The organism is Micromonospora parastrephiae (assembly GCF_016802865.1).
Taxonomy (GTDB): Bacteria; Actinomycetota; Actinomycetes; order Mycobacteriales; family Micromonosporaceae; genus Micromonospora; species Micromonospora parastrephiae.
In genome coordinates this window covers 1-53,266 of record NZ_JAEVHM010000022.1, presented here as the reverse complement: position 1 = coordinate 53,266, position 53,266 = coordinate 1, and the positions used below count along the sequence as shown (strand labels likewise).

The window sequence follows — 53,266 nt, the reverse complement described above, 5'->3', positions numbered from 1 at the left end:
TGGGGTAGGGCAACGTCGGGGGCAGCGGAGGCAGGTCGGCGTGCGGCAGGTTCCAGCCGCCGGTGTCCACGCCGGCCCACGGGTCGACCGGGGTGCGGTGTTCCGGAGGCTCGTCCGGCACCGGCACCGGCACTGGCGGCGGCGGGGTCGGCTCGGTCGACGCGCCCCAGGTCCGCCGGCGTGGCAGCGGGGGGAGGCACCGGCGCGGAGCCGCTCCACCTGGGCGCGGGAGCCTCCGCGGTGGCGGCCGTGCCCTCCGCGGCGGTGGCGGGCGAGCCCGCGGCTTCTGGCTGGTCCGAGGGTCGGTCCTGGTCCGACGGGTCCGACGGGTCCGACGGGTCCGACGGTACGGGTGGGGAGGTCGGCTCGTCGGCGACCGCCGGGTCCCGCTCCGGCTCTGCGCCCGGGGTGCTCCCGTCGGCCGGCCGTGCTCCCGGCTGGGGCTCCGGCATCGCGGCAATCTCCTCTCGCGCCGGTCCGAGGTTAGTACCGCGCCGCCACCACCGCGATCGGGCGTGCGCGCGGTCACCGCCGGGCGGGCGCGTACCCTTGGGCATCATGAGTGCCCCGTCCACGACGCCGCGCGCGGCCGCGACCAATTCCGTTTGGCCCCGGCTGGAGCCGCTGCTCCCTCAGGTCTCCAAGCCCATCCAGTACGTCGGTGGCGAGTTGGGTGCGGTGGTCAAGGACTGGGACGCCGCGACAGTGCGCTGGGCGCTGATGTATCCCGACGCGTACGAGGTGGGCCTGCCCAACCAGGGTGTGCAGATCCTGTACGAGGTGCTCAACGAGCTGCCCGACACCCTCGCCGAGCGGACGTACGCGGTCTGGCCGGACCTGGAGAGCCTGATGCGCACGCACGGCGTGCCGCAGTTCACCGTCGACGCGCACCGGTCGGTCCGCGACTTCGACGTGTTCGGCATCTCGTTCTCCACCGAGCTGGGTTACACCAACATGCTCACCGCGATCGACCTGGCCGGCATCCCGATGCTGGCGCCGACCGCACCGACGCCGACCCGGTGATCGTGGCCGGCGGGCATGCCGCGTTCAACCCGGAGCCGATCGCCGACTTCATCGACGCCGCCGTGCTCGGCGACGGCGAGGAGGCCGTCCTGGAGATCACCGCGATCGTCCGGGAGTGGAAGGCCGAGGGCTGCCCCGGTGGCCGCGACGAGCTGCTGCTGCGGCTGGCCCGCACCGAGAGCGTGTACGTGCCGCGCTTCTACGACGTCGACTACCTCCCGGACGGGCGCATCCAGCGGGTCGTGCCGAACCGGGCGGACGTGCCGTTCCGGGTGCACAAGCGCACGACGATGGACCTGGACGCCTGGCCGTACCCGAAGAAGCCCCTCGTGCCGTTGGCGGAGACGGTGCACGAGCGGTACGCGGTGGAGATCTTCCGGGGCTGCACCCGGGGTTGCCGGTTCTGCCAGGCCGGCATGATCACCCGGCCGGTGCGGGAGCGGTCGATCACCACCGTCGGGCAGATGGTGCGCGAGGGCCTGGAGTTCTCCGGCTTCTCCGAGGTGGGCCTGCTGTCGCTCTCCTCGGCGGACCACTCGGAGATCGGTGACATGTGCTCGGGCCTGGCCCAGCAGTACGAGGGCACCAACGTCTCGCTGTCGCTGCCGTCGACCCGGGTGGACGCCTTCAATATCGACCTCGCCCAGGAGCTGTCCCGTAACGGGCGGCGTACCGGCCTGACCTTCGCCCCGGAGGGCGGGTCGGAGCGGATCCGCAAGGTCATCAACAAGATGGTGTCGAAGGAAGACCTGATCCGCACCGTCGTCACCGCGTACAGCAACGGCTGGCGGCAGGTGAAGCTCTACTTCATGTGCGGCCTGCCCACCGAGACCGACGAGGACGTCCTCGAGATCGCGGACATGGCCCACGAGGTGATCAAGGCGGGTCGGGCCGCGACCGGCTCGAAGGACATCCGCTGCACGGTCTCCATCGGCGGGTTCGTGCCGAAGCCGCACACCCCGTTCCAGTGGGCCCCGATGGAGCGTCCGGAGGTCATCGACCACCGGCTCAAGATCCTCAAGCAGGCGATCAACTCGGACCGCTCGCTGGGTCGGGCCATCGGCTACCGCTACCACGACGGCGAGCCGTCGCTGATCGAAGGGCTGCTCTCCCGGGGTGACCGCCGGGTCGGCTCGGTGATCCGCAAGGTCTGGGAGAACGGCGGCCGGTTCGACGGCTGGAGCGAACACTTCTCGTACCAGCGCTGGGTGGACGCGGCGGCCGAGACGCTGCCCGCGTTCGGGGTGGACCTCGACTGGTACACCACCCGCCAGCGTGACGAGCTGGAGGTCCTGCCCTGGGACCATCTCGACTCCGGCCTGGACAAGGACTGGCTCTGGCAGGACTGGCAGGACTCGCTCAGCGAGTTCGAGCAGGACGACTGCCGGTGGACGCCGTGCTTCGACTGCGGCGTCTGCCCCTCGATGGACACCGAGATCCAGATCGGTCCGACCGGCAGGAAGCTGCTCCCGCTCACCCCGCTGGGTGGCAACGGCATGAAGGTGCCGACGGCCGGCCACCCCGCCTGACCGCCCGCCGCAGGGCAGCGCCGGGTGGCGGTGAACCGCTACCCTCCATGTTCGACACGTCACCCGCCGGGTCCAGGCCCGGCGGGTGACCGGCGTTGGCGCAGGAGGCGGTCCCCCAACTGCGTCGTGGACATCGACGGCGCTGGCTACGATCGACGATGGCCGGGGCTGCCTCGACGTGGCCGCACTCGATACGCTGCGTCTGACATGGACCGACCCGGCGGGTCGGGGGACGGGGAGGAATCGCATGGGGGACATTCCGCCGCCGAACACCGGCGATCTGCACGTCAGCGTCGAGGACCTGGACGCGGCGGCGACCTACGTCGAGCGCCTCAAGCAGTACGTCGACGACACCATCAGTTACGAGATGGAGCGCGTCAAGGAGCGGATGAAGGGCGACAGCAACAACGCCCAGACCGTCCCGAACGGCACCCCCTTCGGCGCCTTTGAGGACGCCCGGATGCAGTGGCAGGCGCTGACCAGGTCCACGGCCAACATGGAGGCGCACCTCAAGACGCTCTCCGAGAAGCTCGCCGGGCTGAAGAAGGGCACCGAGGACATCGCCAAGGCATTCCGCGACGCGGAGGCGCGCAACGCCGCCAACGGCAAGGAGATCGAGCGCCTTCTGGACTCCGCGGCGCCGCCACCCACGGCCGGCGGCACACCCACGTACCCGTACACGGCCTGAGGGGGACGAGATGGCTGGAGGAACCTGGGAGCGCTGCGTCCGCGAGGTGACGCTCTCCGCGGACCCGGAGACGGTCGGTTCGGTCGGTGTGGGATGGAACAACCTCTCCACCGGCCTGGGCTATCTGCGTGACGCGCTCGTCGGCCGGTCGTTCGTCGGCCCGATCGCGACCGGTCAGGAGCGCCCGCACGTCGGCGGTCTGCCCGCGATGCTCGCCGGTTGGAAGGGCAGCGGGGGTGACGCGTACCGCGAGCATCTGGGCGAGATCGGCAAGCAGATCGAGGAGCTGATCACCGACGCGAGCAACGTCAGCGGCGCGTTGACGCGGATCGAGGGTGACATCCGCAAGGCGGTCTCCACGATCCCGATCCCGCTGATGGACGACTTCGGCTGGAACGAGTGGAGCCTGCCCAACGGCACCGAACTCGACGACTCCCGCGACGGCGAGAGCACGTCCGGTTTCCTCGCCGCGCTGCGTCAGGACTACCAGAGCAATCCGGCGTCGTACGCCGACGGGGCGTTCCGCGACAAGGCCGACGACCTGGAGGCGACCATGAAGGTCGACGGTCAGGCCGGTGACCAGAAGCGGGGCGGCTGGTGGGACACCAAGTCCCACCTGGACAACTGGTACCGGGACAACCAGCAGGCCGCCAACACGGCGATGTCACCGCTGCCCAAGGCCGTGTACACGGAACGCCCGAAGTTGGTGGTGAACGATCCGACGGGTCGGAGGGACGACTACACCCCCGACGATCGGACACCGCCGAAGGGACGTCCCGACACCGCTGGCATCGGTGGGGACGGCAAGGTCGACATCGGCGGAAACCCAGACATCGGCAGCAGGCCGCCCGGCGTCGGTGACATCGGCGGTAAGCCACCGTCCACGATGGACCCGTTCACGCCGCCCACCACCCGTGGTCCCGGCGACGGACCCTCGCCCACCGGATCCGACCCGTTCAACCCCCCGTCCACCGGCTCGGGCTACCCGAGCGGCGACGAAGATTACAGCAGTGGCCTGGCCGGTGCCGCGCCGAGCGGAATCGGCGGTGCGGGTGGTGGCCTCGGCGGCTCCGGGATCGGTAGTGCCGGTCTGGGCGGCGGATTCGGCGGTGGTGGCGTCGGCTCGGCCGGCGGAATCGGGGCCGGCGGTGGCGGCCTGGGCGCGGCCGGCGGGATCGGTGTGGGGGGCATTCCCGGCATGGTCGGCGGTGGCAACGGAAAGGTGCCGCCGATGACCAGCGCGGCGAACGCGTTGCGCACCGCCGCTGGCGCGGGTGCGGGCGGCGCTGGCACGGCGGGCGGCGCACGCGGCGGTGCCGGGATGATGGGCGGCGGCATGATGGGCGGCGCCGGCGGCGCCGGACACGGTGGCAGTGGTACGGGCTCCGAGCACTCGTCGTGGTTGACTGAGGACGACGATCCGTGGGGCCCCGGTGACGGTGCGTCCCCGGGCATCCTGCGATGAGGACGGACGGATGAGGCTTCACGGCGCAGCGCGCCGGCCGATCACGGCCTGCCTGCTGGCGGGGCTCCTGGTGCTGGGGGCCGCCCAACCGGCGGCCGCCGCTCCCCGGCGGGCCGAGCAGTGGTATCTGGACGAGCTCCGGATCGAGCAGGCGCAGAAGCTTTCGACCGGGCGGGGCGTGGTCGTCGCCGTGGTCGACAGCGGCGTCGATGCCACCCATCCGGATCTGAAGGGCCAGGTGCTCGCCGGTGGCCGCAGCTACGGCGCCGGCGGGGACGGGCGGGCCGACGAGGAGGGGCACGGCACGCACATGGCCGGCATCATCGCGGCGACGAACGCCAGCCGCGACGGCGTGGACGGCATCGCCCCCGACGCGAGGATCCTGCCCATCAAGGTGTACGCGGGTAGGGACGCACCGTACGACGACAGTGCGATCACCCGTGGCATCCGGATGGCCGTCGACGGTGGCGCCAAAGTGATCAACGTGTCTCAGGGCAAGCCGTCGGCCGTCACCCCCGAGGAAGAGAGCGCCATCAGGTACGCCCTGGACCACGATGCCGTCGTGGTGGTCTCCGCCGGTAACACCAGGAGCGGCGACGTCGAGGTGAGTGCCCCCGCCAACGTTCCCGGCGTGATCGCCGTGACCGGGACGACCCGGGGTGGCAGGTTCTGGTCCGGGTCGGCCCGGGGGCCGGAGGCGGTGATCGCCGCGCCCGGCGACAACATCTACAACGTGGGTCCCAACAAGGGCTACGGCTGGGGTGACGGCACCTCCGACTCCACGGCGATCGTCTCCGCTCTCGCCGCCCTGATCCGGGCGAAGTATCCGAACCTTGACGCCGCCAACGTGATCAACCGGATCATCCGGACCGCCCGGGACGCCGGTCCGGCCGGCCGGGATCCGCAGTACGGCTTCGGCCTGATCGACCCGGTGACCGCGTTGAGCGCGAACGTGCCGCAGGTCGCCGCCAACCCGCTTCTGGACCCGGCCGCCGCGACCAACCCGACGCCGGTCCGGACGGAGGCCGCCGACGAGGAGTTCGACGTCACCCAGCACGGTGACCGCGGTGGCCCCACCGACCAGCAGGTCATGGTGGTCGGCATCGGTATCGCCGTGGTGCTGGTGCTGCTGCTGGGGCTGGCGGTCTTCCTGATCTGGAACCGACGCCGGTACCGCCGTGAGGCGGCCCTGCCGGCCGACATCCCGGAAGACCTGCTCGACCCGGTCCCGCCCGCCGGTTACGCCCCGCCGTCCGGTTACGCCCCGCCGTCCGGTTACGCCCCGCCGTCCGGTTACGCCCCGCCCTCGGACTACGCCCCACCGGGTGGGACGCCGCCCGTGCCGCCGAGGGAGCGGTAGCCGCTTCTGCTGATCAGTGGCCGGCCGGTGACCTGCGGGTCGCCGGCCGGCCGTGGACGTGGTGGTGGGCCGACACCGCCCCGCTGACCGGTTGCGCCGGTTCGTGGCGCCGGTCCGGCCGCCCCCGGTCGCGTACCGTCACGAGCCCTGCGCCAGGATGGGTGGACTTGCAGGTACACCCGAGGAGCCCACGATCGCCAGAAAGCCTCAACCCGAGGGCGGCCAGGCGCCGGTCGTCCAGCGCGTCCGCATCCGGTACGCCAAGCGCGGACCACTGCGGTTCACCTCGCACCGGGACTTCGCCCGGGCCTTCGAGCGTGCGCTGCGTCGGGCCGCCGTGCCGATCGCCTTCTCCCAGGGATTCACGCCGCACCCGAAGATCTCCTACGCCAGCGCCGCGCCCACCGGGGTGGCGAGCGAGGCCGAGTACCTGGAGATCGGCCTCCAGGCGCCGGTCGACCCGGAGGCGCTGCGGGCCGCGCTGGACGCCGCGCTCTCGCCCGGACTGGACGTGCTGGACGCCGTGATCGCCGACGGGGGCAGCCTGCCGGACCGGATCGAGGCCTCGCACTGGCACATCGAGTTGCCGGAGGTCGACACGGCCGTGCTGCGCGCCGCCGTGGATGCCTTCACCGCCGCCGAAGAGGTGCTGGTCGAGCGGATGACCAAGCAGGGCCGACGGACGTTCGACGCCCGCGCGGCCGTGATATCGATCGATGTCCTCGCCCCGACGCCGACGCCTTCCGGGGTACCGGTCGTCCCATGTGCGATACTCGAACTGGTCGTGCGGCAGGTCACCCCGTCCGTACGGCCCGATGACGTCCTTTCCGGCCTCCGCGTGGTGGCCGACCTGGAGCCGCCGGTCTCGCCGAGGGTGACCCGGCTGGCTCAGGGCACGCTGACCGCGCAGGGTGCGATCGTGGATCCGTTGGATGCGGACCGCGACGGGGCAGCCATCGTTGGGCACTGACCGACGGTCAGTGCTCTGGCAGGCAGACTTCGGCGGTCGCGCACCACGCGCGCCCGGCGGAAACACTTTTGCGGCGACCCTGCGTGGCAGCGCTCACCCGCGCCCGGGCTAGCCAGAACTGGAGAACGTCCATGCTCGAGAACGAGCCCGAGGGCGGCGAACGGACCGGTTCACAGCCGGCCAGCGAGACCGCCGACCAGAGCGCCACCACCGACGGCGCCACCGTCGCGAACCCCACCGCGGAGCCGTCGGGGGCGGAGAACGCCGAGCCCGCCGCACCCGCGCGGCGTACCCGGGCCACCCGGCGTCGGGCCACCCCGCTCAACCAGCCGGAGCAGGCCGAGGCGCCCGTCGAGGCGTCCACCGGCGGGACGGGCGCCGTCGAGTCGCCGCAGGCGGAAATCTTCGCCCCGGTCTCCGGCGACCTGGACGTCGCCCCGAAGACCCCCCGACGCCGGCGCAAGGCGGCCCCCGTCGAGACGACCGCCGAGGAGCCGTTGGTCGCGGCCAACGCGGAGGCGGCCCCCGCCGAGGTCGTTCCTCCGGTCAAGGTGACCCGCACCCGGCGGAAGAAGGCCACGCCCGCCGCCGTCGAGGAGCCGCCGGCCGTCGAGGAGCTTCCCGCCGTCGAGGCCGAGGACGAGGCCGCGGAGACGCCGGCGGAGTCCGACCTGCGCGAGGCCGAGGCCGAGCTCAACGAGGCCGCCCCCGCGCCGAGCGGGACCGGTGCCGAGCCGACCCGGGCCAGCGGTGCGCAGGACGTTTCCGGTGAGGTGCCGCCGGGGGTGGCCGTGGCCGCCGGGTCGGATGAGCCGGTCGAGCCGGCCGAGGTCGTCGAGCCGGAGCAGCCACGTACCCGTCGTCGGCGGGCCGCGCTCACCGCGCCCACCGTGCTGTTCATGGCGCCGCAGCCGGACGCCGTACCGGTGACCCGGCCGGCGGAACCCGCCCCGGTCGCCGAGGAGCCGGCCGTGGAGGCCGAGCCGTCCCGCCGTCGCCGGCGCGGTCGCCGCGACGTCGAACCGGCGGAGCCGGTCGAGGCGATCGAGGCCGAGGAGGAGCCGACCGAGGAGGCCGAGGAGGCCATCGAGGCGGATGAGGACGACGAGGACAGCGCCGCCGCGCGCCGCCGCCGCCGGCGTGGTCGCCGGGGCCGGGGCCGGGGCAAGGGCGGTGCCGAGGACTCCGAGGACGACGAGTCCGAGGAGGCAGCGCAGGCTGAGGAGGAGGAGACCGCCGAGGCCGAGGCCGAGGGCGACGAGGACGAGGAGTCCGAGGGCGCGGACGGGATGACCCGTCGGCGTCGGCGTCGCCGCCGCCGGGGCGCGGGTGACACCGAGGGTGCCGCCGACGACGGCGTGCCGACCGTGGTCAAGATCCGCGAGCCGCGCAAGACCGTCGACGAGGTGCAGGGCGTGTCCGGCTCGACCCGGCTGGAGGCCAAGCGCCAGCGCCGCCGGGACGGCCGGGAGCAGCGGCGTACCCGGCCGCCGATCCTCAGCGAATCCGAGTTCCTGGCCCGCCGGGAAGCGGTCGACCGGGTGATGGCGGTCCGCCAGCGCGGTGACCGCACCCAGATCGCCGTCCTGGAGGACGGCGTGCTGGTCGAGCACTACGTCACCCGCAACTCCTCCGGCACGATGGCCGGCAACGTGTACCTGGGCAAGGTGCAGAACGTGCTGCCGAGCATGGAGGCGGCTTTCGTCGACGTCGGCCGGGGCCGCAACGCGGTGCTGTACGCCGGCGAGGTCAACTGGGACACCTCCGGCCTGGAGGGGCGCGCCCGCTCGATCGAGCAGGCGCTGCGCTCCGGTGACTCGGTGCTGGTCCAGGTCACCAAGGACCCGATCGGGCACAAGGGGGCCCGGTTGACCAGCCACATCGCGCTGTCCGGCCGGCACCTGGTCTACGTGCCGAACGGCAACGCCTCCGGGATCAGCCGGAAGCTCCCGGACACCGAGCGCAAGCGGCTGCGCGACGTGCTGAAGAAGCTGGTCCCGGACGGCGCGGGCGTGATCGTCCGCACGGCCGCCGAGGGCGCCAGCGAGGACGAACTGGCCCGGGACGTCAAGCGGCTCCAGGCGCAGTGGGAGGACATCCAGGCCAAGGCCGCCGAGGGTGGCGCGCCGGTGCTGCTCTACGAGGAGCCCGACCTGGTCATCCGGGTGGTCCGGGACCTGTTCAACGAGGACTTCCGCGAGCTGGTGATCGAGGGCGAGCAGTCGTACGACATGGTCGAGTCGTACCTGTCGCACGTCTCCCCGGACCTGGTCGACCGGGTGCGGCGGCACGTCGGCACGAGTGACGTCTTCGCCGAGTACCGGATCGACGAGCAGATCATCAAGGGCCTGGACCGTAAGGTCTTCCTGCCCTCCGGCGGTTCGCTGGTCATCGACCGCACCGAGGCGATGACGGTGGTCGACGTCAACACCGGCAAGTACACGGGCTCCGGGGGCAACCTGGAGGAGACGGTCACCCGCAACAACCTGGAGGCGGCCGAGGAGATCGTCCGCCAGCTGCGCCTGCGGGACATCGGCGGCATCGTGGTGATCGACTTCATCGACATGGTGCTCGAGTCGAACCGTGAGCTGGTGCTGCGCCGGTTGACCGAGTGCCTGGGCCGGGACCGCACGAAGCACCAGGTCACCGAGATCACCTCGCTCGGGCTGGTGCAGATGACCCGCAAGCGGATCGGCGCGGGCCTGCTGGAGGCGTTCAGCGAAACCTGTGAGTGCTGCAAGGGCCGGGGCGTCATCATCCACACCGAGCCGGTGCCGGAGAAGCCGCGTACCGGTGGGGCGGGGGAGAAGGTCAAGGCGGTCGCCTCGTCGGTCGCCGCCGCCGCGCCCACCGAGCAGCAGGGCACCGCGTCGTCCCGCCGCCGGGCCCGCAAGAGCGCGTCCGCCGAGAAGGCGGTGGTCGAGGTCGCCGACACCGACACCGCCGTCGAACCGGACGCCGACTACGTGGACACCATGGGCTACGACCTGTCCCGCTACGAGTCGGACACCGCCGCCGCGCCGGCCGTCTCGGACAGCCAGCAGGGCGAGTCGGCCCGGCTGGCCGCGGCGGACGACCCGGATGCGCTCGCCGACGGTGACTCCGACGAGGAGAGCACCGAGGGCGGCGCGGGCCGTCGCCGTTCCCGCCGGGGTGGCGCCCGCCGGCGGACCCGCCCCTGACAGCCTGACCGGCCCGGTGTTTGACGAGGTCCCTTCCCCGGCAATCTGACGGGGGAGGGACCTCGCTGGTCCGGCCACCTCGGGTCGGGACCGGCCACTCCCGGTCAGGAGAAGAAGATGCGTCGTCTGCTCGCCGTCACCGTGCTGGTCACCGCCCTCAGCGTCGGGGACCGACGTGCGCAACGCGCCTAGCAAATACCGCCATCCCTGGTCGCTGATCGCGTCCGAGGCCGCCCGTCGACTCAGCGTCCGTGCTGGGTCGCGTCATCGTCAGCATGCAGTTTCTCAACTACGGCGCCATTCCGATCGGCGCGCTGCTCGGTGGCGCGCTGAGCACGCTGCTCGGCGTGCGCACCACCATCTGGATCACGGCGAGCGCATTCGCGCTGTCCAGTCTGATTCTGGTGCTCAGTCCCATCCGCCGGCACCGGCAGCTTCCCTCCGCTCCCGCCGATCAGTTGCCGTCTTCACTGCCGGTCCAGGCCGAGCCCGTCTCATAGAGTCCGAGCGTCGGCGTGAGCAAGCAGTTTTGTGCGACGCGGCGCGCGACTCTCGGGAGGGACCGATGCATCGACTCAACGTTGTTCTCACGACGACGGCATCCGACTCCCACACCTGGAACCTGATCTATCTCGAACTGTTGCTTCAGGAGTGGGGGCACGCGGTGACCAACCTCGGCCCGTGCATGCCCCCCGAATTGCTGCTGCGGCGCTGCCGCGAGCTCACCCCGGACCTCGTCGTTGTCAGCAGCGTCAATGGTCTCGGTTTCGGTGAGGCACGGACGCTGATCCCACTGCTCCGGGACTGCCCGGAGCTGGCCGAGACTCCGGTGGTCATCGGCGGCAAGCTCGGCACCGGCGTAGAGGACGAGGCCGCGGAGGCGGCGGAACTACGCGCGGCCGGGTTCGACCTGGTCGTCAACGACTCCGACGGGCTGGGCCCGTTCCGGGACTTCGTCGAGTCGATGTGTCTGAGGGTCCTGCGTTGACCGCAGGAGCAGGGAACGCCTTCGGCGCGTACGTCGCGCGGGTCGCGCGGGCCGGTCAGCTGGTGGTCCAGCCACGCATGGGCTTCGGTCGCCCGGAGGCGATGCGGGCCGGCCTGCTCGCCGTCCGCGCGGCCTCGGTGACCAGCGTCGGCACCCTGACCGTTGACAGCTTCACCCGGGTCGGCCTGCACGACGCCGCGCGCCGCGCGCTCGACGAGGGGCGGGCTCTCAACGGATACCCGATCGTCACGCACGCCCCGGCCACCAACCGAGCCGTCCTCGACGGCGCGGTGGGACCGGAGTTTCCGGTCCAGGTCCGGCACGGGTCGTCCCGGCCCCAGGCCATCATCTCAGCCCTCACCCTGGCCGGCCTCGACACCACCGAGGGCGGTCCCGTCTCCTACTGCCTGCCGTACGGCAGGACCGGGCTGCGTGAGTCCGTCAGGAACTGGCGGGAGAGCTGCGAGTTGCTCACCAGGGTCCGGCAGCGCGGGGCGGAACCGCACCTGGAGACCTTCGGCGGTTGCATGATGGGGCAGCTGTGCCCGCCGAGCCTGCTGGTCGCGCTCAGCCTGCTGGAGGCGCTGTTCTTCTGCCAGCACGGCCTGCGCAGCGTCTCGTTGAGCTATGCGCAGCAAACCGACACCGGGCAGGACGAGCAGGCCGTCCGCGCGCTGCGGGTCCTCGCCGGGGAACTGCTCGCGGGCGTGGAGTGGCACGTCGTGGTGTACACGTACATGGGCGTCTACCCGCGCAGCCGGGGTGGCGCGCTGCTGCTGCTGGAGGAGGCCGTGACCCTGGCGGTCCGGACGGGCGCGGCGCGGGTGATCGTCAAGACCGTCTCCGAGGCGCACCGGCTGCCGACGATCGCGGAGAACGTCGAGGCCCTGGAGGTCGCCTCGCTCGCCGCGCGCACGGTCGAGCGGGCCGCCGACGACGCCGACAACGAGGTGCTGGTGGAGGCCCGTGGGCTCGTCGAGCGGGTGCTCGACCTCCGCGAGGACGTCGGAGAGGCCCTGATCGAGGCGTTCACACGGGGCTTCCTGGACGTGCCGTACTGCCTGCACCCGGACAACCGGCGCCGCAGCGGCAGCTGCATCGACATCGACGGCCGCCTGCGCTGGACCAGCGTCGGCGCGATGCCCATCCCCAAGCCGGCCGTCATGGGCCGGCCCCACTCGCTGACCGCCGACGGCCTGCTCACGTCACTGACCTATGTGCAACGGAAGTTCGACGGGCTCGCGCTCGCGAGCGGGTGACCGGGCCGCGAACCCAGATGAGGGGCGACTGCATGACCGACCTGCCGCACAGTCCACGCGAGCACCTGCGACGGCCCGAGACGAGGGCGGCCCTGGCGATCCAGAACCAGATCCTCGTGGCGACCCGCGAGTATCTCGCCGAGCGCGACTTCACGGAGCTCCTGCCGCCGGTCATCGGTCCGGTGACCGACCCCGGCAGCCGTGGAGCGAAGCAGGTCGACATCGACTACTACGGCCACCGCTACAAGCTGATGACCAGCGTCATCCTCTACAAGCAGGCCGCGCTGCTGACCTTCGACAAGATCTTCTACATCGCCCCGAACATCCGCCTGGAGCCGCCGGAGACCTTCTCCACGCATCGTCACCTGACCGAGTTCCACCAGATCGACGTGGAGATCGCCGGCGCCTCGCGGGACGACGCGATGGCCGTCGCCGAGGGCATCACCCGACACGCCGTACGCCGGGTCGTCGACCGGGCCGGTGCGGAGCTGGCGGCACTCGGGCGCAGCCCCGACGCCTTCTTCGACCTGGTGGCCGCCCCGTTCGACCGGGTCGCCCACGCCACCGCCGTAGCCGACCTGCACGGGTTCGGCGTGCCGCAGAGCCCGGACGCCGAACTCAACTGGGAGGCGGAGAAGCAGCTCTCCCGGAAAGCGAGCCGGCCGTTCTTCGTGACCGACTACCCCAAGGGCTCGCGCGGCTTCTACGACCGCGAGGATCCGACCATCCCGGGCCGGCTGCGCAACTTCGACCTGCTCGCACCGGAAGGCTTCGGGGAACTGGCCAGCGGCGGCGAGCGCGAGTTCGAGTACCCGCGGTTGGTGGCACGGATGCGCGAGACGGGGGAGAACCCGGCCAAGTACGCCTGGTACCTGGACATGGCCAGACACGGCATTCCCGGCAGCGCCGGCTTCGGTCTCGGCGCCGAACGGCTGACCCGCTACATCGCCGGCCTCGACTCGATCTGGCAGGCCACCGCCTACCCCAAGCTGCCCGGCGTGGTGTCACCGTGACGCTGCGGGCACCCGGATTTCCCGAGGCGCGGGTCCGGGAGCGGGCACGCAGCGGAACGGGCGCGGTGTTCCCCGCGCAGGAGGAGTACGGCAACACCCTGTTCGGCGCGGGCCCCACGGTTGCCGACACCGGGGACGACCTGGAGCACCTGCGCCTCGTGCCGCCGGTGTTCGTTCCCTACCGGTTGGAGAAGCTGCTCGAGTTGGCCCGCGAACCGACCCATGCCGACGTCGGGCTGGACACCGACATCGGCGGGCTGCGCTCGACGCTGCCCGTGTACGTGTCGGCCTTCGGCTCGACAGCGGCGGCCGCCGACACCGATCTCGGTACCGCGGTGAGCCGTCAGGCCGGCCGGCTGGGCATTCCGATGGTGGTCGGCGAGAACATCGTGCCGGTCAACGGCTACCGGCCGACGGTCCGGCGGGGCGACAGCCTGCTGCGCCGGATCCGCGCCTACGCCGACGCGGCACCGGCAGGCACGGGCGGGGTCGTGGTGCAGCAGAGCACCGAGGACGCCGACACCGAGGTCTGGAACCTGGCGTACAGCGACCCGTCGGTCCAGCCGTTGATCGACTCGGGTCGGCTCGCCTTCGAACTGAAGGTCGGCCAGGGGGCCAAGCCGGGCCTGGGCGGGATGACCATGATCGGGCGCGGCGAGGCCGAGCGGCTGGCCGGGCAGTACACGGTCGTGGATCTTCCGGGTGCTGACGGAGTGCTGCGCTGCGGTACGCCCGGCACGTTCACCGAGGAGATCCTGCGGCAGCAGGTCCGGCTGATGCGGAACAACTTTCCGCGTGCCCGGACCTGGGTCAAGCTGCCGCCGGGGCGTGACGTGGGCCTGGCCGCCGCGACGGCCTGGCGGGCCGGGGCTGACGCGGTGACCGTCGACGGTGCGGCGGGCGGCACCGGGTGGGCACCGCGGGCGTTCCTCGACCATGTCGGTCTGCCGCTGGGCGAGTGCCTGCGACGGATCGAGCCGTACCCGAACTGCCTGCTGGTCAGCAGCCAGATGTGGGAGGGCGTCCGTGCGGTCAAGTGCCTGGCACTCGGCGCCCGGGCCGTGGGCCTCGGCCGGGCCGCGCTGCTGGCCGTCGACGAGGCACCGGAGACCGGCCTGGCGAACCTGGTCGACTGCCTGGCGCTGGAGATGCGGTTGCTGATCAGCGCACTCGGCAAGTATCGCGCCGACCAGCTCGGCGATGAGGACCTGTGGTCGTGCGCCGAGGACAGGTCGTCCGCCGGACTGCCACGCGCCGACCGCGAGCCGGTCGCCTATTGACCCGGCGACGGAGGCCGCGGCGATCTCCACCGTCATCGAGTGATCGGAGTGAACAGAGCGTGTCGGGCGAACGAGCAACAACAGCGGACAGAGGGTGCCGCGAGATCGAGCGGGAACTCTGTGACATCTGGGCGGCCGTCCTCGGCGTCGGGGTGCAGCCGCACGACGACTTCTTCGACTCGGGCGGGAACTCGCTCAAGGTGGTCGACGTCGTCATCGCGGCACGACGGCGCGGCATCTTCGTACGCAGCTCGGCGGTGTTCCGCAACCCCACGCCGGCCCGGCTGGCCGAGCGACTCACGGTGGGCGGCATCGAGGCCCCGGGTCCCGCGACCGACAGTGCGGTGCCGGCGGTCCTGACGACATCCTCTGTCACGCCGGGAAGCGGCGGGCGGACGGTGGCCCCGCTCGTCGCCGAGGGCGCCGACGATCCGCTGTTCCTCGTGCTCTCCGAGCAGTTCTCCGACGTCGAACGCGAGGCCGCGCGCGGCTGGGAGATCGGGCGCCCGGTCTACACCGTGTCCCTGGAGGACGATCCGGGCGCCGACGCCGGGGCCGCGGGCGTTCCCGAGCTGGCCGGACGCTTCCTCGACGAGATTCGGGAGGTCCAGCCGACGGGCCCGTACCACCTGGCCGGTGTCGGCACCGGCGCGGTGCTCGCCTTCGACCTGGCGCGGCAGTTGCGCGAGCGGGACCAGGAGGTGGCCCGGCTGGTGCTGATCAAGCCGGCCGCACTACCGGGCGAGCCGGTCGACTTCGACCTCGCGATGCGCCGCCGCCTGGCCTCGGTGGCCGCGCGGTTCGGGCTCGGCGGCGGGGAGAGCGCGCAGCGGGTGCTCACGCTGCTGCGCGAGGAGGGCTGGTACGGCTCCGGCACCGAGGTGGCCGACCTGGCGCGGTTGCAGCGGGTGGCCGCGGGGCTCACCTGGGCGGTGAGCCGTTACCGGCCGAAGAGGTGCGACGTGGATGTCGTCCTGTTGCAGGACGAGAGGGACGCCGACTCCGCCGCGCGGGTCTGGGGCCAGGTGGCCGCGGACTGTCGAGCGCACTGGTTCGACTACGGCCTCGAGTGGTTCGGGCCGTTGCTCACCGACCCGAGGGTGGCCGATGTCATGAAGCTGGAGCTCACCACGTGACACGTACGCAGCGGCTGCCGAACGGTCTGGTCGTGCGGGGCATCAACCGCAACGAGACCGAGTACCTGTACAAGGAGATCTTCGAGGACCTGGGCTACCTGCCGCCCGACGGAGTGTCTCTCCCGGACCACCCGGTGATCATCGACGTCGGCGCCAACATCGGAATGTTCACGCTGTTCGCCGCGCAGCGCTGGCCGACCGCACGGATCTTCTCCTTCGAGCCCATTCCCGACGTGTTCCAGGCGCTGTCCGAGAACGTCGCGGACCTGCCGAACGTCACGGCCGTCAACCGGGCCGTCGGATCGGTCGCGGAGAAGCGGGAACTGACCTTCTACCCCCACTACTCGATGATGTCCGGATTCGACGCGGACCCGGCCGAGGACAAGGAACTCGTCCAGTCCTACATTCGCAACGTGGCGGCCGGCCTCGACGACGCGGAGCGTCGCGAGGTGTTCGTCGAGGAGGCGGAGGAAATCCTCTCCGGTCGCTTCGAGGAGATCCGGAAAGTCCCGTGCGAGGTGGTGCGGCTCGACGAGACGGTGAAGAGCCTCGGCATCGACCGCATCGACTTTCTGAAAGTCGACGTCGAGGGCTTCGAGATCGAGGTGCTGGGCGGCATCGGCGACGAGCTGTGGCCGAACATCGGCGTGGCGGCCGTCGAAGTCGAGGGCGAGGGCCGGCTGGCCGCGGCCATCGACCTGATGACCGGCCACGGTATGCGGACCACGGTGGAGCAGCCCGGGGAGTACCGCGACACCGACGTGTTCACCCTGTTCGCGCGTAGGCCCGCATGAGGGGAGCGCTGGTCAACCGGAAGTGGGTCGTGCGGCCGCGCCCGGTGCCGGACCCGGACGTGCGGGTGATCTGCTTTCCGCACGTCGGGGCCGGGGCGTCGGTCTACAACGAGTGGGCGGAGCGGCTTCCGGCCGGTGCCGAACTCTGCGCCGTCCGGTATCCCGCTCGGGAGAACCGGCTGGACGAACCGCCGATCGAGAAGATGTCGACACTGCTGGGGACGCTGGAGAACGTCCTGGCGCCGGTGACGCAGGGACGGTTCGTGCTGTTCGGGCACTGCTCCGGCAGCCTGGTGGCGTTCGAGCTCGCCCGGTGGCTGCGCGCGCGGGGTCGGCCGGCGCCGGAGCTGCTGGTCGTCTCCTCGATCGAGGCGCCGGCCGTACGCCTCGTCGAGCAGCCGCTTCATCTGCTGCCCCGGCGCGATCTCTTCGCCCGGGTGGCGGGGTTCGGGGGCGTGCCGCCGGAGGTTCTCGGCGACCCCGACCTGATGGAGATGTTCGAGCCGGTGCTGCGGGCCGACTACCAGGTGGTCGAGGCGGCGGCGTACGTCCCGAGCCGCCGCTCGACGTCCCGATCGTCGTCGTCGGCGGCCTGCACGACGGTTTCGTCAGTTACGAGTCCATGGCGGCCTGGCGCTGGGAGACCACCGGACCGTTCGCGCTGCACATGTATCCGACCAGCCATTTTGTGCTGGACGAGGCATCCGAACTGGTTGCGGCACTGCTGCGGGACCCGCCGGCGGCGCGCCGCGCCTGACGTGCGCACGATCTTCAGGGAGACGACATGGCAATCATTCTCACCGATGCGGACGTCCGACGGGCGACCGACGCCCGGGGTGCGCTGAACGCCCTGGACCAGGCGTATCGAGACGACCACGCCGGCAACACGGCGATCACGGAGCGGGTCAACCTCCGCTTCGAACGCGGCTGGCTACGACTCATGGCGGCGGCGCTGCCGAGCGTCGGCGTGGTCGGCTACAAGGCGTTCCATCTGGTCGGAAGCGCCGTCCGGTTCCAGGTGAACCTCTTCGACATCACGACCGGTGAGTTCCTGGCCGCCGTGGACGGCAACCATCTCACCGTCCTGCGGACCGCCTCCACCGCCTGCCTGGCCGCCGCCAAACTGGCGCCCACCGCCAGGAAGGTCGGCATCATCGGCTCCGGCGCGGAGGCCCGCATGCAGGCGATCGTCATCAGTCAGCTGCTGGACCTCGATCGGGTCGTCGTGCACAGCCCGCGCAGGGAGCGGCGCGAACAATTCGCCAGGGACCTGTCGGAGCGTCTCGGGGTGGACATCGAACCGGTCGCGGACGGCAGAACCGCGGCCGAGAACGCTGATCTGATCCTGGTGGCGACCAACACCGGGGGCACCGGGCCGGCCTTCTACGCGGACTGGATCCCCGAGACCGTCCACCTCAGCTCGACCGGTTCGACCCTGCCCGAGGAACGCGAGCTCGACTCCGAGGTGTGGCGCGTGCCCGACCTCGTCGTGGTGGACCGGATGCAGGCGCTGGAGGAGTCCGGGGACGCCATCACCGCCATCAGGGCCGGCACCCTGGACGCCAGCCGGGTGACGACGCTCGCCGAACTGTGCGGCCGCCCCGCCGACGCCTCCCGCCCGCGCCGCACGCTGTTCAAGTCCGTGGGCTCACCCTTGCAGGACGTGGCGGTGGCCGCGTACGCCTACCGCAGCGCCCAGGAGCGGGGCCTGGGCACCGCGCTGGCTGACTTCCCGTCCGTGAAGGGCAGCGTTCCGGTCCTGGTCGGGGGTCGGAAGTGAGCCGCGGCGGCACGCCGGAGACGGTCGAGATCAGCGAGGGCGTCTTCGTCCACGTCCAGCCCGACGGCAGCTGGTTCTTGAACAATCCCGCCTTTCTGACCTGTCGACGGGGCGTCATCAGCATCGACACCTGCGCCACGGAGCGCCGGACGCGCGCCTACCTGGCCGCGATCGCGGCGGTGACCCGTGAGCCTGTCCGTACCTTGGTGAACACCCATCACCACGCCGACCACACCTTCGGCAACCACCTCATGCCCGGTGCCACGATCGTCGGGCACGAGCAGACCAGGGCAGAGGTGATCGCCTTCGGCCGGCCGCACAACCGGGGCGTGTGGGACGAGATCGAGTTCGGCGAGTTCGAGTTGGCCCCGCCCTTCCTCACCTACGCGGACACGGTCACGCTCTGGGCCGACGACCTGCGGTGCGAGGTACGACATGTGGGCGGCCCGGCGCACACCACCAACGACTCGATCGTGCATCTGGTGGACCGCTCCGTGCTGTTCGCCGGTGACCTGCTGTTCAAGGGCGGCACGCCGTTCGTGCTGATGGGCTCGATCAGCGGCGCCGTCGAGGTGTTGGAGAAGGTGGTGCGACCGCTGGAGGCGCAGACCGTCGTTCCCGGCCACGGCCCGGTCTGCGGGCCCGAGGTGATCGACGAGACACTTCGCTACCTGCGCCGTGTACAGGATCTCGCCCGCGAGGCCAAGGCCGCCGGACTGAGCCCGCTGGAGGCCGCCCTCGAGTGCGACCTCGGTGAATACCACGACTATCTGGACGCCGAGCGGATCGTCGGCAACCTGCACCGTGCGTACGCGGAGCTGGACGGCGTACCGCCCGGCGCCAGGATCGACTTCGCCGCCGCCTACCGGGACATGATCGCCTACAACGGCGGCAAGCCGCTCACCTGCCATGCCTGACCAGACAGCACGCGGTATCTCTCTGCACTGGGACGGAGGAAGTTCCGTGACACGACCCTGGCGGACAGCCGTCGTCGGCGGCGGGCCTCGCGGGCTGGCCGTGATCGAGCGCCTGGCGGCCCGGCTCGCTGAGCAGCCCGGTGGCCCACCGGTGGAACTGCACCTGATCGATGCAGTGGAGGTGGGCTGCGGCCGGATCTACCGCACCGACCAGCCGGAGTGGCTGTTGATGAACACCCCGATCGGCCTCATCTCCGCGTTCTCGGGGGCGGCGGACAGCCGGCCGGCCCGGGCCGGAGCGGGCCCCACCTTCGCCCAGTGGTGGTCCGCCCGCGATCCCGGCTACCCGGGGGCCGACGGGTACGCGCCACGGGGGACGTACGGCCGTTACCTGCGCTTCGCGTTGGACGCGATCGAGGCGAACCTGCCGGCGCACGTCCGGCTCATCCGTTCGCGTGCCACGGTGACCGACCTCGAACCACGTGGCGGTGGCTACCGGCTGACCCTGGCCGGTGGGGACCGACTGGACGCCGACCGGGTGGTCCTGACCACCGGGCACGCCGGCCCGCCGCCGCTGGAACGGGCCGAGCGGGAGTTCGTCGACTTCGCCGCGGGCCGCCCCGGCCTGAGCTGGATCCGGGGCGACTCCCCGGCCGAGATGTCCCTCGACGGCATTCCGGCCGGCGCGTCCGTGGGCGCGTTGGGTCTCGGCTTGACCTTCTACGACGTCATGGTCGCCCTCACCGTCGGACGGGGCGGCACGTTCACCGAGGGCAGGGACGGCGAACTGGCGTACCGGGCCAGCGGGGCCGAACCCGTCCTGCTGGTCGGCTCGCGCAGTGGGCTGCCGCTGCTGGCCAAGGGCGACAACCATCGGCCTCCCGGGTACTCCTTCAAACCGGTTCTGTTCACCCCGCAGCGGGTCCGCCGCCGGGCGAAGGGTCCGCTGCTCGACTTCACGACCGATGTGCTGCCCTGGCTGACGGCCGAGGTCGACCTCGTCTACTACGCGACCGCGCTGCGCCGTTCGCGCGGGCCGGGCGGCGCCGAGGCGTTCGTCGAGGAGGTGACCCACGCCGACGACACCGAGCCGCCGGACGTCCGCGCGGCCGCCGCCCGCCACGGCGTCGCCGACCTGGCACCGATCGACCTGGAAGCGCTGGCCCGTCCGTTCGCCGGGCGCACCTTCGGCGCCCCCGAGGAGTTCGACCGGGCGCTCACCACGCTGCTGCTCGACAGCGTGCGGGAGGCCGAGCGCGGCAACATCGACTCGCCCCTGATGGCCGCGCTCGACGTCGTCCGGGACACCCGGTGGGTGATGCGCGAGTGCGTGGACTTCGGCGGGCTGCATCCGGCCTCGCACCGTGACGCGTTCCTCGGCGCGTTCGTGCCGGTCAGTTCGCTCCTGGTCGCCGGGCCGCCGCCGGTCAGGCTGCGGCAGGCGCTGGCGTTGATGGCATCCGGTCTGCTGCGGGTGGTCGGGCCGCAGGTGCGGATCGCCGCCGCTGCGGACCTCGGCCGGTTCGTCATCTCCTCACCCCGGGTGGTGGGGTCGGCGACGCCGGTCGACCACGTGATCGACGCGCGCGTTCCCGTGCCCGACCTTGCCCGTGACCCGGCCGAGCTGACCCGGAAGCTGCGGGCACGCGGGCTGTGGACCGAGTTCGTCAACCAGGACGCCGAGGTGGCCTTCGGTACCGGCGGGGTGGCCGTCACCCGGGCGCCGTTCCACCCGGTCACCCGCTCGGGGCTGCCCGACACCGGCCTGTACGTCCTCGGCGTGCCCACCGAGAACACCCGCTGGTTCACCCAGGTCGGCTTCGGTCGGCCCGGGCCGTGGGGCGACTTCGTACGGGACGCCGACGCGATCGCGTCCCACGTGCTGTCCGGCGTCCGGCAGGGCGAGGAACTCCCGGCGCTCGCGACCGGCGACCTCCAGTAACGAGTACGTCCTGCGCGTGCGACCACGAGGAGAGACCGCATTGTCCGTCACACTGACCTTGCCCCACGCCTGGCAGCCCAGGGACGGCGCTGGCGAGCCGGTGGAGGCCGTCGTCGAGTACGCGGACCTCGCCGTGCGCCTGGCCGTACTGGCTGCCACCTCGGCGGCGGAGATGGACGAGGTGTTGCTCGCCGCGCACGTCAAGGTGCTCGGCATGGTGACCGAGGACCGGGGGCTGAGCACCGCTGCCGTCCTGGCCGGGCAGGGACGCCCCGTCCACGTCGAGGTCCACCGTGACGCCGAGACCTGGCGGCTGCTGCTCCAGCAGGTCGTCAAGGACGCGCGTTCCGCCGACGGTCGTGCCTCCTCCGCCGGGTGGACCGAGCCGCGCGCCGACCAGGTCCTCTTCGGACCGGCCGGGGAGCACGGCGAGGCGTACGGGCTGCGGGTCGTCCCCGAGGCCGGGCGGCTGCGGCTGAGGGCTCGTGCGGGAGCCGTCGCCCCGGACCGGTTCGCGGCCCTGACCGCGATGTATTGGCTGGTGCTGGAGGCGATGGCCGCCAATCCCGACGGCGACGCGCTGGCGGCCCTACTGCCGCCCGAGGAGCGGCAGCTGGTGCTGCACACCTTGGCGTCCGGCGGCACGGTCGACTACGGCACGGACACGGTCGACGCGCTGATCCACGCCCAGGCCGTACGCACCCCGGACGCGGTGGCCGTCCGCTGCGAGGTGGGCACTCTGACCTTTCGCGAGCTGGACGAGCGCGCCAACCGGATCGCCCACCACCTGGCGCAACGCGGCGCCGAGCCGGACTCCCTGGTCGGTGTCTGCCTACGCCGCGGCCCGGATCTGCTGCCGGCCTTCCTCGGTGTGTGGCGTTGCGGGGCCGGCTACCTGCCGCTCGACCCGGACCTGCCGCCCGAGCGGCTCCGGCTGATGGTCGAGGACGCCGGGTGCCGGCTGGTGATCACGGAATCGGCTCAGCTGCCGCTGCTCGAACCGGTGGCGGGCCTCCAGCGGGTGCTCGTCGACCAGGACCGAGCCGCGATCGCGGCCGAGCCGGCCACGCTGCCGCAGCCGCGGGGCGGGCCGCAGCGGCTCGCCTACGTCATCTACACCTCCGGCTCCACGGCGCGCCCAAGGGGGTGATGGTCGAGCACCGCAACCTGGCCAACTATCTGTTGTGGACGGCTTCCGCCTACGCGGGTCGAGGCAGCGGCGGCTCCGCCGTGTTCTCCTCGATCTCGTTCGACCTGGGCATTCCCAACCTCTTCAGCCCGCTGCTCGCCGGGCAGCCCGTTCACCTGCTGCCGACCCGATGCCGATCGCCGACCTCGGCGAGCAACTGGTCGCCGGCGGGCCGTACAGCTTTCTGAAGATGACCCCGGGCCAGCTGGACCTGCTCAGCCTGGACCTCACCCCGCAGGAGACCCGGGACCTGGCCGGTATCGCGATCGCGGCCGGCGACGCCTTCACCGCCGACCTGGCCGGCCGTTGGATCGAGGCGGCCGGCCCCGGGGGCACCGCCGTGGCGACCGAGTACGGCCCCACCGAGATCACCATCGGAAACGCCGGGTACGTCGTCACCGAGGCGCCGGGCAGCGTGCTGGTGCCGCTCGGCGAGCCGATCCCGAACACCACCATGTACGTGCTTACCGATCGGCTGGAGCCGGTCGCTGTGGGTGTCCCCGGCGAGGTGTACGTCGGCGGCGCGGGTGTCGCCCGCGGCTACCTGAACCAACCGGAGATGACCAGGGAGCGCTTCCTGCCCGACCCGTTCGGCCCGCCCGGTGCGCGCCTGTACAAGACCGGCGACCGGGCCCGCTGGTTGCCGGACGGCTCGCTGGAGTTCCTCGGCCGGGTCGACCACCAGATCAAGATCCGTGGCTTTCGGGTCGAGCCCGGCGAGATCCAGGAACAACTGCGACGCCATCCCGGTGTCGCCGAGGTCGTGGTGATCGCGGTCGGCCCGGACGGTCACGCGCAGAGCCTGGCCGCCTTCGTGCTGCCCGAGGCCGGGGCCGAGCCGGAGGCGGTGGGCCTGCGCGAGTACCTCGACGGCCGTCTGCCCGACTACATGATCCCCGCCCGCTTCGTGACCGTCGACCGCTTCCCGCTGACCACCAACGGCAAGGTCGACGTCCGCGAGTTGCGCGGGCGACTTGAACCCTGACGCACCCGCGTCACCGACGAGAGGCACTGACGTGAACTCAGTTGCAACCGGCACCGTGTCCATCGACGGGGTCAGCCTGGAGATGACCACCGAGGAGCGAACCACCGTCCGCCGGCTTGCCCAGGAACTGGTCCAGAACCCGTGCGGCCTGCTCGACGACCCCGACTGGCTGGCCGAGGCCCGCCGGCTCAGCTGCCGGTTGCCGGTGCGGCTGATCGAGGCGCTGCGAGGGCTGCGGCAGGACGCGGGGGAGTCCGGTCTCCTCTCGATCACCGGACTGCCCGTGGACGAGCACACCCTGCCCGACACTCCGACGGTGAAGGACTCGGTGCAGCGCACGCCAGCGATTCCCTCCGCGGTGGCGATGCTGCTGGGACAGCAACTCGGCGAGGTGGTCGCCTACCGCGACGAGAAGCACGGCGCCCTGGTCCAGGACGTGGTTCCGGTCCGTTCGCTGGCCGGGTCGCAGAGCAACGCCGGCTCCGTTCCGCTGGAACTGCACAACGAGAACGCCTTCCACCCCTACCGCCCCGACCTGGTCGGTCTGCTCTGCCTGCGCGCCGACCGGGACGGGAAGGGCGGCACCCTGGTCGCCTCGATCCGGCAGGCGCTGCCACTGCTCGACGAGACCGAACTCGCGGTGCTCACCAGTCCCCGCTTCGTGACCGCCGCACCGCCCTCCTTCGGTGCGGGCAACGCCACCACGCCCCACCCGGTGCTCTCCGGCAACGTGAAGGATCCGGACATTCGGGTCGACCTCAACGCCACCACGGGGTTGGACGACGAGGCCCGCGCGGCCCTGGACCGGTTGGGAGCCGCGCTCACCAAGGTCTCCTCCGTGCTACCCCTGGCATCCGGCGAGATGGCCTTCCTCGACAACCGCCTGGTGGTGCACGGCCGTACCGACTTCACCCCGCGCTACGACGGCCGTGACCGCTGGCTGCACCGGGTGTACGTGCACTTCGACAGCAGGCGGAGCGCGGCGCACCGCATCGGCCCGGGGCCGGTGCTGATCTGATCGGCCGTCGTCGCGCTCACAGGGTCGAAACGGGGTTTCCCCCGACTCGGCGAACGCAGGCCGTCCCCTCTCCGCAGGCACCGGCTTTCTGCCTCCCAAGGTGCCGCAGCCCGTCGTCAGACGGCTCTAGCGTGGTCAACCTGACGTCTCGACAGCGCCCGCCAGCACGGGCGGACACGCCCAGGCGCCCCGGCGCGAGGAATCGGAGCTCACGTGTTTGCACCCTCGGTCAGGCAGCAAGGCCTGTGGTTTCTGAGCCAGCAGGAAGGCACGTCCCCGACCTACAACGTGCCGACAGTGGTCCGGCTGGAAGGGGAACTGGACCGCGGCGCCCTCCGGCTCGCCCTCGACGACGTCGCCGTCCGCCACGAAACCCTGCGCACGGTCTTCGAGGTCGTCGACGACACTCTCCTTCAGCGGGTCCTCGACCCGGAGGAGAACGGGATGGAACTCCCGGTGACCGAGGTCGCCGAGGCGGAGCTAGCGGAAACGCTGCTCCGGCTCGCCCGGGTGCCGTTCGACCTCGCCGTGGACCGGCCGTTCCGGGCTCACCTGCTCGCCCTCGGCGAGCACACGCACGTGCTCCTCCTGCTGATGCATCACATCGCCACCGACGGCGCCTCGCAACGGCCGTTCTTCCGGGATCTCGCCACGGCCTACCAGGCCCGGACCAGGGCCCGGCTCCCGAGCTGGGAGCCGCTGCCGGTGCGGTACAGCGACTACGCCGCCTGGCAGCGTGAGTACCTCGGCGCCCCGACCGAGCCGGAGAGTGAGGCCGCCCGGCAACTGGCCTACTGGCGGGAGGCGCTGGCCGGCCTGCCGGAGGAGGCGCTGATCCGGCCGGACCGCCCACGGCCGGCGGTCGCCTCGCAGCAGGGGGTGGCCCACACCGCCGACTGCTCCCCGCAGGTCCACTCCCGGCTCGTGGAGCTCGCGCGGGAAACCGGCACCACCCTGTTCATGGTGGTCCACGCGGCGACCGCTGTCCTGCTGTCGCGTACCGGGGCCGGCGAGGACGTGCCGATCGGCGTGCCGGTCGAGGGCCGCGCCGACGAGGCGTTGGAGGACCTGGTCGGCTTCTTCGTCAACACTGTCGTGCTGCGCACCAGCACCGAGGGAAATCCCACCTTCCGCGCGCTACTCGACCGGGTCCGTGAAACCGACATCGCCGCCTGGTCCTACCAGGACGTCCCGCTCGACTGGGTCGTCGAGGATCTCAACCCCACGCGCGCCACCGGGCGCAACCCCCTCTTCCAGACGCTGCTGACCCTGGAGGACGCCGGCTCCCGGGTGCTGGAGATGGCCGGTCTCAGCGCTCGCTTCGAGCCGATGCACATCGGCACCGCCAAGTTCGACCTCTCGATCGGCTTCACGCGCCAACGGACCGAGCACGGGCTCCCGGACCGGCTCACAGTCTCGGTCGAGGGCAGCACCGACCTCTACGACGAAGCGACCGTCCGCGCCGCCGCCGACCGTCTGGTGCGGGTGCTGGAGGCGGTGGCGGCCGACCCCGACGTACCGATCCTGGACATCGACCTGCTCGACGAGCGCGAGCGTACGCAGGTGCTGACCGAGTGGGGCGGCACCCTCGCAGCGGACCCCAGCACCACCCTGGTGGAGCTGTTCGCGGCCCAGGCCGGCGGCCGGCCCGACGCGGTCGCCGTGGTGGACGGCGAAACGCGGGTCTCCTACCGCGAGCTGAACGCCCGCGCCAACCGCCTGGCCCGGCTGCTGCGCGCCCGGGGCGCCGGCCCCGAGGACCGGGTCGCGGTGCTGCTCAACCGCTCCGCCGACCTGGCCGCCGCACTGCTGGCCGTCCTGAAGACCGGCGCGGCCTACCTACCGGTGGACCCCACCTACCCGGCCGAACGCATCGCGGTCCTGTTCGAGGAGGCGAGGCCCCGACTGGTGGTCACGGCCGAGGCCGCCGCGGCCGTCCTGCCGGCCGGGTGTGACGCCGCGCCGATCCTGCTCGGTGACGCCACCACCGAAGCGCACCTCGCTGCCCAGGATCCCGCGGACCTCACCGACAGCGAGCTGGTCACGCCCCTGCTCGCCCAGCACCCCGCGTACGTGATCTACACGTCCGGCTCCACCGGGCGACCCAAGGGCGTCAGCGTGACGCACAGCAACGTGGTCGCCCTTCTTCAGGCCACCCGCGAGCGGTTCGCCTTCGGCGCCGGCGACGTGTGGTCCTGGTTCCACTCGTACGCCTTCGACGTCTCGGTCTGGGAGATGTGGGGAGCCTTCGCGCACGGCGGCACCCTCGTCACCGTCGCCTACGAGGTGTCCCGCCAGCCGAAGGACTTCCTGGCGTTGCTGGCCAGGGAGCGGGTCACCGTGATGTGCCAGACCCCGTCGGCCTTCTACCCGCTGATCCAGGAGGATGCCGACACCAATCGCACACTCGCGCTGCGTACCGTGATCTTCGGTGGTGAGGCCCTCGATTTCGCGCAGCTCGGTCCCTGGTACGACCGGCACCCGGAGGATCGGGTGACCCTGGTCAACATGTACGGCATCACCGAGACCACGATCCACACCACCTACCTGGCGCTGGACGCACGTACGGTGGCTGCCTCGGCCGGCCGGAGCCTGGTCGGCCGGCCACTGACCGGCCTGCGGGTGTTCGTCCTGGACAACCGTCTGCGCCCGGTGCCGGTCGGCGTGGTCGGCGAGCTCTACGTGGCGGGACCACAGTTGGCGCGCGGCTACCTGAACCGGCCGGCCCTCACGGCGGAGCGCTTCGTGGCCTGTCCCTTCGCCAGCACAGGCGAACGGATGTACCGCAGCGGCGATCTCGTCCGCTGGACCCCGCAGGGGCAGCTGGACTACGTGGGTCGCGCCGATCAGCAGGTCAAGATCCGTGGCTTCCGCATCGAACTCGGCGAGATCCAGGCCGCGCTGGCCCGGCATCCGGCCGTCGCGCGCAGTGCCACCATCGTCCGCAGGGACACACCGGGCGACGCGCGTCTGGTCGCCTACGTCGTGGGCGGCGAAGGCGGGGTGTCGCCGAGCGACGTGCGCCACGACCTGCAACGCCAGTTGCCCCACTACATGGTGCCGACCGTCGTCGTCGTCGACGACCTGCCGCTCACCGCGAACGGAAAACTCGACCACCGGTCCCTGCCCGCGCCGGGCGTCGCCGGCCGGACGGGCGGCCGATCCCCGGTCTCGACCCGGGAGCAGATCCTCTGCGAGCTGTTCGCCGAGGTACTCGGCCTGCCCTCGGTCGACGCCGACGACGGCTTCTTCGAACTCGGCGGCCACTCGTTGCTGGCCACCCGGCTCGTCAACCGGGTGCGCTCGGTCCTGGGCGTCGAGTTGCACGTGCGGGACGTGTTCGAGCGCCCGACTCCCGCCGATCTGGCCCGCGTGGCCCGGGAGGCCGTCGACCGCCCGGCGCTCGTCCCGATGGGACGTCCGGAACCCGTTCCACTGTCGTTCGCGCAGCAAAGGCTCTGGTTCCTGCAACGCTTCACCGGCCCCAACAGCGCCTTCAACATCCCCTTCGCGGTGCGACTCTCCGGTGACCTGGACCCGGAGGTGCTGCACGCGGCACTGCGGGACGTCCTCGAGCGGCACGAGATCCTTCGGACGATCTACGGCTCCACCAACGGCCAACCCCACCAGATCCTGCTGGCGCACCACACGCAGGCGCCGGCCTTCTGGGAGGTGCGGGACTGCGCTCCGGAGCGACTCGACGAGGAACTCCGGTTGACGGCGAACAGGCCCTTCGACCTGGCGGCCGAGCTGCCGCTGCGTGCTCTGCTGCTGCGCACCGGTGACCGGCAGCATGTGCTCGTACTGGTCGTGCACCACATCGCGGCGGACGGCTGGTCGGTCGATCCGCTCTTCGCCGACCTGGCCACCGCCTTCGCGGCCCGAGCCGCGGGCGAGGCTCCCGACTGGGAGCCACTTCCCGTCCAGTACGCCGACTACACGATCTGGCAGCAGTCCCTGTACGCGCCGGCCGGCCGGGAGCGTGACGACCACCTCGACTACTGGGTCAGGACCCTGCGGGACACACCCCGTCAGCTTCCGATGACCGCCGGGAAGACGCGCCCAGACGACGCCGGCCATCACGGCGCCGTCGTGGACGTCCACATCGACGCCGAGCTGCACTCCCGGCTGGTCACCGTGGCGAGGAACCACCAGGCGACACTGTTCATGGTGCTGCACGCGGCCTTCGCCAGCCTGCTGCATCGCCGGGGAGCGGGCACCGACATCCCCATCGGCATCGCCGTCGCCGGTCGCGACGACGACGCTCTGCGGCACCTCGTCGGCATGTTCGTGAACACTCTCGTCCTACGTGTCGACGCCAGTGGTCAGCCGTCGTTCCGGGAACTGCTCGAACGCGTCCGCGAGGCCGATCTCAACGCCACCGTCCACCAGGACGTGCCCTTCGAGCTGGTGGTCCGTGCGCTGAACCCGCCACGTACCACGGCCCCGAATCCGCTCTTCCAGGTCATGTTCAGCGTCGCCACCAGGCAGTCGGCCGTCGACACCCAGTTCGCCGGCCTGCGGACGGAGGTGACCGTGCTGAACACCTCGGCCCCGACGTTCGACCTCACCCTCAACCTGACCCAGCACCGTACGGCCACCGGGCAACCCGGCGGCGTCACCGGGGGATTGGAGTACGACACCGTCCTGTTCGACCACGACACCGCCCAGGCGATGGTAAAGGAGTTCGTCTCGCTGGTGGCCACGTTCGCGGCCGACCCGGCTCAGCCGATCGGCGACGAGGCCGGCGCCGCGGGGCCGCCAGCGCCCGTGATCGCGGAGATTCCGCCCTCGGCGGCGGCCGGACCCGCCGCGGATCCGCACCCCCTGTCCGGCAGTACCGAGGCGGCGACCCGGTACACGAAGGCGGTCGGGGAGCTCTTCGCCGCGACCCTCGACGTTCCCGCCGTGGGCTCGGACGAGAACTTCTTCGACCTCGGCGGCCACTCACTGCTGGCCGCTCAACTCGTCGAGAACATCCGGTCCTCCCTCGGCGTGGAGGTGACCCTGCGGGACCTGTTCCGCGCCCCCACCGTCGACGAGCTGATCAAGCGGACCCGGATGGCCGAACGAGAGGCGAACCCGATCCTGCTGCCCCTGCGGGCCACCGGGGACCGGCCGCCGCTGTTCTTCGTCCATCCCGCGATGGGCCTCAGCTGGTGCTACGCACGTTTCCTGCCGCACCTGCCGCCCGACCGGCCGGTGTACGGCCTGCAGGCCAGCGGGGAGCCGCCACGACCAGCCACCGTCGACGCGATGGCCGACACCTACCTCGCCGAGATTCGCAAGGTGCAACCTGACGGCCCCTACCACCTGGTGGGCTGGTCCTTCGGGGGGCTGGTCGCGCACACGATCGCCGCCCGTCTACAGCAGGACGGCGAGCAGGTGGCGGTACTGGCGCTTCTCGACTCCTATCCGGCGTCGGCCGACGCGGAACCCCCCGATCTCCGGACGGTCGTCATGTCCATGTTGCACGACCCGTCCGTGCTGCGACGTGGGCATCAGCTCCGCGACACCGACGACGCGGTGCGACTCCTGCGCACCCAGGATCACATCCTCGGTTCGCTCGACGACCGCATGATCCTGACCGCGCTCGCGGCCACCGCGCACCACATTCGACTCGCCAACCGCTTCGTTCCGCATCGGTACGTCGGAGACGTACTCCTCTTCCGCGCGTTGGGCGGCGACGGCGAGTCGCCTCCTGCTCACCGGTGGGCGGACCACGTCGACGGAAACGTGCTGACCCATGCTCTGGAGTGCGGGCACCAGGAGATGACCGATCCCGAGGCCGCCGCCGAGATCGGTGCTCTCATCACTCGGGCACTGCTCGAACCCGGAGCCGTGGTGCGGTGAACCATGAAGCTCGCCCACACTCCTGGCGACGCCGCGGGTCATCGGCGGCCGCTGCGCAGCACCGCGCGTGGGTCCCGGCTTTCGTTGGCGTGTCGGCGTTCGTGGCGGTGGTGAGTTCGTCCAGCGCCGGAACGAAAAGCTGACCGTTCCTCTGGTGTCCGGTTCTGTCCGCGCCGAGGCGGGGACAGAACCGGCCCTGGCCGCCCGGACGACGACCCTTCCGGGCCGGTTTGTCACAGCCCAGGGAGGCACAGCGGCTCGGGGACGCCACGCGGCGGCTGTCGTTGGCTGAGGACCGCCCCGGTTCGTAGGGCGTGGCGCACCAGGTTGAGCACACGGAAGCGGGGCGGTGCGCCATCCGTCGCGTCAATTCGACGCACCAGGCCGAGGGTGCGCAGTTTGCGGATGGCACGGAGTGCGCCGGCGGCGGGGCCACCGAGCAGGTCGACGGCTTGCTCCACCGTCCACGGGTCGGCTTCGACCAGGCGCCGCAACGCCTCGGCGTCCTTCACCGGTAGCGCGGCCATCGTCCGGTCGAGCCAGTCGATCAGCGAGTTGTCGGTGTTGACCAGGGCGGTGGCGAGTGTCACCGGTGGGCCGGCCGCGGTGTCGAGTAGCTGCGCGGGCTCGTAGAGCAGCAGCCAGGAGGCAGCGGCCTCCAATGCGCGGGGGATGCCGTCGAGATGCCAACTGATGCACGCGATCGCCGCGGTGACATCGGAGTTCGTACCGGTTGCCGGGAAGAGCTGCACGGCGCAGGAGCGAAGAAACTCCACGGCGGGGTAGCGTGCGAAATCGGCGTCGCCACCGTCGCAGGAGTCCGGGATGGCGAGCGGGAAGACGGAAAAGATCGGGTCGCCGAGGGTCGGCGGGATCTCGCAGGTCTCGTACAGCACCCGCAGCCCGGGAGCGCGGTGAAGCAGCAGACGCAGCGCCTGTTCGTCGTCCTGGTCGAGGTCCCGGCCGTCGACGGTGACCAGGATGTCGCTCTTGGCCAGGACGGCAACCACGTCGTCGAGGACGGGTTCGCACCCGAGCCGGTCGGCGATCCGGCCGATGAGGGTGTGTCGGGGGCCGACTGGAGCTTCGCCGTTCGGTGGGGAGCCGCCCGCCTCGACGCAGATGGCGGGCATCCGACCGCTCTGGTGTAGGGCATCGGCGACCTCGTGGATCACGCGGGTCTTGCCGATTCCCGGCATGCCGACAACGTTGACCAGTCGGTGTCCGTTGGACTCCAGCATGTCGGTCAGCGTGGTCACCTCGCGCTCGCGACCGATGATCGGCCCGAGCGGGGCTGGTGGTGCGATCACCTTGTCGATGAGCGGTTCGCCGGCGAGGGGCCCGGCCGCCGCCTCCAGTTCGGCCCGGCGGGCCTTGCTCAGCCGTAGGGCATCGGCGAGCAGTCTGATGGTCTGGATCCGGGGGGTCCTGGTGCGTTCTAGTTCGAGGTCGCGGATGGCTCGCACACTGATGGTGGATATTTCCGCGAGCTGTCGCTGTGTCATTCCTACGCGTCTTCTCGCGTTTCTCAAGAGGATCCCAAACTGCGCGTCCGTCGCCTGGTTAGCGAAGATTTCCAACACCCCCCGAGATTGTTGCCAAACGGGACCCGCGCGGGCTGCGGGCCGAGCGCGTAATTTCCGCTACTGATCTACCGCTGCCTTCACCGAAACGCGCCCGCGAAGCATCGCCGATCGCCGATGCCGGGTTCTTCCATCCGCCTTGATGGGTTTTCGGTGTCGAGGCCGGTGGACCGCGGGAAGGCGTCTGTCGATGGTGGTGGCGGCGGGGGCGCTGGCCCGTTGGATGCCGACGACGCGACGATCGGAGATCGTTTGGCCCGGCACCGTCCGCTGGATTTGGGGTGAGACGATCCGTTTGCGCAGGTGGTGGAGTTGCATCGCGGGTGCGGGAGGTCTTGGCGGCGGTTGTGGGCGGTCGGCTGCCGAGGTGGGCGGCTGGGCGCCTTCTGGGGCTGGAGGCCGGGCGGTCGACGCGTCGACGGCTGTCGCACGCCGTTGTCGACGTCGATCTTGTCTGATGGCCCACGACCTCCCCCTGATGGTTGCCGAAGATCTATCAAGAAGGCGGAATGCCGCCCTTCTTGGCGCGTACCGGGTTAAGGAGGAATATGTGCCTGGATTCACGCGGCACGAACAAATACCCCAATGCATGGTACGCATTGGGGTGCGCGGCTAGCATGTTTCGCCCCCGGTCTCGATGTCACAATAACGCTGACGCCGAATGTTCTGACCCGAAACTAGTCACTCCCCGCATCGATGTCAATGCGTTCCGGTCAATCTGGGTGGCCGGGCGGGTGTCGGCTTGATCAGTGTCGTTCGGCCCGGGCGCCTCGTCCGGCATTCGCCGCCGTGTCCGCCCGCACGCGTGCTGTTCGGTGACGCCCGGCCTGGGAATGTGCCGCCGTTCTGCCGCACTAGGTTCCTGTTGATGTTGGCCGGCGCGCATAGTCTCTGCCCCACGGACGGTGCCCGATGGGCCGCGCACCCGCGTGCCGCCCCGATGGGCTTGTCCCGCGGGGCCAGACAGCGACAGGGGAACGATGGTACGACCAGCGGGCGGATCCGGCGCGACGAGGCCGCATCGTCGCGATGGACGCGTCGAGCGGCGGTCTGCCGATGCGCGGACTGCTCAACCCGAGGCGACCGGATCGTGGCGGGGCGGGAACGCCGACGGCAGGACCGTGACCGCGATCCTGCACGGCACCGCCGGGTGTTCGCGTCCACCTGCGCCCGGCTGTGTCGCGCGGACAGGTCGTCGGTATGGAGCCGACGCTTCCTGTGCGCCTGTCGCCGGTGCGCGAAGTTCGGTTGGCCCTGCTCCCTGACGCCGCCGAGACAACCCTCCCGTGCAACCTGAGGAGCCGAATGCCGACCCAATTGGTGGTGCTCGTCACGCCGATCCCCGACTACCTCAGCTCCGAGCTGGCCAAGCGGGTCTACTACGTCTCTCCGGAGATCGAGCAGTTTCACCTGGTTTCGGAAGGTGGCCGGGTCGTTGCTGTCGAGGTGACCACCTCGGTTGCCGGTGATGTCGGTGAACTCAGTCGGAAGCTGGATCTGATCATCGCCAAGGACGTGCTGCCTCAGCGTGAGGTGGAGGCCGAGGTGGTGTGGAGTTCTCCGCATCGTCCCCGCAACGCCGACGGGACCTTCGCGCAGCTGGCGGCCGCCGGGATGGTGGCAGAGATGGGCGAGGGGATCTACGCCACCGGGGCCTTGTTCCACGAGGTCCTGTCCGGGCTGGATCGAAGGCTGCACGACCTGGCTGTCGGGGAGTTCGCCGCCAGCGCCTTCCACTATCCCAACCTCATCTCGACCGATACGTTGCGGCGTGCGGGTTACATGAGCTCCTTCCCTCAGTTTCTGATGACGGCCAGCCGCTTCCGGTCGGACGTCGACACCTATGACTCCTTTGCCTCCGGGGTCGCGTCGGTCGACGACATCGGGCAGCACATCGAAGAACACAGCGAACACCTCGGCTACTGCCTGCCGCCCGCGATGTGCTACCACGTTTACCAGCACCTGCAGGGACGTGGCCTGGCCGAGGGCCCCATCGTGGTGACGACTCGTGGCCAGACCTTCCGCTTCGAGTCCCGCTACCGACGCTCACTGGAGCGGCTCTGGGAATTCACCATGCGCGAGGTCGTCTTCATCGGCGAGCGGACCGCGGTCGCGGAGCAACGCCGCCGCTTGATGTCCGCGGTGGGCGACATGGTGACCGAGCTGGGGCTCGCGGGTCAGATCGAGGTCGCCAACGATCCCTTCTTCTTCAACGGCCAGATCGCGGAGTACGTCCGGGTGCAGCGGGCGATGGAGCTCAAGTACGAGCTGTGCCTGCCGGTGGAGCACGGTCGCAGCGTGGCCGCCGGGTCCTTCAACATCCATGGTGAGAAGTTCGGTTCCGCGTTCGGCATCACCCTCGCGGACGGCGGTGCGGCGCACAGCGCGTGTGTCGGCTTCGGCCTGGAGCGTTTCGCCTACGCGCTCTTCTGTCAGCACGGGGTGGACCTCGACGCCTGGCCCGACGACGTGCGGGCGATGCTGAGGACGAGCGTGTAGCAGCCCCGGGCGCCGCACGAGCCGGGTGCGGGATCATCGGTGGATGGCTGACATCCCGCTTCGGATCCGTGCACGGGTACGTCACGAGCCGGACCGCTCCTACGCCGTGCTGGTCGAAGGACCTGAAGGGGAGGTGCTGGTGGCCGTCACCCGCAGCACGCGGGAGGTGCACCGGGTGGCACGCGAAGGTGCTGCTCGCCTGTTCGGTGTGCCGACGGAGCGAGTCGCCGGGGAGTACGTGGACGTGGTGATTCCTCAGCCGCCATACGGTCGCGACGGGCAGTGGGTGCGGATCGTCTCGACGGGCGAGTCCACCGATCCGGAGGACTCCGCCGACCTCGGTGCGGCCGGAGAGGCGCACTGGTTCGGTCACGAGGGCGCCTGGTTCGTCACGGTTGCCGGCTCCGGCACAGCCCTTCACCCCAGCGAGCATTTCGATTTCGCGCCCGTCCTCACGGACGAGGAGGTCGCCGAGCTGCGGAGTTATCTCGCTCGGTCAGCCCGACGTCCTACCTGAGGGCCTGCAACGTGAGCCGCCGGCAGCGGGGGCGTGCCGACCATCGGGGGAGAAGTCCCGCTCGACGTTGACGTGAGGCGGATCGTCGCGTTGCCCGCGTGTCCATGGTGGACGCGCGTGAGGCCGGTGCTGGCCGCTGGCCACCAGGAGCAACCCCTGCCGTGGACGCTCTTGACACCGCAAGCCGGACCCAGCAAGACTAGCCGTTGCTAATTCGATTTAGCAGAACGGGCCCTGTTGAGGCCGAAGCGGGTCACATCAATCGGGCCAGGTGGCCCGCGGAGGCCAGGAGGAGTCTCCTCGTGCCCGACCACCACACCGCGTCTCGTCCCGCGGAAATCATCTGGCGGCCTCTCTCCGGGCAAGGCCACGGGATCCACGGCGAGAGACCACACAGGAGGGCGCTCAATGAGCACAGCAATCGGAAGACGCAGGCTCAGGCGTGCGGTCTCGTTGCTCGCGTTCGTGTCACTCGGTGCCGGCGCCATCGTCCCCGCGCCAGCTGCCGCCGCGGCCAAGCCCGCGATCGTGGAAGGCGCGACCGTCACGCCGGATCGCGATTCACCGACCGGATACACCGTCACGTTCGTCTACCACAATCCCCAGGCCACCCAGGTCCGCCTTGCCGGGGACCTGACTCTGCTCGACGTCAGCACCGGCAACACGCGCTATCAGCCGGAAGCGTGGCAGCCGGGGCGCTACCACGCCGGAGGCACCGAGTTCCTCCGGGACATGACCAAGGATTCGAAGGGAAACTGGTCGGTCTCGGTCCCGCTGCACGCCGGAGGCCTCAGCTACTGGTACCGGGTCTGGGACCCGACTCGGGGGTGGGAGAACAAGCGGATCTGGGATCCCGCGTCGACGAACCCTCGACCGCCGGGCGAGTCCTCGTTCCGGGTCAGGAACAACGACGTTCTCGATGCCGTGTACGTGCCGTACGCCGAGAAACAGAACGACCCGGTGCTCAAGGAGCGTGCGGAATACGAGCTGCCGATGGCGGACCGCGCGCAGCGAGGAACCGTCCAGTACGTCCCGTACACCACGATCCTGGGCGACAGCGGCCACTACCTCGGCGTCTACCTGCCGGCCAACTACGATGCCAACCGCGCGGAGCCGTACAAGGTCGCCTACCTCGCCCACGGCATCTTCGGTGATGAGACCGATTTCATGGTTCCCGCGAATGTCCCGAACATTTTGGACAACATGACGGCCAGGGGCGAGATCGAACCCACGGTGGTCGTCACCATGGGGAATCACTTCACGGGGACCAGCCTCGGCTTCGCCTCCTACAACCAGACCAACGCGGCCAACAACCTGGTCCAGACGATCCTTCCCCTCATCGAGCGCAGCTACAACGTCTCGACCGAGCGCGCCGGGCGCGCCTACGCCGGGTTCTCCTACGGTGGCATGACGGGCGGCGTCGTCATCAGGAACTACCCGACCACGTTCGCGTTCTACGGACACTTCTCCGGTAACCCGTCCCTGACCGCCCAGGACTACGACACCATCGCGGACGCGGTCGGGGACGACGACCTCTTCGTCTTCCTCGGCAATGGTGTCTTCGAGGGCAATCTCAACGCCCAGAACGCCATCGCGGACAACTTCAGGGCCCGGGGGTTCGCCGCCGAGACGGCCCAGGTCCCCGGTGCGCACGACGGGATGACGGCGGGTCAGCTGTTCACGATCTTCGCCAGGGACCACCTGTGGTCGGGGGTCGACTCCGTATCGGTGACGCCCGCGACCGAGGAGCTGACCAAGGGCTGGAACTGGGTCAGGCAGTTCAGCGCTCAGGTGACGACCAACGACGGTGTGAGCCCGGCGGTGACGTGGTCGGTCAAGGGGGCGACCTCGGCAGGCACAACGATCTCCGCGGATGGTGTGCTCTCGGTGGCCGCTGCCGAGACCGCGTCGTCGCTCACCGTCGTGGCCACGTCGGTGGTGGACCGCACCAAGGCAAGCTCAGCCCAGGTCACCCTCCTGCCACCGGGCACGGCGGGAGTCGTGGTGAAGGCGAAGGCCGCACCTGCGTCGATCGTCCGCGGTGGGACGTTCAGGCTGAACGTCGACGTGAGGGCGCGGTCCCAGCAGAAGATGGCTCCGAAGGCGACCGGTGAGGTAGCTGTCACCTTCGGCGGCGCCACGCAGGTGGTGCCGCTGACCGGCGGCGCGGCCGTCATCGAGCTACCGACTACGGGACTGTCAGTAGGGGTGTACCCGGTCCACGTCGCCTACTCCGGTGACCCGACCTACGCTCCCGCGGCGGGCGTGCATCAGCAGCTGCGGGTTCGGTAACAGCAGGCATGGTGGGCCGGCGACCTCCCGTCGTCGGCCCACCGTCCCGGGATGGTCAACAGACGCGGTCGGTCTTCGTCGGCGGTGCGGGTCAGTGTGTCGGGGATCAGGGCTGTGCGGCATTTCCGCAGGGCCCACCGACAGGACCTCGCAGCGGACCGGGGGCGACTATGGTGCCGGGGTGACGACCGACGGGTCAGATCGGCGACGGACGGCAACGGAGCGAGCGTGATCAAGGAGTGGCACGGCTGGGTCGGCACGTTCACCGGCGTGGTTCTCCTCACGGTGGCCGTACTGCCGTTGGCCGCGCTGGTCGTGTGGGTCCTGGCACGCCGCCGGGCTGCGACCGGCACCACCCCGCCGTGGCGGATGTCGCTGGCCGAGGTCGGCATCGTCTACGGGACGGTGCCGTGGGTGTGGATGATCCTGCTGCCGGGCGATCGGGCCGGTGCCGTTTCCGGGCGGGTGAGCCTGGTGCCCCTGCGAGACCTGCTCACCATCCTCTCCGACGGGGGTCTGCTGACGCTGACGGGCCAGGTCGTCGGCAACCTGCTGGTGTTCGCGGCGCTGGGGTTCCTCGCCCCGCTGCGGTTCGCGGCGCTGGCGTCGGTGCCGCGGATCCTGGCGCTCGCGGCGGGCTGCTCGATCCTGGTGGAGGTCGCGCAGTACGCCCTGCGGCTGGACCGGGTGACTTCCGTGGACGACGTACTGCTCAACGCCGCCGGCGCCGGGTTGGCCGCGCTGGCGTCGCGCCGCTGGTGGCACGCCAGGGCCAGCGCGCTGTCAGATCGGCCTCGATCGGCCCCGGCGTTGGGACGCTGAGCCGCCCACCGTACGCCGATCGACGCCTCGGTCACCCGGCTTGGCAGGGGCACGTCGGACGTTGATCCTTGCCGCATCGTCGCCGCGCGCCAACGCCAGTCTGCTGGACGCGAGTGTGACCTCAGGTCGCCGGGACGCCGACGAGTGGGACAAGATCGCGGCGGTTCGGTTGGAGGAGGCGGGCGTCTCACGCACTGGTGCGGCCGGTCGTCTCCCGGTACGCCAGTGCGAGTCCGGCCAGGCCGCGGGCCAGCTCGGGGCCACGTACCCCGGCGTAGCCGATGACCAGCGCCGGCGGTCGGTCGTCCGCTCGCAGGGCGTAGAAGCGGCCGCCGCGGACCAGTACCGAGCGGCGTCGAGCCGCCTGCACGATCGCCTCCTCGGCGCACCCCGCGGGCAGCACCAGGTACGCCTGCGGTCCGCTGCCCCCGGCGAGGGTGGTGGCGCCGGGCATCTGACGCGCGACGAACTGGTTGACCGTCTGGCGGCGTTTCTGGAAGTCGTCGCAGAGTCGCCGCAGGTGCCGGTCGAAGGCGCCGGTGTCGATCAGCCGGGCGAAGGTGAGCTGCTCCAGGCCGGGGCAGCCGATGTCCCAACCGGCGCGTACCCGTTCGATCCGTGCGGTCAGGCTGGCGGGGGTGGCCAGCCAGCCGAGGCGTAGCGCCGGGGCGAGGACCTTGCTGGTGCTGCCGGCGTAGATCACCCGGTCCGGGGCGAGGCTTTGCAGCGCCGGCATCCGCTGCCTCGGGGCTACGAAGGCGGCGTCGAAGTCGTCCTCGATGATGTAGCCGTCCACCGCCTCGGCCCAGGCGATCAGCTGCGCCCGGCGTTCGGCGCTGAGCGTGGCTCCGGTCGGGAACTGGCTGGCCGGGGTGGTGAGCACGGCGCGGACTCCGCTCGCGGTGAGCGCGTCGACCTGGATGCCGTCCCGATCCACCGGGAGGCCCACCGGGCGCAGGCCGGCCTCGGCGATGAACTTCCACTCGCCCGGGTGCCCCGGGTCCTCCACCCCCACGGTGTCGTGGTCTCGGTCGCGCAGCTCCCGACAGAGCAGCGCGAGTCCCTGGGCGAAGCCCGAGGTGATCATGAGGTCTTCGGGCCGGGTGCGCACGCCCCGCACCCGGCGAGGTAGCCGGCGAGAGTGTGCCGGACGACCGGCAGGCCGGACGGTGGGGCGTAGCCCAGGTCGCGGCGGCCGGCGGAGTTGACCACCGCGCTGACCGCCCGGATCCAGTCCTGGCGGGGGAAGGTGGAGTCGTGGAAGCTGCCGGTGCGCAGGTCCCAGACAGCCGCCGTGGGCGCGCGGTCGTCCGGGGTGAGCGCCGAGCCGATGTCCGTGCGCGCCTCCGCCGCCACGGAGGTGCCCGAGCCGTGCTGGGAGACGAAGTACCCCTCGGCGCACAGCTGTTCGTACGCCTCGACGACCACACTGCGGGACACCCCGAGGTCGGCGGCGAGTTGCCGGCTCGACGGCACGCGGGTGCCCGGGCGCAGCACGCCCTCCTCGATCTGCGTACGAAGCGCGTTACGGAGCTGCACTGCCAGCGTTTCGCGCGATTGACCGTCAATTGACAGGCTTAGATTCATAGACAAGTGGTCCGCTCCGGGATCGTCGAAGTGGTATGGACAGCGCGATCCGTGCCTGAGGAAAGTGTTGGCCGGGCGCGCAACCGCCCAGTGGCCGGCGAATCAGGGCGTTCGCTCCGAGTGTGTCCAATATGGGCGCGCGTGGGTGTATGCGATGCCGGCACACAGCGGTCGTGCGAGTCCTTTCGTGCGGGGGGAAAAGTCCGAACTGCCGCGTCACGCGGTGGAGCCAGCGCCAACGGGGGCGCGGAAATCGGGCTGCTCAGAGGGGGTTCCACAGTGTCCTTATTGTCAAAGGTGTTCGTCGATCGGCCCATTCGGCCTCATTCAGTGGCAGCGAGACGTACTCCACTGGCCGACTCCATTCCAATAGAAGTGACATCTGTCACACTGCCGTCGATCGATCCGTTATCGCTCTATACGGCACTCTCCGAATGTCGTCCACACGACGATCTGTATCTCTTTGAAAGCCTGGACGGGCCGGCTCAGGACCGCTATGCGGCGGCCGTCGGCTGGGGGCGTCTCGCCGAGTTGCGGTTCATCGCCGATCGGCTTGAGGTGATTTGCGACGGCCCGCTCGGCGACGCTCTGGCCGCCGTGCTCACGACGGTCCTCGGCGAGCCGGCCCGGCATCGCGCCCAGGAGCGGGTCTGGCCGGTGGCCGGGCCGCCCGAGGTGTGGGCCGCGGTCCGGGCCGTGCAGCGGGCGTTCGCGGTGCGCACCACCGTCCCCACCGACAGCTTCGCCTTCGGCTTCCTCACCACCCTGGCGTACGAGGCAGCGCGGGACATGGACGAGCTCTCCGTCGACCGGGTGGTCGACGACATCCCCCGCTGCACGCTCGCGCTGTTCCGGCACACCGTGTGGTGGGATCTGCGCGCCGGCACCGTGCGGCAGCTCTCCGCCGCCGGCCCGCACCTGCCCCGGGAGGACGCCTCCGCGGCCCGGATTCCAGAGCAACTCGGCGCACGACACGACGATCACCCGGATGTGCCGGCCGCTCCGCCGCCCAGTCTGGTGCGGGACAACGTCGACGAGGAGACGTTCGCCGCCCGGGTCAAGCAGTGCCTGCGGCACATCGAGGTCGGGGACAGCTACCAGATCCAGATCGGCCACCGGATCGACGTGGAGACCACGCTCACCCCGCTGGAGGTCTACCGGCGGCTGCGGCACCGTAACCCGTCGCCGTACATGTACCTGACGCCCTGGGCGGGCCGGACCGTCATCGGGGCGAGCCCGGAGCTGTTCCTCCGGATCGAACAGGGTCGGCTGTCGATGCGTCCGATCGCCGGCACCGCGCCCCGCGGCGCTGACCCGGAGACCGACCGCCGGCGGGTGGCCGAGCTTTCGGCCAGCGAGAAGGAACGGGCCGAGCACGTCATGCTGGTCGACCTCTGCCGCAACGACATCGGTCGGGTCTGCGTGCCGGGGACGCTCAGCGTCGACGCGATGTTCGACGTCGAGCCGTTCGCGTACGTGCACCACCTGGTCTCCACTGTCTCCGGCCAACTCGCCGACGACGCCGACGTGTGGGCCGCGATCTGCGCCAGCTTCCCGGCCGGCACCATGACCGGCGCGCCGAAGCTGCGGTCGATGGAGATCATCGACGGGTTGGAGGACGAACCCCGGGGCGTCTACGCCGGGTCGATCGGACTGGTCGACGTGCGCGGGTACGCGGTGCTCGCCCTCTGCATCCGCACCGCGGTCCATGATGGCCGCCGCTACCGCACCCAGGCCTCCGCCGGAGTGGTTGCCGACTCCACGCCCGGCGCCGAGTGGCAGGAGACGCTGGCCAAGATGAGCGCCACCTACTGGGCCCTGACCGGTGTGGAGCTGCTGCCGTGAAAGTCCTGCTCGTCGACGCGTACGACAGCTTCACCCACATCATCGACCAGTACCTGCGGACCCTCGGCGCGTCGACCGTGGTCGTCCGCTCCCGGTCGCGGACCAGCGAGCAGCTCGTCGGCCTGCGGCCGGACGCGGTGGTGCTCGGCCCCGGGCCGGGCCACCCGGCGGAGTCCGGGCACGTGGAGCTGGTGCACGCCTTCGCCGGCCGAACCCCGCTGCTCGGCGTCTGCCTCGGCCATCAGGCGATCGGCCTCGCCTACGGTGCGACGGTCGCGGTCGCCCGGCACCTGATGCACGGCAAGACCAGCGTGGTCGCGCACGACGGCCGAGGTGTGTTCGCCGGGGTGCCCGCCCCGGTCACCGTCACCCGCTACCACTCGCTCATCGTCGCGGACCCGACGCCGCCGGCCCTGGAGGTCACCGCGCGGTCGTCCGACGACGGCTACGTGATGGGGGTACGACACCTGACCCTGCCGGTGGAGGGGGTGCAGTTCCACCCGGAGAGCGTGCTCACCGAGGACGGGCTGCGCCTGTTCGACAACTTCCTGCGCCGCGCGTCGGCGCCGGTACCGGTAGCCGGCCAGCGGACGGCGGGAGCGCCGTGAGCGACCAGTCGGCTCCGATCACGGTGGTCACCGGCGCGGCGGGTGGCATCGGCCGGGCCGTGACGGCCGCCCTGACCGAGTCCGGGCACCGGGTGGTCGGCGTCGACGTCGAGCCGGTCGCGACCCGGCGGCGTACGCCTCGCTGGTCGCCGACGTGGCCGTGCCGGAGCAGGTGGAGCAGCTCTTCGCCCGGATCCACGAGCGGTACGGCCAGCCCACGGTGCTGGTGAACAACGCCGGCGTGTACCACGCTCGGGCCTTCCTCGACTACGACCCGAAGACCTACGCGCAGGTGCTCGACGTCAACCTGGGCGCCGTGTTCTTCTGCACCCAGGTGTTCGCCCGTGCCCTGATCGCCGCCGGTCGACCCGGCACGGTGGTCAACGTCGCCTCGATCAGCGGGCAGTCCGGTAGCCCGGATGCGGCGTACGGGGCGTCGAAGGGCGCGTGCATAGCGCTCACCCGCAGTCTCGGCCGGGCGCTCGCCGAGCATCACATCCGGGTCAACGCGGTCGCTCCCGGCCTGGTCGAGACTCCGATGGCCGCCCGGATCCCGGTCGAGCGCCGGGACGACTACCGGGCCCGGATCCCGGTCGGCCGGTTCGGCACTCCGGCCGAGATCGCCGCGGCCGTTGCCTGGCTGGCCGACCCGGCCAGCAGTTACGTCACCGCCACGATTCTGGACGTCAACGGCGGCCTGCACTGACCTGCGCCATGGCCCGCCGCGATCGCACCGCAGCCGGGCTCATCCCTGGAAAGGATCCCGACCATGTGGCTTCCGACCACCGGACCGGCGGCCGACTTCGCCGTCGACTACCTCACTCTGCACCGGGCCTTCTACGACCGCAGCCTGCAACCGACCGACCTGGGGTCGTGGCGGGAACGGCAGCTACGGAGGGTCCTCGACCAGGTGTCCACCGGCTCGCCGTTCTACGCGCGTCACCTGGCCGACGTCGACCTCGCCACGATCACTCCGTCGACCCTCGACCGGCTGCCCTTCACGACGAAGACACATCTGCGCGAGGAGATGCTCGACGTGCTCAGCCGGCCGCTGGCCGACGCGGTCTTCTTCTACGAGACGACCGGCACGACGGGCCGCGCGACCCCGTGTCCCCGCGACGGTCGGGAGGTGGTGGCGAGCAACGCCCACGTCACCGAATCCTGGGCGTCGATCTTCCGCCACCACTTCGGCGACCACCCGCCCCGGATCGGGCTGATGGGCCCGACCGAGGTGCACTCGTTCGGCGACACCCTCGGTGACGTCGCCCGCAACGTCGGCTCGCTCAACGCGAAGATCTGGCCGTACTCGCCGGTGATCGGATTCGCCAAGGCGTTGCAACTGATGAAGGACCTGGAGCTGGAGGTCGTCTGCTGCACACCGGGCGTGGCCATGATGCTTGCCAAGGCGGCCGAGCACTACGGCTACCGGCTGCGCGAGGACTTCGGCGTCAAGCTGCTCTTCGTCACCGGCGAGATGTGCACTCCGGCGTTGGCCCGCAACCTGGAGTCCGTCTGGGGCGCGGACGTCTACAACATCCTGTACGGCTCGCAGGAGGCGTTCGTCATCGCCACCGCCTGCCGCAACAAGCGGATGCACCTCTCCCAGACCAACTACCTGATCGAGGTGGTGGACCCGGAGACGGGCGCGTCGCACGGCTCGCGCGGCAGCGGGGAACTCACCGTCACCATGCTGATCGACGGGGTGAAGCCGCTGATCCGTTACCGCACGGGCGACGCGGTCATCGTCGAGCCTTCGGACTGCGACTGCGAGATGGCCGGCGACCTCGTGCAGATCGTCGGCCGCACCCTGGACCGGATCGAGCTGGGCGGTCGACGCTTCACCGCCGGCCAGATCGAAATGGCCGTGTTGACCGGGGTCACCGGCTCGGGCGGCTATCAGGTGGTGATCGACCACGACCCGAGCGCGGGCACCGACCGGCTGACGGTCCGCCTGGAGCTGCTCAAGGACCTCGTCGACGACCCCGCCGGGGTGGCCGACGGGGTCCGGGAGCGGGCCGGCGCCGCGCTCGGCGTACCGGTCGAGGTGGAGCTGACCGACAGGCTCGACCCGATCGTGAGCACCGGCGCCTTCGTGAGTTGGAAGGCCGCCCGGATCGTCGACCGGCGCATCGAGGTCGACCACGAGACGAGGGTGGCGCAGCGGATGGCGGGCAACCGTGGCTACACCACCTGAGATCGCCGCCGACGAGCGGGTACCGGCGCTGCCCGGGCCGCTCGCCGAGGCGTACGGGCGGCGTTGGCGCAGCGTGGTGGACCGGTGGGCGAGCCGGCCCGGCACGACACTGGCCACCCTCGGCCCGCCCGGGACGTCCAGCCATCTGACCGCGGTGTTCCTCGCCGAGCGGCACGGGCTGCGCGTCGAGCTGTCCGACACCTTCGACGCGGTGCTCGCCGCGCTGGTGGACCGCAGGGTCGACCAGGCCCTCGTACCGAGCGCCTACCAGGGGCTCACCCGCTTCCACTGGCACCGCGACCTGCGGCTGGAGGCCTATTTCGCGCAGGCCACCCCGGAGTACGGCATCGCGGCCCGTCCGGATCACGAGCCGGACCTGGCCAACCATCAGCTCACGGTGGCCGCCCTCTGGGAGGTCCGGCGGATCTTCACCGACCTCGCGCCACCCGCCCTGCGGGACCGGCCGGTGCGGTGGGTCGACGCCGACTCCACCCAGCACGCCGCCGAGATCCTCGCCGCCAACGGCGCCGACCTCGCGGTGACCAACGCGCCCGGCGTGCACCGTCACGCGCTGCGGTGGGTGGCCCGCCGCCCGGGCGCCGAGATCGTGTGGACCCTGTTCGGCCGCCACTGAGACCAGACACCGAGAGAAACCGGAGTGACCGTCTTGTCCCGACGAACGTTGCTGCACCGCGCCACGGTCCAGGAAGGACTGGGGGTGGCCTCCCGACCGCACCACAGCGTGCTGCTCGACGGCGAGCGCATCGTCGCGGTGCTGCCCGAGGCGCAGGCCCCTCTGCACGACCCCGACATCGACGTCCTCGACCTCGACGGCCGGACGGTCATGCCGGGCATGACGCTCGGCCACACCCACATCGCGTACCTGAACGTGCTCGACGGTCGGGAGATGCTCTTCAAGTACACGATCCCGGAGGTCACCCTCGGCGCCGCCGCCAACGCCGCCGACATGCTCCGGCTGGGCTACACCGCCTTCGTCGGGGCCGGCTCGGTGGCCGGCATCGACATGGCCCTGCGCCGGGCGATCGACGCCGGCCGGCTGCCCGGCCCGCGGATCACCCCGTGCAGCCGGGACCTGATGGTGTCCGGCCCGCCGGAGCGCCGCAACCCGGGGGTCAAGCAACGCATCCCGAGCGACCTGATGCGGCTGGCCGACACCCCGGAAGAGCTGATCGAGTACGTCGACACCGAGGTCGCGCAGGGCGCGGAGATCATCAAGGTCTTCTCCACCGGAGACGACACCTTCCCCAACGGTCGATCGCACGAGCTGCTCTTCACCGCCGAGGAGCTGGTGATCGCGGCCCGGGCGGCGCACGAGCGGGGCGTCCGGATCCGGGCGCACTCGCGCGGGCTGGCTGGCATCCGCAACGCCATCGCCGCCGGGGTGGACGTGATCGACCACGCCACGTACGCCGACGACGCCGCCCTGGAGGCGATCGCCGAGCGGGAGATCTTCGTGGTGCCGAGCCTGCATCAGCCGTACCGGCTGCTCACCACCGGCACCCGGTACGGCAAGACCCCCGAGTACCTGGAGACGCTGGAGTTCCAGGCCGAGGTCGAGAACACCCTGCGCATCCTGCCGCTGATGGTGCAGATGGGCATCCCGATCGTGGCCGGCGACGACTTCGGGTTCGCGTGGACCCCGCACGGCCGCTACGCCGAGGAGCTGGAGACGTACGTGACCATGGCCGGTATACCCGCCCCGGTGGTGCTGACCTGGGCCACCGCCAACGGCGCGCGGCTGGCCGGGCGGGGTGACGAGGCGGGCACGGTGCAGCAGGGTCGGCTGGCCGACCTGGTGGTCACCGACGGGGACCCGGCCGAGGACATCACCGTGCTGGGCCGGCCGGAGGCGATCGAGATGGTGCTGCTCGGCGGCCGGGTGGTCGCCGGCGACGCTGCCCGTTACCGCGCCGGGCAGCCGGCGGGGGTGGCGTGATGCGCCGAGGCGTACCCGTCGTCCCGCTGCTCGCGGTCGGCGCCTTCGCCATCGGCACGGACACGTTCGTCGTCGCCGGTGTGCTTCCCGAGCTGGCTCGGACGCTGCGGGTGAGCGTCGCCTCGGCCGGCTGGGTGAGCGCCGTCTTCGCCCTCGCGTACGCGGTCGCCGCTCCGGTGCTCGGCGCGCTGACCGGCCGGCTGGAGCGGCGTACCGTGCTGGTGATCTCGCTGGTCGGGTTCACTCTGGGCAACGTCGCCTCCGCGCTCGCGCCCGACCTGCCGCTGCTGCTGTTGGCCCGGATCCTCACGGCGGTCAGCGCCGCGCTCTACGTTCCCGCCGCCACCGCGTCGGCAGCCGCGCTGGCCCCGCCCCAACGGCGTGCCCGGGCCATGGCGGTGGTGCTCGGCGGCCTCTCCGCGGCCACCGTGGCCGGGGTGCCGTTCGGCACCTGGCTCGCCGCCGACCTGCAGTGGCGGGCCACCTTCTGGCTGCTCGCCGCCCTCGGAGCGGCCTGCGCGTTGGCGGTGACGGTCGGCCTGCCGACGCTGACCCTGCCGCCCGGGCCGTCGCTGGCCGCCCGGCTCGCCCCGGCACGTGACAGCCGGGTCGGTCTGGCGGTGCTCACCACCGCGCTCTTCATGACCGGCGGCTACCTCGCCCTGACGTACGTCGGTGCGCTGCTCGCCCCGGCCACCGACGGCGACGGAACCCTGCTCGCGGTGCTGCTGCTGGTCTTCGGTGTGCCGGCGGTCGCCGGGACCGTGCTCGGCGGCCGGGCCACCGACCGTTTCGGTGGCGTGCCGGTGCTGCTGGTCTCGGTCGCCGGGCTCGCCCTGGTGCTGGTCACGCTACCGCTGACCCGGCAGGCGCTGCTGCCGGCCGCGCTGGCCATGGCGGCCTGGGGCGTCACCGCGATGGCCACCCAGCCGGCCCAGCAGCACCGGCTCTTCACCATCGCGCCGACCTCGGGACCGCTGCTGCTGTCACTCAACTCGTCGGCCACGTTCGTGGGCATCGCCCTGGGCGGCTTCCTCGGCAACCGGCTGCTGCGGTACGGCGGCCCGGACGCCCTCGACCTGCTCGGGCCGGTCGGCGCGGCGCTCTGCGTGCTGGCGCTGGGCGCCACGCTGCTCGGCAGCCGGGCCCGCGCCGACCGTCCCGCCGGCCAGCCGCCGACCGCCGGATTGGCCTCACCGGATCATTCCGGATTGGCCACACCCGGTGGTCGTCCCGCTGCGTACGGTCGGACCGACCATAGGACCCGAACTTCACGAGGATCACGATGACCCAGCTCAGCGACGGTGCGGACACACTCACCGTGCGCATCGACGACCGGGTGCTGACCGCAGTGCCGGACTACGTGCTCGGCGTGATCGCCGTACCGGCGGTCGAGGTCGCCCCGGCGCCTCCCGCCGTGTCGGCGCTGCTGACCGAGGCCGAGGACGCGCTGCACGCGGCGGACCTGGACAAGGCGGGGGTGGCGGAACTGCCGGGCATCGCCGCGTGGCGGGAGGCGTACCGGGCGGTGGGGGTGAACCCGAACAGATTCCCGTGCGCCGCCGAGTCGATCGCACGGCGGGTCGCCAAGGGTGACCGGCTGCCCCGGATCAACGCCCTGGTCGACCTCTGCAATGCGGTCTCGCTCGGCTCGGCGCTCCCGGTGGCCTCGTGCGCCGTCGACGGCCTCACCGACCTCGACGTCCGGCCGGCCGACGGCACCGAGACGTACCTGCCGCTCGGTGCGCCCGACGCGCCGGAGCAGCCCGAACCGGGTGAGGTCGTCTACGCGGACGCCGACGGGAGGGCCCACTCGCGGCGCTGGAACTGGCGGCAGGGCCACCTGGTCCGCACCGATCTCGGCCGGCACCGGCTGCTGCTCACCGTCGAGTCGGCCCACCCCGGTGGCCGGGCGGAGGTGACGGACGCGCTGGCCCGGCTCGCCGCCGCCCTCGACGAGCTGTCCGACGGCACGCGGCAGGAGGCGGTGCTCGACGGCGTGAGGACCAGCGCCGTCCTGCGCACCGTCGGCCCGGTCGGCGACGGCCCGCTCAGTCCCGCCGGCAGCCACCGCGGGAGCCGTCCGTGAACCGCGCGATCCTGGTGATCTACCGACCGGCGGCCGGTCGGTACGCGGCCCAGTTCCGCAGCGTGGTCGCCGCCGCCGCCGAACTGGGCGTGGCCACCGTCGCGCTGCTGCCGAACGGGCAGCCGGCCACCGAAGCCGCCGGTCTGCCCTGCTACCACGCCGACCTCGACGACTCCGAGGCCGTCCGCTCCACGGTCGCGTCGATCCTCGCCACGCACCCGGTGGAGCGCATCTTCCCGCTCTTCGAGGGGGACGTGCTCACCGCCGCGCGCTGCCGGCGCGACCACGGCATCCCGGGGCTCGACCCGGAGGAGGCGCTGACCTTCCGGGACAAGAACGTGATGCACCGCCGGGCCACCGAGCTGGGCGTGCCGGTGGCCCGTTCGTGCCGCCCCGAGACGGTGGGGGCGGTCGCCGAGTTCGCCGCCGAGGTGGGCTGGCCGGTGGTCGTCAAGCCGTACGCCGGCTGGGCCTGCGGCGACACCCACCGGGTGGACTCCGCCGAGGACCTGGCCCGGGTCTGGCCGCTGATCGCCGACGACCGGCACGACTACCGGGTGGAGGAGTACGTCCGGGGCGCCGAGTACCACGTCGACTCGCTGCTCCGCGACGGCGAGGTGGTCTTCGAGCAGCTCTCCCGCTACACGTACTCGGTCCTGGAGTTCCGCGACGAACCCGGCGGCACCGTCTCCCGGAAACACGATCTGACCCCGGCGGAGCGGCGCATTTTGACGGCCAACGCCACCGTGCTGCGCGGCTTCGGGATGCGCACCGGCGTGGCGCACGTGGAGTTCTTCCTCCGCGACGACGGCGAGCTGGTCTTCGGCGAGGCGGCCGCCCGGGCCGGTGGCGGCTCGATCGTCCCCGCCATCCAGGCCGGGCGGGGGATCAACCTGGCCGGCGAGTGGTGCCGCCTCGAACTGGACCCGGCGCACGTTCCGGCGGCCACCCTCGGCCCGGAGATCGGCACCGAGTACCTGTGCTCCGACCGGTACGGCCGGATCACCGCGATCACCACGGCGGTGGAGTTGCGGGCGCTCGACTCGGTGCGCGACGCGGACGTGTGGAAGACCGTCGGCGACGTGCTCGCCGTGCCGACCGCCTCCAACGACGTGCTCGGCTGGTACGTCTGCGAGGGCCGGGACTTCGACGACGTACGCGCCCGGTTCAAGGTCATCCGGGACGCCTTCGAGGTGGTCACCGAGCCGGTCGGCGACGCGTCATGTGGCTGAGCCGGTTCCGGGCCCTGCCGCGCCCGCTGCGGATGCTGGTCTACGCCTCCTTCATCAACCGGGCCGGCATGTTCGTCTTCCCACTGCTCGCGGTCTACCTGGTGCAGAGCCGGCACCTCAGCACCGGCGAGGCGGGCGTGCTGATCTCCGTGGGCAGCACCGGTCTGCTCGCCGGCAGCCTGCTCAGCGGCCCGGTCTGCGCCCGGGCCGGCCGCCGCGCCGCGCTGGTGTCGAGCCTGCTGCTCAACGCTGCCGGCTACCTGGGTCTCGCCCTGCTCGACGGGCCGACCTGGACGTACGCGGCGCTGCTCTTCGTCGCACTGGTCGGGATGGGGATGTTCGCCCCGGCGGCGAACACACTGATCGCCGACCTGACCGAGCCCGGCCAGCGGCCCTTCGCGTACACGGTCAGCTACCTCGCCAACAACCTCGGCATGGGGGTCGGCCCGCTGCTCGGCGGGTTCGCGGCGGCCTACTCGTACCAGCTGATGTTCGCCGGCAACATCCTGCTCGGCCTGCTCGCGGCGGCCACCATCTGGCTCTTCGTACCGGCGGACACCCGGCGTGCCCCGGTGGCCTCGCCGGCCGCCACCACCCGCCGGGCCGGGCTGCTGCGGGACCTCGACGTGGCGGTGCTGGTGCTGGTCTCGTTCTGTTACGTCGCGCCGCTGATCGGCCTGGAATACACGCTGCCTCTCGCGGTCACCACCGTGCTGCACTCGTCGGTGGCGGTGGTCGGCGCGGTCTACACCATCAACAGCGTGGTCGTGGTCACTGCCAGCCTGCTCATCGAGAAGCGGATCAAGGCGTACTCGACGCGGACCCTGCTGATCGTGGCGGGCCTGCTCTGGTCGACCGGGATGGCCGTCCTGGTGTTCGCGTTCTCGCTGCCCGCGGTGCTGCTCTCCACGGTGGTCTGGACCCTCGGGGAGATCATCGCCTCGGTGGTGGTGCCCACCTACATCGCCGACCACGTCCAGGAGCACCGGGTCAGCGGCTTCATGGCCCTGAACGGTTTCGTGCTCAGCTCCGCCCGGCTGGTAGTGCCGATGGGTCTCGGCTTCGTCTGGCAGACCCAGGGGCACCGCCCCGTCCTCCTCCTGCTCCTGCTGACCCCGGTGGTCGGCGTGGTCGCGTTCGCAGCGCTGCGGATACGACCGGCTGCCCGGCCCGTGCCGTCGGCCGCCGAGCCGGCCACCGCCAGTCCCTGACACCCACCCTCATCGGAAGAGGCCATGACCGCGACGAAGTTCGTTCTGCCTGAGAGTGACATCCCGACGACCTGGTACAACGTGGTCCCCGACCTGCCCAAGGGGCTGCCCCCGATGCTCCACCCCGGCACCCGGGAACCCATCACCGCGGCCGACCTCGAACCGCTCTTCGCCAGCGGCATGATCGAGCAGGAGTTCTCCACCGAGCGGGACGTGGACATCCCCGGGCCGGTGCTCGACATCTACCGGCAGTGGCGGCCCAGCCCGCTCGTCCGGGCCCGTCGCCTCGAGCAGGCCCTCGGTACGCCGGCCCGGATCTACTTCAAGTACGAGGGGGTCAGCCCGGCCGGCAGCCACAAGCCGAACACCGCCGTGCCGCAGGCGTACTACAGCAAGCAGGACGGCGTGCAGCGGCTGACCACGGAGACCGGCGCCGGCCAGTGGGGCAGTTCGCTCTCGATGGCCTGCGCGTACTTCGGCCTCGAGTGCGAGGTCTTCATGGTGCGGGTCAGCTATGACCAGAAGCCGTACCGGCGAGGGCTGATGGAGACGTTCGGCGCGTCGGTCACCGCGAGCCCGAGCGACCGTACCGAGGCGGGCCGGGCGGCGCTCGCCGCCGACCCGCACTCCACCGGCAGTCTCGGCCTGGCCATCTCCGAGGCCGTGGAGGCGGCGATGCACAGCGGCGGCACCGCCAGGTACGCCCTCGGCTCGGTGCTCAACCTGGTGCTGATGCACCAGACGATCATCGGTCAGGAGGCGTTGCTCCAACTGGCGATGGCCGACGACTACCCGGACATCGTGGTCGGCGCGGCCGGCGGCGGCTCCAACTTCGCCGGGCTGGCCCTGCCGTTCCTGCGCCGGCAGTTGGGCGGCGGCCCGACGGTGCGGTTCGTCGCGGCGGAGCCGTCCTCCTGCCCGTCTTTGACCAAGGGCACCTACGACTACGACTTCGGCGACACCGCCGGGCTCACCCCGCTGGCCAAGATGCACACCCTGGGCCATGACTTCCACCCGCCGGCGATCCACGCCGGTGGGCTGCGCTACCACGGCATGGCGCCGATCGTCAGCGCGCTGCGGGAGATCGACCTGATCGAGGCGCGGGCGGTGCCGCAGACCGCCTGTTTCGAGGCGGGCGTGCTGTTCGCCCGCAGCGAGGGAATCGTGCCGGCGCCGGAGTCCACCCACGCGGTCCGGGTCGCGGTGGACGAGGCGATCCGCTGCCGGGAGACGGGCGAGTCGAAGGCCATCGTCTTCTCCCTCTCCGGACACGGCCACTTCGACATGCAGGCCTACATCGACTACTTCGCCGGAAAGCTGACGGACTGACCTCGCAGGGGGTGGGTGCCGTGCGGCGCCCACCCCCGCTACGAGCACCGGGGGTGCCATTGCACAGCGACGTTGGGACCATCCTCGCCATCAACGGATCGGAACGGGCCGGCGGCAACACCGACCACGCCATCGCGTACGCGGGTCGGCTGATCGCCGAGCGGGGCGCGATCCTGCGCACCATCCAGCTACGTGAACACCGGATCTCGCCGTGCAGCCCGTGCGGCGACTGCAACAGCCGTACCCTGCCCTGCCAGGTGGACGACGACGTCCCCGCCCTGGTGGAGCAGATGGCCAGCGCCGACGGGCTGATCTACGCGGCCCCGGTGCACGGGTTCGGCCTGGCCCACCTCATGCAGGTCTTCATCGAGCGTGCGGGCGTCGGCTACCTGCGTTTCACCCGTCCGCTGGCCGACAAGGTGGGCGGCATCATCGTCACCGGGCGGCGGTACAGCGACTCCTCGGTGCACAACCAGATTGTCAACAACCTGCTGCTCAACCGGATGATTCTGGTGGGCAGCGGGTTCCCCGTTCTGTTGCGCAACACCACCGGCACACCCGGCCTGACCGACACCGAGGGCGTCGACGCGCTGGAGCGGATGGTGCACCGGATGCTCGACATGGTGCAGCTGCTCAAGCGGCACCAGCGGGTCAACGGCGATCCGGTGCTTCCGCGCCGGGACCGCAACGAACGCGTTCCGCGGCCCCGCCGCAACGAATCCGCCCCGACCAGAGGAGATATCGAGAATGTCCACTGAGCAGGTCGCCGCCCCGGTCGGCATCGACTTCCCGGCCACCGAGTGGGAGAAGTGGGACAAGCCGGGAGCCGAGGGGCGCGTCAAGATGACGTACGTCGGGGGGCAGCGACTCCGCCTGCTGGAACTGCCGCCCGGCTTCGACGAGCACCACTGGTGTCTGCGCGGGCACACCGGCTACGTCCTGCAGGGCGAGTTCACCATCCACTTCCGGGACCGGTCGGTGCCGTGCCGCCCCGGGATGGGCTTTGTGATCCCCGACGACGAGGAGCACCGGTCCCAGGGCAGCGATGCCGAGCCCACCGTCGTCTTCGTGGTCGACCAGGTTCCCCAGCCGTGAGCGACCAGCACCGGATCGCGGCGCCGGCCGGCTCG

Annotated in this window: 42 protein-coding genes and 1 pseudogene; 40 read left to right on the top strand and 3 right to left on the bottom strand. The window is 71.2% G+C overall.

Going from position 1 to position 53,266, the window contains the following annotated elements; translation table 11 throughout:
- Positions 1-558: 558 nt before the first annotated feature.
- From JNW91_RS07640 to JNW91_RS07535, 22 genes and pseudogenes are all read left to right on the top strand, one after another.
- Positions 559-2,552: pseudogene (locus JNW91_RS07640) on the top strand (TIGR03960 family B12-binding radical SAM protein).
- Positions 2,553-2,799: 247 nt separating this feature from the next.
- Entirely contained in the window at positions 2,800-3,240 is a 441-nt protein-coding gene (locus JNW91_RS07635; RefSeq protein ID WP_203174197.1) for a hypothetical protein, read from the top strand.
- Positions 3,241-3,250: 10 nt separating this feature from the next.
- Positions 3,251-4,705, top strand: a complete 1,455-nt coding sequence (locus JNW91_RS07630) for a hypothetical protein (RefSeq protein WP_203174196.1) — start codon at positions 3,251-3,253, stop codon at positions 4,703-4,705.
- A 10-nt stretch (positions 4,706-4,715) separates the two neighbouring features.
- Positions 4,716-6,065, top strand: a complete 1,350-nt coding sequence (gene mycP, locus JNW91_RS07625) for a type VII secretion-associated serine protease mycosin (protein ID WP_203174195.1) — start codon at positions 4,716-4,718, stop codon at positions 6,063-6,065.
- 157 nt (positions 6,066-6,222) lie between these two features.
- The gene (locus tag JNW91_RS07620) at positions 6,223-7,035 is read left to right on the top strand and encodes a TIGR03936 family radical SAM-associated protein (RefSeq protein ID WP_255545027.1); all 813 of its coding nucleotides are present in this window, start codon (positions 6,223-6,225) and stop codon (positions 7,033-7,035) included.
- Positions 7,036-7,166: 131 nt separating this feature from the next.
- Positions 7,167-10,217, top strand: a complete 3,051-nt coding sequence (locus JNW91_RS07615) for an Rne/Rng family ribonuclease (protein WP_203174194.1) — start codon at positions 7,167-7,169, stop codon at positions 10,215-10,217.
- 251 nt (positions 10,218-10,468) lie between these two features.
- Positions 10,469-10,717 carry a hypothetical protein gene (locus JNW91_RS07610; RefSeq protein ID WP_203174193.1) on the top strand — a complete coding sequence of 83 codons (249 nt, stop codon included), beginning with the start codon at positions 10,469-10,471 and terminating at the stop codon, positions 10,715-10,717.
- A gap of 65 nt (positions 10,718-10,782) precedes the next feature.
- A complete protein-coding gene (locus tag JNW91_RS07605; protein ID WP_203173237.1) occupies positions 10,783-11,205 on the top strand; it encodes a cobalamin B12-binding domain-containing protein in 423 nt (140 codons plus the stop codon).
- A complete protein-coding gene (locus JNW91_RS07600; protein ID WP_203173236.1) occupies positions 11,202-12,464 on the top strand; it encodes a methylaspartate mutase in 1,263 nt (420 codons plus the stop codon). Before JNW91_RS07605 ends, JNW91_RS07600 begins: the two co-directional genes overlap by 4 nt.
- Positions 12,465-12,496: 32 nt before the next feature.
- Positions 12,497-13,477 carry an asparagine synthetase A gene (locus tag JNW91_RS07595; protein ID WP_238424122.1) on the top strand — a complete coding sequence of 327 codons (981 nt, stop codon included), beginning with the start codon at positions 12,497-12,499 and terminating at the stop codon, positions 13,475-13,477.
- Complete coding sequence (locus tag JNW91_RS07590; RefSeq protein ID WP_203174192.1) at positions 13,474-14,757, top strand: glutamate synthase-related protein; 1,284 nt, start codon at positions 13,474-13,476, stop codon at positions 14,755-14,757. Before JNW91_RS07595 ends, JNW91_RS07590 begins: the two co-directional genes overlap by 4 nt.
- 59 nt (positions 14,758-14,816) lie before the next feature.
- Positions 14,817-15,893, top strand: a complete 1,077-nt coding sequence (locus tag JNW91_RS07585) for a thioesterase domain-containing protein (protein ID WP_203174191.1) — start codon at positions 14,817-14,819, stop codon at positions 15,891-15,893.
- Positions 15,890-16,687, top strand: a complete 798-nt coding sequence (locus JNW91_RS07580; protein WP_203174190.1) for an FkbM family methyltransferase — start codon at positions 15,890-15,892, stop codon at positions 16,685-16,687. Before JNW91_RS07585 ends, JNW91_RS07580 begins: the two co-directional genes overlap by 4 nt.
- A complete protein-coding gene (locus tag JNW91_RS07575) occupies positions 16,684-17,532 on the top strand; it encodes a thioesterase II family protein (RefSeq protein WP_203174189.1) in 849 nt (282 codons plus the stop codon). The genes JNW91_RS07580 and JNW91_RS07575 overlap by 4 nt, the downstream gene beginning before the upstream one ends.
- Positions 17,472-18,467, top strand: a complete 996-nt coding sequence (locus JNW91_RS07570; protein ID WP_203174188.1) for an ornithine cyclodeaminase family protein — start codon at positions 17,472-17,474, stop codon at positions 18,465-18,467. Before JNW91_RS07575 ends, JNW91_RS07570 begins: the two co-directional genes overlap by 61 nt.
- Positions 18,464-19,384 carry an MBL fold metallo-hydrolase gene (locus tag JNW91_RS07565; RefSeq protein WP_203174187.1) on the top strand — a complete coding sequence of 307 codons (921 nt, stop codon included), beginning with the start codon at positions 18,464-18,466 and terminating at the stop codon, positions 19,382-19,384. Before JNW91_RS07570 ends, JNW91_RS07565 begins: the two co-directional genes overlap by 4 nt.
- Positions 19,385-19,430: 46 nt before the next feature.
- Entirely contained in the window at positions 19,431-21,326 is a 1,896-nt protein-coding gene (locus JNW91_RS07560) for an FAD/NAD(P)-binding protein (protein WP_203174186.1), read from the top strand.
- A gap of 40 nt (positions 21,327-21,366) precedes the next feature.
- On the top strand, positions 21,367-22,476 hold the full coding sequence (locus JNW91_RS07555) for an AMP-binding protein (RefSeq protein ID WP_203174185.1): 1,110 nt from the start codon (positions 21,367-21,369) through the stop codon (positions 22,474-22,476).
- Positions 22,476-22,703: a hypothetical protein gene (locus tag JNW91_RS07550; RefSeq protein ID WP_203174184.1), complete on the top strand. Its 228-nt coding sequence runs from the start codon at positions 22,476-22,478 to the stop codon at positions 22,701-22,703. Before JNW91_RS07555 ends, JNW91_RS07550 begins: the two co-directional genes overlap by 1 nt.
- Positions 22,646-23,500: an AMP-binding protein gene (locus JNW91_RS07545; RefSeq protein WP_203174183.1), complete on the top strand. Its 855-nt coding sequence runs from the start codon at positions 22,646-22,648 to the stop codon at positions 23,498-23,500. The genes JNW91_RS07550 and JNW91_RS07545 overlap by 58 nt, the downstream gene beginning before the upstream one ends.
- A gap of 31 nt (positions 23,501-23,531) precedes the next feature.
- Positions 23,532-24,518 carry a TauD/TfdA family dioxygenase gene (locus JNW91_RS07540; RefSeq protein ID WP_309244276.1) on the top strand — a complete coding sequence of 329 codons (987 nt, stop codon included), beginning with the start codon at positions 23,532-23,534 and terminating at the stop codon, positions 24,516-24,518.
- A 213-nt stretch (positions 24,519-24,731) separates the two neighbouring features.
- A complete protein-coding gene (locus JNW91_RS07535) occupies positions 24,732-30,371 on the top strand; it encodes a non-ribosomal peptide synthetase (protein ID WP_203174182.1) in 5,640 nt (1,879 codons plus the stop codon).
- Positions 30,372-30,604: 233 nt separating this feature from the next.
- On the opposite strand, the gene JNW91_RS07530 is transcribed toward JNW91_RS07535, so the two are convergent.
- A complete protein-coding gene (locus JNW91_RS07530) occupies positions 30,605-31,954 on the bottom strand; it encodes an AAA family ATPase (protein ID WP_309244275.1) in 1,350 nt (449 codons plus the stop codon).
- Positions 31,955-33,154: 1,200 nt separating this feature from the next.
- Here JNW91_RS07530 and JNW91_RS07525 point away from each other — a divergent pair.
- From JNW91_RS07525 to JNW91_RS07510, 4 genes are all read left to right on the top strand, one after another.
- Entirely contained in the window at positions 33,155-34,453 is a 1,299-nt protein-coding gene (locus JNW91_RS07525) for a class-II aminoacyl-tRNA synthetase family protein (protein ID WP_203174180.1), read from the top strand.
- Between the two features lie 43 nt (positions 34,454-34,496).
- Positions 34,497-34,970, top strand: a complete 474-nt coding sequence (locus tag JNW91_RS07520) for a hypothetical protein (protein ID WP_203174179.1) — start codon at positions 34,497-34,499, stop codon at positions 34,968-34,970.
- Positions 34,971-35,378: 408 nt separating this feature from the next.
- Positions 35,379-37,262, top strand: a complete 1,884-nt coding sequence (locus tag JNW91_RS07515; protein WP_203174178.1) for an alpha/beta hydrolase-fold protein — start codon at positions 35,379-35,381, stop codon at positions 37,260-37,262.
- A gap of 228 nt (positions 37,263-37,490) precedes the next feature.
- A complete protein-coding gene (locus JNW91_RS07510) occupies positions 37,491-38,084 on the top strand; it encodes a VanZ family protein (protein WP_309244274.1) in 594 nt (197 codons plus the stop codon).
- A 187-nt stretch (positions 38,085-38,271) separates the two neighbouring features.
- Here JNW91_RS07510 and JNW91_RS32030 read toward each other — a convergent pair whose 3' ends face one another.
- Both JNW91_RS32030 and JNW91_RS32025 read right to left on the bottom strand, forming a co-directional pair.
- A complete protein-coding gene (locus JNW91_RS32030) occupies positions 38,272-39,195 on the bottom strand; it encodes an aminotransferase-like domain-containing protein (protein WP_309244273.1) in 924 nt (307 codons plus the stop codon).
- The gene (locus JNW91_RS32025; RefSeq protein WP_309244272.1) at positions 39,168-39,623 is read right to left on the bottom strand and encodes a GntR family transcriptional regulator; all 456 of its coding nucleotides are present in this window, start codon (positions 39,621-39,623) and stop codon (positions 39,168-39,170) included. The genes JNW91_RS32030 and JNW91_RS32025 overlap by 28 nt, the downstream gene beginning before the upstream one ends.
- A 645-nt stretch (positions 39,624-40,268) precedes the next feature.
- Here JNW91_RS32025 and JNW91_RS07500 point away from each other — a divergent pair.
- From JNW91_RS07500 to JNW91_RS07440, 14 genes are all read left to right on the top strand, one after another.
- Positions 40,269-41,516, top strand: coding sequence for an anthranilate synthase component I family protein (locus JNW91_RS07500; RefSeq protein ID WP_309244271.1), 1,248 nt, complete (start codon positions 40,269-40,271; stop codon positions 41,514-41,516).
- Positions 41,513-42,124 (top strand): anthranilate synthase component II, encoded by a 612-nt coding sequence (locus JNW91_RS07495; RefSeq protein ID WP_203174175.1) that lies wholly within the window; start codon positions 41,513-41,515, stop codon positions 42,122-42,124. The genes JNW91_RS07500 and JNW91_RS07495 overlap by 4 nt, the downstream gene beginning before the upstream one ends.
- A complete protein-coding gene (locus JNW91_RS33870; RefSeq protein WP_407664272.1) occupies positions 42,121-42,354 on the top strand; it encodes an NAD-dependent epimerase/dehydratase family protein in 234 nt (77 codons plus the stop codon). Before JNW91_RS07495 ends, JNW91_RS33870 begins: the two co-directional genes overlap by 4 nt.
- A complete protein-coding gene (locus JNW91_RS07490; RefSeq protein WP_309244270.1) occupies positions 42,279-42,830 on the top strand; it encodes an SDR family NAD(P)-dependent oxidoreductase in 552 nt (183 codons plus the stop codon). Before JNW91_RS33870 ends, JNW91_RS07490 begins: the two co-directional genes overlap by 76 nt.
- 63 nt (positions 42,831-42,893) lie before the next feature.
- Positions 42,894-44,318: a phenylacetate--CoA ligase family protein gene (locus tag JNW91_RS07485; protein WP_203174174.1), complete on the top strand. Its 1,425-nt coding sequence runs from the start codon at positions 42,894-42,896 to the stop codon at positions 44,316-44,318.
- Positions 44,302-44,952 (top strand): prephenate dehydratase, encoded by a 651-nt coding sequence (locus JNW91_RS07480; RefSeq protein WP_203174173.1) that lies wholly within the window; start codon positions 44,302-44,304, stop codon positions 44,950-44,952. Before JNW91_RS07485 ends, JNW91_RS07480 begins: the two co-directional genes overlap by 17 nt.
- A gap of 84 nt (positions 44,953-45,036) precedes the next feature.
- Entirely contained in the window at positions 45,037-46,275 is a 1,239-nt protein-coding gene (locus JNW91_RS07475; protein ID WP_309244269.1) for an amidohydrolase family protein, read from the top strand.
- On the top strand, positions 46,275-47,564 hold the full coding sequence (locus tag JNW91_RS07470; protein WP_203174171.1) for an MFS transporter: 1,290 nt from the start codon (positions 46,275-46,277) through the stop codon (positions 47,562-47,564). Before JNW91_RS07475 ends, JNW91_RS07470 begins: the two co-directional genes overlap by 1 nt.
- Positions 47,561-48,364 carry a B3/B4 domain-containing protein gene (locus tag JNW91_RS07465; RefSeq protein ID WP_203174170.1) on the top strand — a complete coding sequence of 268 codons (804 nt, stop codon included), beginning with the start codon at positions 47,561-47,563 and terminating at the stop codon, positions 48,362-48,364. The genes JNW91_RS07470 and JNW91_RS07465 overlap by 4 nt, the downstream gene beginning before the upstream one ends.
- On the top strand, positions 48,361-49,596 hold the full coding sequence (locus JNW91_RS07460; RefSeq protein WP_203174169.1) for an ATP-grasp domain-containing protein: 1,236 nt from the start codon (positions 48,361-48,363) through the stop codon (positions 49,594-49,596). The genes JNW91_RS07465 and JNW91_RS07460 overlap by 4 nt, the downstream gene beginning before the upstream one ends.
- The gene (locus tag JNW91_RS07455) at positions 49,587-50,807 is read left to right on the top strand and encodes an MFS transporter (protein WP_203174168.1); all 1,221 of its coding nucleotides are present in this window, start codon (positions 49,587-49,589) and stop codon (positions 50,805-50,807) included. The genes JNW91_RS07460 and JNW91_RS07455 overlap by 10 nt, the downstream gene beginning before the upstream one ends.
- Before the next feature lie 24 nt (positions 50,808-50,831).
- On the top strand, positions 50,832-52,136 hold the full coding sequence (locus tag JNW91_RS07450; RefSeq protein ID WP_203174167.1) for a TrpB-like pyridoxal phosphate-dependent enzyme: 1,305 nt from the start codon (positions 50,832-50,834) through the stop codon (positions 52,134-52,136).
- 53 nt (positions 52,137-52,189) lie between these two features.
- Positions 52,190-52,894: a flavodoxin family protein gene (locus JNW91_RS07445; protein ID WP_203174166.1), complete on the top strand. Its 705-nt coding sequence runs from the start codon at positions 52,190-52,192 to the stop codon at positions 52,892-52,894.
- Positions 52,884-53,231, top strand: a complete 348-nt coding sequence (locus tag JNW91_RS07440) for a cupin domain-containing protein (RefSeq protein ID WP_203174165.1) — start codon at positions 52,884-52,886, stop codon at positions 53,229-53,231. The genes JNW91_RS07445 and JNW91_RS07440 overlap by 11 nt, the downstream gene beginning before the upstream one ends.
- The last annotated feature ends 35 nt before the right edge of the window (positions 53,232-53,266 follow it).

What these genes read in the sequence shown, in the direction of transcription:
- JNW91_RS07635 (WP_203174197.1), top strand. Translation starts at nt 2,800, where the DNA reads ATGGGGGACATTCCGCCGCCGAACACCGGCGATCTGCACGTCAGCGTC.
- JNW91_RS07630 (WP_203174196.1), top strand. Translation starts at nt 3,251, where the DNA reads ATGGCTGGAGGAACCTGGGAGCGCTGCGTCCGCGAGGTGACGCTCTCC.
- mycP (WP_203174195.1), top strand. Translation starts at nt 4,716, where the DNA reads ATGAGGCTTCACGGCGCAGCGCGCCGGCCGATCACGGCCTGCCTGCTG.
- JNW91_RS07620 (WP_255545027.1), top strand. Translation starts at nt 6,223, where the DNA reads ATGGGTGGACTTGCAGGTACACCCGAGGAGCCCACGATCGCCAGAAAG.
- JNW91_RS07615 (WP_203174194.1), top strand. Translation starts at nt 7,167, where the DNA reads ATGCTCGAGAACGAGCCCGAGGGCGGCGAACGGACCGGTTCACAGCCG.
- JNW91_RS07605 (WP_203173237.1), top strand. Translation starts at nt 10,783, where the DNA reads ATGCATCGACTCAACGTTGTTCTCACGACGACGGCATCCGACTCCCAC.
- JNW91_RS07595 (WP_238424122.1), top strand. Translation starts at nt 12,497, where the DNA reads ATGACCGACCTGCCGCACAGTCCACGCGAGCACCTGCGACGGCCCGAG.
- JNW91_RS07575 (WP_203174189.1), top strand. Translation starts at nt 16,684, where the DNA reads ATGAGGGGAGCGCTGGTCAACCGGAAGTGGGTCGTGCGGCCGCGCCCG.
- JNW91_RS07570 (WP_203174188.1), top strand. Translation starts at nt 17,472, where the DNA reads ATGGCAATCATTCTCACCGATGCGGACGTCCGACGGGCGACCGACGCC.
- JNW91_RS07550 (WP_203174184.1), top strand. Translation starts at nt 22,476, where the DNA reads ATGGTCGAGCACCGCAACCTGGCCAACTATCTGTTGTGGACGGCTTCC.
- JNW91_RS07545 (WP_203174183.1), top strand. Translation starts at nt 22,646, where the DNA reads ATGCCGATCGCCGACCTCGGCGAGCAACTGGTCGCCGGCGGGCCGTAC.
- JNW91_RS07525 (WP_203174180.1), top strand. Translation starts at nt 33,155, where the DNA reads ATGGAGCCGACGCTTCCTGTGCGCCTGTCGCCGGTGCGCGAAGTTCGG.
- JNW91_RS07520 (WP_203174179.1), top strand. Translation starts at nt 34,497, where the DNA reads ATGGCTGACATCCCGCTTCGGATCCGTGCACGGGTACGTCACGAGCCG.
- JNW91_RS07515 (WP_203174178.1), top strand. Translation starts at nt 35,379, where the DNA reads ATGAGCACAGCAATCGGAAGACGCAGGCTCAGGCGTGCGGTCTCGTTG.
- JNW91_RS07485 (WP_203174174.1), top strand. Translation starts at nt 42,894, where the DNA reads ATGTGGCTTCCGACCACCGGACCGGCGGCCGACTTCGCCGTCGACTAC.
- JNW91_RS07470 (WP_203174171.1), top strand. Translation starts at nt 46,275, where the DNA reads ATGCGCCGAGGCGTACCCGTCGTCCCGCTGCTCGCGGTCGGCGCCTTC.
- JNW91_RS07465 (WP_203174170.1), top strand. Translation starts at nt 47,561, where the DNA reads ATGACCCAGCTCAGCGACGGTGCGGACACACTCACCGTGCGCATCGAC.
- JNW91_RS07455 (WP_203174168.1), top strand. Translation starts at nt 49,587, where the DNA reads ATGTGGCTGAGCCGGTTCCGGGCCCTGCCGCGCCCGCTGCGGATGCTG.
- JNW91_RS07450 (WP_203174167.1), top strand. Translation starts at nt 50,832, where the DNA reads ATGACCGCGACGAAGTTCGTTCTGCCTGAGAGTGACATCCCGACGACC.
- JNW91_RS07440 (WP_203174165.1), top strand. Translation starts at nt 52,884, where the DNA reads ATGTCCACTGAGCAGGTCGCCGCCCCGGTCGGCATCGACTTCCCGGCC.